The sequence below is a fragment of the Flavobacterium zhoui genome (assembly GCF_042787235.1).
GTDB classification, from domain to species: domain Bacteria; phylum Bacteroidota; class Bacteroidia; order Flavobacteriales; family Flavobacteriaceae; genus Flavobacterium; species Flavobacterium zhoui.
In genome coordinates this window covers 1-57,671 of record NZ_JBHZPY010000011.1, presented here as the reverse complement: position 1 = coordinate 57,671, position 57,671 = coordinate 1, and the positions used below count along the sequence as shown (strand labels likewise).

General features: G+C 34.8%; 59 protein-coding genes and 1 pseudogene (1 of these 60 running past the window's edge). 49 read left to right on the top strand and 11 right to left on the bottom strand.

Going from position 1 to position 57,671, the window contains the following annotated elements; translation table 11 throughout:
- Together ACFX5F_RS12570 and ACFX5F_RS12565 are read left to right on the top strand one after the other, a co-directional pair.
- Positions 1 to 636 carry the 3' portion of a YjjG family noncanonical pyrimidine nucleotidase gene (locus ACFX5F_RS12570; protein WP_379852356.1) on the top strand. 54 nt of this gene lie to the left of the window's left edge, so 636 of the gene's 690 nt are visible here — the last part of the coding sequence; its start codon lies beyond the left edge, outside the window; the stop codon is at positions 634 to 636.
- Positions 637 to 638: 2 nt separating this feature from the next.
- The gene (locus ACFX5F_RS12565) at positions 639 to 1,382 is read left to right on the top strand and encodes a hypothetical protein (protein ID WP_379852355.1); all 744 of its coding nucleotides are present in this window, start codon (positions 639 to 641) and stop codon (positions 1,380 to 1,382) included.
- Positions 1,383 to 1,428: 46 nt separating this feature from the next.
- On the opposite strand, the gene ACFX5F_RS12560 is transcribed toward ACFX5F_RS12565, so the two are convergent.
- Positions 1,429 to 2,706, bottom strand: coding sequence for a replication-associated recombination protein A (locus tag ACFX5F_RS12560; protein ID WP_379852354.1), 1,278 nt, complete (start codon positions 2,704 to 2,706; stop codon positions 1,429 to 1,431).
- Between the two features lie 251 nt (positions 2,707 to 2,957).
- On the opposite strand from ACFX5F_RS12560, the gene ACFX5F_RS12555 reads away from it, so the two are divergent.
- A complete protein-coding gene (locus tag ACFX5F_RS12555) occupies positions 2,958 to 3,737 on the top strand; it encodes a rhomboid family intramembrane serine protease (protein WP_379852353.1) in 780 nt (259 codons plus the stop codon).
- A gap of 52 nt (positions 3,738 to 3,789) precedes the next feature.
- On the opposite strand, the gene rlmB is transcribed toward ACFX5F_RS12555, so the two are convergent.
- The 7 genes from rlmB to ACFX5F_RS12520 all read right to left on the bottom strand — a co-directional run bounded on the left by rlmB (position 3,790) and on the right by ACFX5F_RS12520 (position 17,809).
- Positions 3,790 to 4,524, bottom strand: coding sequence for a 23S rRNA (guanosine(2251)-2'-O)-methyltransferase RlmB (rlmB, locus tag ACFX5F_RS12550; protein ID WP_035668140.1), 735 nt, complete (start codon positions 4,522 to 4,524; stop codon positions 3,790 to 3,792).
- A 287-nt stretch (positions 4,525 to 4,811) separates the two neighbouring features.
- A complete protein-coding gene (locus ACFX5F_RS12545) occupies positions 4,812 to 6,257 on the bottom strand; it encodes a SusD/RagB family nutrient-binding outer membrane lipoprotein (RefSeq protein ID WP_379852352.1) in 1,446 nt (481 codons plus the stop codon).
- Between the two features lie 4 nt (positions 6,258 to 6,261).
- The gene (locus tag ACFX5F_RS12540; RefSeq protein WP_379852351.1) at positions 6,262 to 9,480 is read right to left on the bottom strand and encodes a SusC/RagA family TonB-linked outer membrane protein; all 3,219 of its coding nucleotides are present in this window, start codon (positions 9,478 to 9,480) and stop codon (positions 6,262 to 6,264) included.
- Positions 9,481 to 10,031: 551 nt separating this feature from the next.
- Positions 10,032 to 11,285 carry a hypothetical protein gene (locus tag ACFX5F_RS12535; protein ID WP_379852350.1) on the bottom strand — a complete coding sequence of 418 codons (1,254 nt, stop codon included), beginning with the start codon at positions 11,283 to 11,285 and terminating at the stop codon, positions 10,032 to 10,034.
- 17 nt (positions 11,286 to 11,302) lie between these two features.
- Positions 11,303 to 12,754, bottom strand: coding sequence for a SusD/RagB family nutrient-binding outer membrane lipoprotein (locus ACFX5F_RS12530; protein ID WP_379852349.1), 1,452 nt, complete (start codon positions 12,752 to 12,754; stop codon positions 11,303 to 11,305).
- Positions 12,755 to 12,757: 3 nt separating this feature from the next.
- Positions 12,758 to 16,015 (bottom strand): SusC/RagA family TonB-linked outer membrane protein, encoded by a 3,258-nt coding sequence (locus ACFX5F_RS12525; protein WP_379852348.1) that lies wholly within the window; start codon positions 16,013 to 16,015, stop codon positions 12,758 to 12,760.
- An 84-nt stretch (positions 16,016 to 16,099) separates the two neighbouring features.
- Complete coding sequence (locus ACFX5F_RS12520; RefSeq protein WP_379852347.1) at positions 16,100 to 17,809, bottom strand: BamA/TamA family outer membrane protein; 1,710 nt, start codon at positions 17,807 to 17,809, stop codon at positions 16,100 to 16,102.
- Between the two features lie 180 nt (positions 17,810 to 17,989).
- Between ACFX5F_RS12520 and rpsL the strand changes: the two genes are divergently transcribed.
- From rpsL to carA, 33 genes are all read left to right on the top strand, one after another.
- Complete coding sequence (gene rpsL, locus ACFX5F_RS12515; protein WP_007136570.1) at positions 17,990 to 18,373, top strand: 30S ribosomal protein S12; 384 nt, start codon at positions 17,990 to 17,992, stop codon at positions 18,371 to 18,373.
- 73 nt (positions 18,374 to 18,446) lie between these two features.
- The gene (gene rpsG, locus ACFX5F_RS12510; protein ID WP_035668130.1) at positions 18,447 to 18,923 is read left to right on the top strand and encodes a 30S ribosomal protein S7; all 477 of its coding nucleotides are present in this window, start codon (positions 18,447 to 18,449) and stop codon (positions 18,921 to 18,923) included.
- A gap of 10 nt (positions 18,924 to 18,933) precedes the next feature.
- Positions 18,934 to 21,090 carry an elongation factor G gene (gene fusA, locus ACFX5F_RS12505; protein ID WP_379852346.1) on the top strand — a complete coding sequence of 719 codons (2,157 nt, stop codon included), beginning with the start codon at positions 18,934 to 18,936 and terminating at the stop codon, positions 21,088 to 21,090.
- Between the two features lie 11 nt (positions 21,091 to 21,101).
- On the top strand, positions 21,102 to 21,407 hold the full coding sequence (rpsJ, locus tag ACFX5F_RS12500) for a 30S ribosomal protein S10 (protein ID WP_011963470.1): 306 nt from the start codon (positions 21,102 to 21,104) through the stop codon (positions 21,405 to 21,407).
- A 154-nt stretch (positions 21,408 to 21,561) separates the two neighbouring features.
- Positions 21,562 to 22,179 carry a 50S ribosomal protein L3 gene (gene rplC / locus ACFX5F_RS12495; protein ID WP_104000025.1) on the top strand — a complete coding sequence of 206 codons (618 nt, stop codon included), beginning with the start codon at positions 21,562 to 21,564 and terminating at the stop codon, positions 22,177 to 22,179.
- A complete protein-coding gene (gene rplD / locus ACFX5F_RS12490) occupies positions 22,179 to 22,808 on the top strand; it encodes a 50S ribosomal protein L4 (protein WP_379852345.1) in 630 nt (209 codons plus the stop codon). The genes rplC and rplD overlap by 1 nt, the downstream gene beginning before the upstream one ends.
- Positions 22,809 to 22,814: 6 nt before the next feature.
- Positions 22,815 to 23,105, top strand: coding sequence for a 50S ribosomal protein L23 (gene rplW / locus ACFX5F_RS12485; RefSeq protein ID WP_104000023.1), 291 nt, complete (start codon positions 22,815 to 22,817; stop codon positions 23,103 to 23,105).
- Between the two features lie 6 nt (positions 23,106 to 23,111).
- Positions 23,112 to 23,936 carry a 50S ribosomal protein L2 gene (rplB, locus tag ACFX5F_RS12480; RefSeq protein WP_035668122.1) on the top strand — a complete coding sequence of 275 codons (825 nt, stop codon included), beginning with the start codon at positions 23,112 to 23,114 and terminating at the stop codon, positions 23,934 to 23,936.
- Between the two features lie 6 nt (positions 23,937 to 23,942).
- Positions 23,943 to 24,221 (top strand): 30S ribosomal protein S19, encoded by a 279-nt coding sequence (gene rpsS, locus ACFX5F_RS12475; protein ID WP_007136562.1) that lies wholly within the window; start codon positions 23,943 to 23,945, stop codon positions 24,219 to 24,221.
- A gap of 6 nt (positions 24,222 to 24,227) precedes the next feature.
- Positions 24,228 to 24,638 (top strand): 50S ribosomal protein L22, encoded by a 411-nt coding sequence (gene rplV, locus ACFX5F_RS12470; RefSeq protein WP_007136561.1) that lies wholly within the window; start codon positions 24,228 to 24,230, stop codon positions 24,636 to 24,638.
- A gap of 6 nt (positions 24,639 to 24,644) precedes the next feature.
- Positions 24,645 to 25,406 carry a 30S ribosomal protein S3 gene (gene rpsC / locus ACFX5F_RS12465; protein WP_073210367.1) on the top strand — a complete coding sequence of 254 codons (762 nt, stop codon included), beginning with the start codon at positions 24,645 to 24,647 and terminating at the stop codon, positions 25,404 to 25,406.
- A 19-nt stretch (positions 25,407 to 25,425) separates the two neighbouring features.
- A complete protein-coding gene (rplP, locus tag ACFX5F_RS12460; protein WP_007803637.1) occupies positions 25,426 to 25,851 on the top strand; it encodes a 50S ribosomal protein L16 in 426 nt (141 codons plus the stop codon).
- Between the two features lie 13 nt (positions 25,852 to 25,864).
- A complete protein-coding gene (gene rpmC / locus ACFX5F_RS12455) occupies positions 25,865 to 26,056 on the top strand; it encodes a 50S ribosomal protein L29 (protein ID WP_047774317.1) in 192 nt (63 codons plus the stop codon).
- Between the two features lie 17 nt (positions 26,057 to 26,073).
- Positions 26,074 to 26,334: a 30S ribosomal protein S17 gene (gene rpsQ / locus ACFX5F_RS12450; RefSeq protein WP_073210370.1), complete on the top strand. Its 261-nt coding sequence runs from the start codon at positions 26,074 to 26,076 to the stop codon at positions 26,332 to 26,334.
- A 2-nt stretch (positions 26,335 to 26,336) separates the two neighbouring features.
- Entirely contained in the window at positions 26,337 to 26,705 is a 369-nt protein-coding gene (rplN, locus tag ACFX5F_RS12445) for a 50S ribosomal protein L14 (protein WP_026717863.1), read from the top strand.
- A gap of 12 nt (positions 26,706 to 26,717) precedes the next feature.
- Positions 26,718 to 27,032, top strand: coding sequence for a 50S ribosomal protein L24 (rplX, locus tag ACFX5F_RS12440; RefSeq protein ID WP_035668111.1), 315 nt, complete (start codon positions 26,718 to 26,720; stop codon positions 27,030 to 27,032).
- Between the two features lie 2 nt (positions 27,033 to 27,034).
- Entirely contained in the window at positions 27,035 to 27,586 is a 552-nt protein-coding gene (gene rplE / locus ACFX5F_RS12435) for a 50S ribosomal protein L5 (RefSeq protein WP_379852344.1), read from the top strand.
- A 3-nt stretch (positions 27,587 to 27,589) separates the two neighbouring features.
- Complete coding sequence (gene rpsN / locus ACFX5F_RS12430; RefSeq protein ID WP_007136553.1) at positions 27,590 to 27,859, top strand: 30S ribosomal protein S14; 270 nt, start codon at positions 27,590 to 27,592, stop codon at positions 27,857 to 27,859.
- Positions 27,860 to 27,962: 103 nt separating this feature from the next.
- The gene (rpsH, locus tag ACFX5F_RS12425; protein WP_066081018.1) at positions 27,963 to 28,361 is read left to right on the top strand and encodes a 30S ribosomal protein S8; all 399 of its coding nucleotides are present in this window, start codon (positions 27,963 to 27,965) and stop codon (positions 28,359 to 28,361) included.
- A gap of 17 nt (positions 28,362 to 28,378) precedes the next feature.
- A complete protein-coding gene (gene rplF, locus ACFX5F_RS12420) occupies positions 28,379 to 28,921 on the top strand; it encodes a 50S ribosomal protein L6 (protein ID WP_073210375.1) in 543 nt (180 codons plus the stop codon).
- An 11-nt stretch (positions 28,922 to 28,932) separates the two neighbouring features.
- Positions 28,933 to 29,283, top strand: a complete 351-nt coding sequence (gene rplR, locus ACFX5F_RS12415; protein WP_073210377.1) for a 50S ribosomal protein L18 — start codon at positions 28,933 to 28,935, stop codon at positions 29,281 to 29,283.
- Positions 29,284 to 29,289: 6 nt separating this feature from the next.
- Complete coding sequence (gene rpsE, locus ACFX5F_RS12410) at positions 29,290 to 29,817, top strand: 30S ribosomal protein S5 (protein ID WP_073210380.1); 528 nt, start codon at positions 29,290 to 29,292, stop codon at positions 29,815 to 29,817.
- A gap of 12 nt (positions 29,818 to 29,829) precedes the next feature.
- Positions 29,830 to 30,012 (top strand): 50S ribosomal protein L30, encoded by a 183-nt coding sequence (rpmD, locus tag ACFX5F_RS12405; protein ID WP_073210382.1) that lies wholly within the window; start codon positions 29,830 to 29,832, stop codon positions 30,010 to 30,012.
- Between the two features lie 11 nt (positions 30,013 to 30,023).
- The gene (gene rplO / locus ACFX5F_RS12400) at positions 30,024 to 30,476 is read left to right on the top strand and encodes a 50S ribosomal protein L15 (RefSeq protein WP_066081007.1); all 453 of its coding nucleotides are present in this window, start codon (positions 30,024 to 30,026) and stop codon (positions 30,474 to 30,476) included.
- Between the two features lie 13 nt (positions 30,477 to 30,489).
- Positions 30,490 to 31,836, top strand: coding sequence for a preprotein translocase subunit SecY (gene secY, locus ACFX5F_RS12395; RefSeq protein ID WP_073210384.1), 1,347 nt, complete (start codon positions 30,490 to 30,492; stop codon positions 31,834 to 31,836).
- 3 nt (positions 31,837 to 31,839) lie between these two features.
- A complete protein-coding gene (gene infA, locus ACFX5F_RS12390; protein WP_007136545.1) occupies positions 31,840 to 32,055 on the top strand; it encodes a translation initiation factor IF-1 in 216 nt (71 codons plus the stop codon).
- A 12-nt stretch (positions 32,056 to 32,067) separates the two neighbouring features.
- A complete protein-coding gene (ykgO, locus tag ACFX5F_RS12385; protein ID WP_008992256.1) occupies positions 32,068 to 32,184 on the top strand; it encodes a type B 50S ribosomal protein L36 in 117 nt (38 codons plus the stop codon).
- A gap of 2 nt (positions 32,185 to 32,186) precedes the next feature.
- Positions 32,187 to 32,561 (top strand): 30S ribosomal protein S13, encoded by a 375-nt coding sequence (gene rpsM, locus ACFX5F_RS12380; RefSeq protein ID WP_073210387.1) that lies wholly within the window; start codon positions 32,187 to 32,189, stop codon positions 32,559 to 32,561.
- A gap of 8 nt (positions 32,562 to 32,569) precedes the next feature.
- The gene (gene rpsK, locus ACFX5F_RS12375; protein WP_024981527.1) at positions 32,570 to 32,953 is read left to right on the top strand and encodes a 30S ribosomal protein S11; all 384 of its coding nucleotides are present in this window, start codon (positions 32,570 to 32,572) and stop codon (positions 32,951 to 32,953) included.
- A 91-nt stretch (positions 32,954 to 33,044) separates the two neighbouring features.
- Positions 33,045 to 33,650: a 30S ribosomal protein S4 gene (gene rpsD / locus ACFX5F_RS12370; RefSeq protein WP_073210389.1), complete on the top strand. Its 606-nt coding sequence runs from the start codon at positions 33,045 to 33,047 to the stop codon at positions 33,648 to 33,650.
- 21 nt (positions 33,651 to 33,671) lie between these two features.
- Positions 33,672 to 34,664 (top strand): DNA-directed RNA polymerase subunit alpha, encoded by a 993-nt coding sequence (locus ACFX5F_RS12365; protein ID WP_073210391.1) that lies wholly within the window; start codon positions 33,672 to 33,674, stop codon positions 34,662 to 34,664.
- Positions 34,665 to 34,695: 31 nt separating this feature from the next.
- Positions 34,696 to 35,184, top strand: coding sequence for a 50S ribosomal protein L17 (gene rplQ / locus ACFX5F_RS12360; protein WP_196849425.1), 489 nt, complete (start codon positions 34,696 to 34,698; stop codon positions 35,182 to 35,184).
- Positions 35,185 to 35,470: 286 nt separating this feature from the next.
- Positions 35,471 to 36,571 carry a glutamine-hydrolyzing carbamoyl-phosphate synthase small subunit gene (gene carA, locus ACFX5F_RS12355; protein WP_379852343.1) on the top strand — a complete coding sequence of 367 codons (1,101 nt, stop codon included), beginning with the start codon at positions 35,471 to 35,473 and terminating at the stop codon, positions 36,569 to 36,571.
- A 92-nt stretch (positions 36,572 to 36,663) separates the two neighbouring features.
- Here carA and ACFX5F_RS12350 read toward each other — a convergent pair whose 3' ends face one another.
- The gene (locus ACFX5F_RS12350; protein ID WP_379852342.1) at positions 36,664 to 38,001 is read right to left on the bottom strand and encodes an erythromycin esterase family protein; all 1,338 of its coding nucleotides are present in this window, start codon (positions 37,999 to 38,001) and stop codon (positions 36,664 to 36,666) included.
- 396 nt (positions 38,002 to 38,397) lie between these two features.
- Here ACFX5F_RS12350 and eno point away from each other — a divergent pair, with 396 nt between their 5' ends.
- The 4 genes from eno to ctlX all read left to right on the top strand — a co-directional run bounded on the left by eno (position 38,398) and on the right by ctlX (position 43,106).
- On the top strand, positions 38,398 to 39,690 hold the full coding sequence (gene eno, locus ACFX5F_RS12345; protein WP_379852341.1) for a phosphopyruvate hydratase: 1,293 nt from the start codon (positions 38,398 to 38,400) through the stop codon (positions 39,688 to 39,690).
- A gap of 151 nt (positions 39,691 to 39,841) precedes the next feature.
- Complete coding sequence (locus ACFX5F_RS12340; protein WP_379852340.1) at positions 39,842 to 41,125, top strand: citrate synthase; 1,284 nt, start codon at positions 39,842 to 39,844, stop codon at positions 41,123 to 41,125.
- A gap of 63 nt (positions 41,126 to 41,188) precedes the next feature.
- A complete protein-coding gene (locus ACFX5F_RS12335; RefSeq protein WP_379852339.1) occupies positions 41,189 to 42,103 on the top strand; it encodes a dimethylarginine dimethylaminohydrolase family protein in 915 nt (304 codons plus the stop codon).
- A 67-nt stretch (positions 42,104 to 42,170) separates the two neighbouring features.
- Positions 42,171 to 43,106 carry a citrulline utilization hydrolase CtlX gene (gene ctlX / locus ACFX5F_RS12330; RefSeq protein WP_379852338.1) on the top strand — a complete coding sequence of 312 codons (936 nt, stop codon included), beginning with the start codon at positions 42,171 to 42,173 and terminating at the stop codon, positions 43,104 to 43,106.
- Positions 43,107 to 43,161: 55 nt separating this feature from the next.
- Here ctlX and ACFX5F_RS12325 read toward each other — a convergent pair.
- Positions 43,162 to 43,335: pseudogene (locus tag ACFX5F_RS12325) on the bottom strand (MarC family protein); the annotation flags it as partial.
- A gap of 215 nt (positions 43,336 to 43,550) precedes the next feature.
- On the opposite strand from ACFX5F_RS12325, the gene ACFX5F_RS12320 reads away from it, so the two are divergent.
- Positions 43,551 to 43,916 (top strand): CoA-binding protein, encoded by a 366-nt coding sequence (locus tag ACFX5F_RS12320; RefSeq protein ID WP_104000092.1) that lies wholly within the window; start codon positions 43,551 to 43,553, stop codon positions 43,914 to 43,916.
- A gap of 198 nt (positions 43,917 to 44,114) precedes the next feature.
- Here the strand turns inward: ACFX5F_RS12320 and ACFX5F_RS12315 are convergent, their stop codons facing one another.
- A complete protein-coding gene (locus tag ACFX5F_RS12315) occupies positions 44,115 to 45,623 on the bottom strand; it encodes a sodium:solute symporter (protein WP_379852337.1) in 1,509 nt (502 codons plus the stop codon).
- Between the two features lie 120 nt (positions 45,624 to 45,743).
- Between ACFX5F_RS12315 and recR the strand changes: the two genes are divergently transcribed.
- The 8 genes from recR (at position 45,744) to ACFX5F_RS12275 (ending at position 56,162) form a co-directional block, all read left to right on the top strand.
- Positions 45,744 to 46,364, top strand: coding sequence for a recombination mediator RecR (gene recR / locus ACFX5F_RS12310; RefSeq protein ID WP_379852336.1), 621 nt, complete (start codon positions 45,744 to 45,746; stop codon positions 46,362 to 46,364).
- Between the two features lie 70 nt (positions 46,365 to 46,434).
- On the top strand, positions 46,435 to 47,226 hold the full coding sequence (locus ACFX5F_RS12305) for a polysaccharide biosynthesis/export family protein (protein ID WP_379852335.1): 792 nt from the start codon (positions 46,435 to 46,437) through the stop codon (positions 47,224 to 47,226).
- 15 nt (positions 47,227 to 47,241) lie between these two features.
- Positions 47,242 to 49,710 carry a polysaccharide biosynthesis tyrosine autokinase gene (locus ACFX5F_RS12300; protein WP_379852334.1) on the top strand — a complete coding sequence of 823 codons (2,469 nt, stop codon included), beginning with the start codon at positions 47,242 to 47,244 and terminating at the stop codon, positions 49,708 to 49,710.
- A 24-nt stretch (positions 49,711 to 49,734) separates the two neighbouring features.
- Entirely contained in the window at positions 49,735 to 50,718 is a 984-nt protein-coding gene (locus ACFX5F_RS12295) for an SDR family oxidoreductase (protein WP_379852333.1), read from the top strand.
- A gap of 29 nt (positions 50,719 to 50,747) precedes the next feature.
- Entirely contained in the window at positions 50,748 to 52,139 is a 1,392-nt protein-coding gene (locus ACFX5F_RS12290) for a UDP-glucose 6-dehydrogenase (RefSeq protein ID WP_379852332.1), read from the top strand.
- Between the two features lie 92 nt (positions 52,140 to 52,231).
- Complete coding sequence (locus ACFX5F_RS12285) at positions 52,232 to 52,696, top strand: UpxY family transcription antiterminator (RefSeq protein WP_379852331.1); 465 nt, start codon at positions 52,232 to 52,234, stop codon at positions 52,694 to 52,696.
- A 90-nt stretch (positions 52,697 to 52,786) separates the two neighbouring features.
- Complete coding sequence (gene rfbB / locus ACFX5F_RS12280) at positions 52,787 to 53,836, top strand: dTDP-glucose 4,6-dehydratase (protein ID WP_379852330.1); 1,050 nt, start codon at positions 52,787 to 52,789, stop codon at positions 53,834 to 53,836.
- A gap of 2,008 nt (positions 53,837 to 55,844) precedes the next feature.
- The gene (locus ACFX5F_RS12275; protein WP_379852329.1) at positions 55,845 to 56,162 is read left to right on the top strand and encodes a hypothetical protein; all 318 of its coding nucleotides are present in this window, start codon (positions 55,845 to 55,847) and stop codon (positions 56,160 to 56,162) included.
- Positions 56,163 to 57,671 lie beyond the last annotated feature (1,509 nt).

The window sequence follows — 57,671 nt, the reverse complement described above, 5'->3', positions numbered from 1 at the left end:
GATTTTGATAGGAATTCTGAATTGACATTTGAGGCTATTTTCAATAAAAATCATCCAACAATTGAAACGAAAGATTTCATTGAAAAATATGTTCCAATAAACCAGGCCTGTTGGAAGTTATATCAATATGATAAAATCACGCATGCTGAATTGCGTTATAATCGGTTGAAACATTCTTTTGATGCATTAAACTATGTCATTTCCGAGGAACAGATTGAAAGTATAGCGCAGGAATATATTCACTTATTACCTGAAAACAACCATCTTTTCGACGGAGCTTTTGAGGTTTTGGACTATTTGAAGCATAAATATAAACTTCACATTATCACTAATGGTTTTGCCGAAGTGCAATATAAAAAACTAAGCAATTCTAACATTGGAAATTATTTCCAGACGATTACCAATTCTGAAATGGCAGGGGTAAAAAAACCAAATCCTATTATTTTTGAATATGCGCTTGATTTGGCTAAAGCCAAAAAAGAAAGCAGTATTATGATTGGTGATTGCCTTGAGGCTGATGTGCAGGGCGCTCTTGATGCCGGATTGGATGCGATTTTTTTTAATGGAAGTAATGTCCAAGTGGAACAAAATATTAAGCAAGTAAATCATTTATTAGAATTAAAAAATTACTTATAAGTATGAAAAAAGCAACTTTAATTTTTTTGCTATTGGTTGGGCATTACGGTTTTTCGCAATCAGTAAATGATTATAGATCGGTGATAATTCCATTAAAATTTGATTTCACTAAAACAGAAAATCAATACCGGCTGGCAACTTTGTCAAAGTTTAATTTAAATAAGGCAGGGTTTGATGCTTATTATACTAATGAAACAATTGGTAGTGAATTCAATAACAGATGTAGTTTGCTATATTTTGATGTAGTAAAAGAAAAATCATTTTTGACTACAAAACTTCATGTCGTTTTTAAGGACTGTAACGAGAAAATTATTTTTCAATCGGTAGCAGGAATAAGTAAAGAAAAGGATTTTCAGCTCGCCTATACAGAGGCTTTAAACAAAGCATTTGTATCGGTATTGGCTTTAAATCATAAATATAATGGAACGGGAGTAGCAAATACACAACAAGCAATAACAACAGTTGCAGTTCCAGTTGCAATTCCTTCTAAAAGTAGTAATGAGACTAATCGCATTGATCAAAATAATCCGAATGTGGTTTATGCTCAACCTATAGCTAATGGTTTTCAATTAGTTGATAGTTCGCCAAAAGTGGTAATGAAAGTGTTTAAAACATCAAATGCCAATTGTTACATTGCTGTAAAAGGTAACACACAGGGTATTTTAGTTGCAAAAGACAATCAGTGGTTTTTTGAATATTATCAAAACGATATTCTTATTTCAGAAAAAATAGAGGTTAAATTTTAGATAGTTTGTTTTTGTAGAGATGCACTCTAGTGCATCGTAGCTAATTTTAATATCCATATTTATCTTTCCAACGATTTTTAAGAAATTCTCTTATAGAATTTTCTCTGGAATTATTTCCTGGTATATACAAAGGTTTTTTACTGACAGCTTCGGGCAAAAATTCTTGTTCTGCAAAATTGTTGGCAAAATCATGCGAATATTTATAATCGTCACCATATCCTAGTTCCTTCATTAGTTTTGTGGGCGCATTGCGCAAATGTATGGGTACCGGTAAATCTCCAGTTTGTTTTACGAGTTGTTGAGCGGTTCCTATAGCTAAATACGAAGCATTGCTTTTTGGAGAGGTCGCTAAGTAGATAGCACATTGACTCAGTATAATTCTACTTTCTGGATAACCTATGGTTGTAACTGCCTGAAAAGTATTATTCGCCATAATAAAAGCGGTAGGATTCGCATTTCCTATGTCTTCACTAGAAAGAATTAACATACGGCGTGCTATAAATTTTACATCCTCGCCACCTTCAATCATTCTTGCTAACCAATATACGGCACCATTTGGATCACTTCCGCGAATTGATTTTATAAAAGCTGAAACAATATCATAATGTTGCTCACCGCTTTTGTCATATAAAACGGTGTTTTGCTGGACCAATTCAAAAACTCTGTCATTAGTGATGATAATTTTGTCTTCATCAGACGCGTTTACGACAAGTTCAAAAATATTTAATAGCTTTCGTCCATCGCCGCCAGAAAGTCGCAGCAGCGCTTCTGTTTCTTTAAGTTTAATGTTTTTTGTTCCTAAAAAAGTATCTGTTTTTAAGGCACGATGCAATAAAGTCTCTAAATCAGCTTTAGTAAAAGCATTCAAAACATATACTTGGCATCTAGACAATAAGGCAGGTATAACTTCAAAACTAGGATTTTCTGTTGTTGCGCCTATTAAAGTAATCCATCCTTTTTCTACAGCCGCCAATAGTGAGTCTTGTTGTGATTTACTGAACCTATGGATTTCGTCTATAAAAAGGATTGGATTTTTTGCAGTAAACAGTCCGCCACTTTGTTTTGCTTTTTCAATAACCTCACGAATATCTTTAACACCAGAATTGATGGCACTCAAAATATAAAAAGGACGTTTTGATTCTTGCGCAATAATTTGTGCCAAAGTTGTCTTTCCCGTTCCAGGTGGTCCCCATAAAATCAAGGAAGGAATTATTCCTTTTGTAATTTGTTGTGTCAATGAGCCGCTTGGTCCTACCAAATGGGATTGACTAATGTAGTCTTCTAATTTTTGTGGTCGAATGCGTTCTGCAAGTGGTGCTTCCATTTTGTAAAATTACTATTTTTCAAACTGAACTTGTTTGAGTTTCTAATTTTTTTTGGAGCTATTTCCAGCTGTCCACTCTATCTTTTTATCTCGTTAATGAAAACGATATAAAAAGGATGCCGTTTCCATCTGGGCTAGGGTATGCATTTAAAAGTGGACTTTTATTTTTAGTCTGACAAAATAGCATTAAATTGCTTTTGGACAAATTTTTGATTTTAAAATAATCAAGAATATTAAACCTAAAGTTACCAATGGATAATCATTTTAAATTTACCAATAAAGTTATAGGGCTTCCGCTTTTTTTTGTGCTATTCTTATGGTTTGTATTTTGGCTTGAAATACGATTTGATTTTGATTTTGTTGAAAACGGGATTTATCCAAGAGAATTTTCTGGTTTACAAGGTGTGATATTTAGTCCTTTTATCCATGGTGATATTGAACATTTATATAATAATTCAATTCCACTGCTAATATTATTGGCTGCTTTGCAATTTTTTTATGCCAGTCACTCGGTAAAAGTTATAGGATTTGGAATTTTACTTTCGGGAATTATTACTTGGGTTATAGGTAGGGGCAATTACCATATTGGTGCAAGCGGTTTGATTTATGTGTTGGTTAGTTTTGTTTTTTTCAAAGGTATACAAACACAATACTATCGTTTGGTAGCTTTGTCTCTAGCTGTAATTGTCGTTTATGGTGGTTTGGTTTGGTATGTCTTTCCAAGTCCCGAGATCTCAGGTGGAAAAGCTATTTCTTGGGAGGGTCATTTGGCTGGATTGATAACAGGTTTTATCTTGTCTTTATTTTATAAAACACCAGAGTATAGAAAGTTAATTAAATACGACTGGGAAAAACCGGATTTTAATCCTTCGGAAGATAAATTTATGCAACGGTTTGATGCCAATGGAAATTTTGTAAATCTTCCTGCTCCTGAACAAACAGAGGGGTTGTCAAGCTATTATTCTTCGGATTTTCCAGTGGATTACAAAATAATTTTAGACAAAAAAAATGAATCAAAACCGGAGCCGTGATTCATTTTTTATTTAATTAGGGCAGTTGTCCTGTGGTAGGCAGAAGACGGGATTAACTTCTTTGTCTCACCGCTTCATATAGAAAAGCACCACAAGCCACTGATACATTTAAAGAACCAATCGTTCCAAACATGGGCAGTTTTGCTTTTTCATCTACAATTTTAAGTACAGATGGATTGACACCACGATCCTCTGATCCCATAATGATTGCTACAGGTTCGTTTAATGAGATGTCATATATATTTTGATCTGTTTTTTCGGTCGCTGCAACTGTCTTAATTCCGCTTGCTTGCAAAAGAAAAATAGCGTCCTTAATATGTTCTACTTTACAAATTGGAATATTAAAAACGGCTCCAGCAGAAGTTTTTACGGTATCTCCGTTTACTGGCGCTGAGCCTGCTTTTTGGACAATGATACCATTTACACCTGTACATTCAGCTGTTCTAATGATTGCTCCAAAATTACGTGCATCAGATATTTGATCTAATATTAGAAATAAAGGTTTTTTTCCGTTTTCAATAACAGATTCTATCAAAGATTCTAAATCGAAAAAAGAGATAGGAGAGATAGTTGCTACAGCACCTTGATGGTTATTAGGGGTAAGCCTGTTTAGTTTTTCAACCGGAACATACGAGAAGTTAATATTACCTCGCTTCATTACTTTCATCAAGTCTTTCATCAGTTCGCTGCTCGCTTCCTTTTGAATATAGACTTTGTCTACTGTTGCGCCTGCTTGTATAGCTTCAATTATTGCTCTTATCCCAAATATTTGGTGTTCTTTTTCCATGGCGCAAATATACAAAAAAAACCATCCCAAAAAAGAGGGCACTGAAAAAGTCCCTTGAACGACCAAAGTGAAAATAATCAAAAAAAAGATAAAACGTAGTGTTTTTAGCTTCTTTTGGCTATTATAAGACGCTATAAATCTTTGAAAATTAAATTTGAATGAAAAAAATCGGATAAATAAAATTAAAGCTTTATTTATCCGATTTTTTTTATGGTTTTTTGAAAAGCGATACTTTTTCAGTGCCCTCCCAAAAAATGGGATGGTTTTTTACAATTTAAATTTTCTGATTAATTATGAACTGGTGTCTTAGTCACAATTGTTGGAATAGGATTTGGTGTATTTGGGTTTGAGTTAATCTCTACTTGTGGATATAATAAACGCTGTGGAGTTCCTGCATAACCTGGTTTTAACTGAATAACAGCCAAATTATTTGATCTACCAAAATCATTTAAACTTTCATAATTCCCCATAAAATAAATATACCTTTCTTGAAATATTTCTCTCAATAAAGCATCTTGATTCGTAAGGGCTGCTGGGTTTTCTATTCCTCCTGAAGTAAAATCTAATATGTTATAGGCTGCATAAGAGAAACCCTCTCCATCATACCCTGAATTATCTATACCAATAGAATAACCGGTGTTTAACATTCCTCTATAATTATTATACGATGGTAAACCAGCTGCAAACGATGTTCTGGCATCAACTTCAGCAATAATTAAAAGCATTTCTCCATAGGTAACCATTGGCATTGGAGAATCACTTCCAAATTTACCATTTGTACCTCCATAATCTCCACCATAAATATTTAAACCATATGGGGAAAAATATTCTGTATTATAAGTGAAAGCGTATCTTGCAGATTCATCTGTTTTCGCATTTCCTCTATATAATGCAGCAGATGGGTCTAATAGACGTGCAGCATAACTATCGCCAGACATGTAACTGTCTCTATCGTAAACTAAGAAAGAATAAAATGGATTGAAACTTTGACCATATGAATTTCCGAATACTGTTTTGAAATCGCCATCAGCATTGTTAATACCTAATAAAGCATTTGTTTTTGCTTTAGGATAATCTTTCACATGAAGGTAGAACCTAGCTTTAAGTGAGTAGGCTAATTGTAGCCATTTACCCTGATCTCCGCTATAGTAAATATCTTTATCACTAGGAATTCCTTTTCCGGTAGTTTTAGTAAGGTTTACAATAGCATCATCCAATAGTTTTTGTACACTAGTGTAAACAGCTGCTTGAGCATCATATTTAGGAGTTAAATTGTTTCCTGTAATATCTACCTCTGAATAAGGAGCGTCTCCCCATAAAGAAATAACAGTCCCCATGCAATGGGCTTCAATAACTTGAGCAGCACCTTTTAATCTAGGGTTTGCTTCATTTCCGGCTTTTAATTCCGTGATTTTAGCCTGAGTAATACAATTTACGTAAGCATTGTTCCAACTATCATCAAATGAGGAAGCTGTTGAAGCATTCCAGTTATTTAAGGCTTGGTATTGGCGATCTTCTCCATTAGCTTGATTTAACCAGATCATAACGTCTCTGGTATTTCCACTTGTTTGAAAAAACTGATTAGCCAGAAGAATTCCTTGAAACATATTGCTTGCATTAGAGTCTGTTATATTATCAGGATCTACATTTATGTCGTTCACATAATCCGTACAACTAGACAAGGTTGTAAGCAGAAGGCATAGACTTGCTGTTTTTATAAAAATATTTTTCATGTTATTAGAATTTTAAGTTTACACTAAATAATAGTGATTTAGAGTTTGGACTGTTGAAATATTGTAATCCTCTTCCGTTTGAACCTCCAGTTAAATTGGTTTCTGGATCTTGACCAAGATCTTTTGCTTCTGTCCATAACCATAAGTTTCTTCCGGTTCCGGAAAATGTGATACTTTCAACTCCAAGAATTTTTTTATCAGTAAACTTTAAGGCATACGATAAAGTAAGTTCTCTCCATTTTACCCATGATGCTGATTTAATGAATTGCTCTGCAACTGGTCCAAAACCTCCTCCGAGACTTTGATACCATGATTGGTCAAGTAAAACCGGTCCTGCTCCAAAATCGCGGATATTCCCTCTTACTGTTCCTGCAGCTATTGTAGCTCCAGCATAATTAGTTAAAGGAGCCGTTAATGTCGCTTCATTAGCCGTATCCCAGGTTCTACCAAAGTTATGTAAGGCTCCGCTCGTTCCATCCCATAAATCTCCACCAATAGAAGCATCAAATAAAGTGCTAATTGTGAAATTTTTGTATGATACAGATGTTCCAATAGCACCTCTCCAATCTGGATTCGGATCGCCTAGCACACCTTCTGCGTTAGCTACTGTAGGAAAACCATTTGAATCTAAAATCATTGTTCCAGTAGCGTCTCTGTCGAATTTCCCTCCCCATAATACTCCTAGAGGCTGACCTAGAACGGCACGAGATGATGATCCTGTAAATCCATTCAAGAATAAAGACTCAGTACCTTCTAATTTAGTTACTTTATTTGTGTTTTTACTCCAGTTTCCAAACAAAGTCCATTTTAAGGATGAAGAAGAAGGAAGGATGCTAGCATCAAATTCTAGTTCGATTCCTTTATTTTGTATTGTTGCAAAATTACCATATAGTGAGCTAAAAGTAGAACTACCATTTAATGGTACATCGACTAGTAGGTCTTTAGTCTCGTTTGAATAATAAGTAGCATTCAATTTTATTCTATTAAAGAATTCTAAGTCAGCACCTACTTCAAATTCTGTTTTTATCTCCGGTTTTAAATTTGGATTTCCTCCTGTCGCAGATCTTTGAAAAGACCCATTATAGGCGCCTGAATCATATGCGGCGTCATAACCTTCAGCACCAACTGCTGAGTTGAAATAAGTCACGCCTGCATAAGGTCTAGGTATAGAGGCTATTTGTCCAAATGTTATTCTTAATTTACCGTCGGTCAGGATTTCACTTTCTAAATTTTTAGAAAATTTATAAGCAAATTCTGCAGTAGGATAAAAATATACTTTTAAATTTGGATCATAAGAAGATGACGTTTCAAAACGTCCACCTAAAGTTAAGTATAGATACTCTTTGTAATCAAATGCTGTTGAAAAATAAGCTCCACTTAATTTTGAATAAGTTCTGTCCAAAAAGGTCGTTTTGTCGTTGAGTAGTGCATTAGTATAAGAAAAGTTATCAGCATCAACTAGGAAATTTTTGTATGAACCTCCTCTTTGATCGTATTTCGTTTCAGCAAAATTGAAACCTACTAAATAATTAAGCCCGATGTTTTCATTAACTTTCAAATCTCCCAAAGCCATCATATCCATATTATATTGCAGAAAATCAGTTACGCTTTCATTTGCACTACCGTTTCCAGCATTTTCAGCAGAATTCATAGGGAACATAGTGATTCTTTTATCACTGTAACCGTCTAGTCCAACCCTTGTTAATAATGATAACCAATTGTTTACATCATGTTTTAATTCAAACCCTGCTGTATATCTTTCAACAGTATTTGGGTTTTTTTGCACATCAGTGGTCCATAGAGGATTGTTGTAGCTTGGATTTAAATCGCCATCAAATGTCCCTGTGTCTTGTCTGTAAGCTCTCTGGCTGTTAAAAGAAGGGACTCCAGTTGCGGTGTAGTTTGTTCCGATGAAATCGCGATTGTCGAAATCTGCGGGTGTTCTATAAAGGCCTAAAAATAATCCACTTAGATTGGAACCAGTTTGTATTCTATTCGAATTAACAGATGAAAAACTAAATTTACTTTTAAAAGTTGTTTTCTCTGCAATTGTAGATTGAGAGCTGAAGTCTAAACTAGTTCTTTCATAATCAGATTTTCTTACAATCCCGTCTTGTTTAGTACTTCCTACACCAAGATAAAAATTTGTGTTTTCTCCACCACCACTAATACCTATGTGATTGTCTGTTGAGAAACCATCTCCAATTGCAGAATCCATATTTGAATCATTGAAATTAGCAGTGCTCTTTTTTCCTCCAGTGGCAATAGGATAGATTGTGTTACCGTTATTGGATACAAAATAACGACCAGTGGTATTAAAAATATCAGCTCCACCAGCTCTTGTTGAGATTTTATCCCCAAATGAGTTTGAATTATTTCTTGTCCATTTTCCTTTTGTACCTTGGCCATAAACATCTTGAAGAGACATTCTGACATTTGCTTTGTCGAAAGAAACAGTTGAACTTACATCAACAGATATTTTTCCTTTTTTTCCTTTTTTGGTTGTGATAAGAACAACTCCATTTGAAGCTCTATATCCCCAAAGTGCAGCAGCAGATGCACCTTTTAATATTTGTACAGAAGCAATATCGTTTGGATTAATGTCATTCATTCTACTTTGTTGTCCTACACCATCAACAGTACTACCTAGTTCGTCACTAGAAATTGGTATACCATCAACTACAAATAAAGGTTGTGTTGAACCTGTAATAGAATTTTGTCCTCTAATTTGAATATAAGCCCCAGATCCAGGGTCTCCAGAATTGGAAACAATACTTACGCTAGATGCTTTAGCAGACAGTCCTTTTAAAAGAGAAGTTTCTCCAGAATTGGTAAGGATGTCGCCTTTTACTTTAGAAAAGGCTGATGCATTTTGACTTTTTTTAACTTCAACTCCTAAGACGTTAATAACAACCCCTTCAAGTTCTAAGGCGCCACTTGCTAATTTAACATTAACTGTAGTCGAATTAGCGGTAACTTCTTGAGTTTTCATCCCGATGTAACTGAAGATTAAGATTTGGTTTGGTGTTGCTTTGATAGAATATTTTCCGTCAAAATCAGATTGAGTTCCAGATTGAGTTCCTTTTACTAATACGCTGACACCCGGTAAAGGCATTCCTGTATCGTCAGAAATAACACCTGAAACAGCTCTTTCTTGCGCAAAAGTTAATTGCGCTATTAGCACCACTAATAGTACTAAGAATCCATTGAACTTTAGTTTCATTTTTAAATATTTTGAATTAGTGTATCAAAAATCTTAAATATTTGTTAACTATCCTAATAAAAACTTAAATTTCAACGATTTTATTGACAAAAAAACGGATTCGATGAGTTTGAAATGTTTTTTTTTAAGAATAAATTTCTGTTGAGCGGATTTTTTTTTAACTCTTATAGAGAATAATTAAGAATGCTACACTGATAAAGTTGGAAATACGAAGTGTTTGGTTTAGGAGCAATTACAAATTGGTTTTTAAGAAGGTTATTCAGTCGATAGCGGAAGTTTTTTGCTTTTTAATAGATTAATGCTGTGAAGCTACTTTGACTGTTAATAGTAAATCTGCTTTAAGTGGGTGTGTGATTTAATAGATCTGAAAGTGGATTTAAAGAGTAATGTAATAGAGGTCTTTGATAATTTCAATTACTACTATTGTCATTGAATTTGTATTCAGGAAGGAAGTAAAGGATCTATAGGCAAAATTTAATGCACAAAAAATATCTGTAAAAAGAAAACCATCAGCGAAAGCTGATGGTTTTTAAAAGTTTAAAACTTTTTATTTACAAGAAGCTTCCTTCTTTGTAAACTATTCCGAAAGAATTAGTTGTAATTGTGTTTACAGTTGTAGTATTTACATCTCCAACTTTAATCATTCCGTATGAAGTTACTGCAGTAGCGCCAGTACCTCTAACTATTTTGTAAAGAACAATATCGTTCTTAGCCAAACCAATTAATGAAGTTACTTTTGTACCTGCATTATAATCTGCTTGAAGTTTAAATAAGTCTGCAGTATCATAAGGAGTACTATTTGATTTTACGAAATCAATTACAGTAGCACCTTCTTTAGCAATACCAAATGGAGTTTTGAAAACAATTTCGCCGTCTGTTGTGTTTGAATTAGCATAAGTCAATCCAGTTTTTAAACTGAATTTGTTAGATGTTGAGTCATCAGAAAGTGTCGCTGCTTTTTCATCTCCTAAAGTTTGAGTTACAATCTTAACTTTAGTAGTGATGTAATCAGTTTGTGTACCAGCAGTTACAGTAAATCTATAAGTGATTACGTCCCCAATTACTAATCCTCCATAAGTTGAATAGGGTATTGCAGCAATATCTACAGTTTTAGTTTTAGTGTCTAGTACTGTAATAGCTACAGGAAGATTTCCGGTAGTAATAACTCCAGCAGCTGTAGTTTTTGTCCATTGTCCCACTATACTAGTAAGCTTTGCTGCTGTTTTTGTAACTACAGCAAATCTGAGTTTAACTGGTGTAGGATCGTTTAACTTGAAACTTGAAACACCACTTGTGGCATTAGTTACAATATTGCCGTTCGCATCAAGAATCTTCCAAACAATTCCTTTTCCAACAGTTTGTATATAAGGTATAGTAGTAACTGTACCGTCAGAAAAAGTAGAAACAATAGCTAATTGAAATGTTCCCGTAGTTCCTGTGTTTCCAGCACTAGCTGTTGGGAATACATCAAAACTGCCTAAAGTAGATGTGTTGTATGTTGCTGTTTTACCATCTGCTGCTATTACTGCATCTGAAACTTTAGCTCCTAGTATAATTGCAGCGCTGGAATTTGCAGCTGTGTTTTTATAGATCTCGATTTTACTAGCACTTACTCCTTCTTTTGTTTGTATGGCTAAAGGAATAAGGTAAGTATTGTCTAGACGGCTGATGCTACCCGGAGTAGCTACTCCGGCTCCAGAGACACTTCCGCCTGCTGAAAGCATCTCTAGTTTCTCATCTGGAGAACAAGATGCAAAAGACACGATTAATGCCAGTGCAACAATTTGTTTTATATATTTTTTCATTTTTATTATTTTAAATATTAGTTTTTATCCCAGAAGATTTTTGATGTTAATTTATCTCCACCTGTAACTTTTGCAGCAGCAGCAGCTACATTTGTTGCATTAACAGTAGCTTCACCAGCAGGATAAGTTAATCTTGTAGGAACAGATTTTATATCGTTATAAGTTGTGGCAGGAACCATTAATACTGGAAAATCTAATCTTCTCCATGAATCCCATGCTTCAAAACCTCTATTATATAAAGCAATCCAAGCTTGTTCTCCAATACTTTGTTTCCAAGCTGCTGTTGATGATCCGTTAAAAGGATTAGCTAATAAATAAGCTGCAGATTCAACTGTGGATACACCCCAGCTATCCATAGAAGCAATAACAGCACTATTATAATGAGTTGCAGCTACTCCCGCAGCGGCAACACCTCTTGCAGCGGCTTCAGCTAACAAAAATTCTTGTTCACTGTATGCAAGTATAGTTCCTGGGAAAGTTGGAGCTAAAAGTGTATTATTTACAGTAGAAAAATTAGTGTAACTATTAGATGAACCATATATACCTCCTTTGTACGTAGTCGTACCAGGAGCAAATGTGAAATATTTAGCTCTTCTAGGATCAGCTAATGCATTTAATTTATTGACAAATGTATCAGCGATAACAAAATCTTTTCTTCCACTTGCAACTAGATCCACGTATAATGGGTTTGCATTAGGTTGTGAACCTAAATAGTTCAAGTTAGCGTCGTCACTATTGCTTGTCATAACTCCTGCATTAATAGCAGCTGTTGATTGAGCAGAAGCGTAAGCGGCATCTACGTCAGACATATTTACAGCAAGTCTTAATCTAAGAGTGTTAGCAAATTTTTTCCATTTTGCAGTATCACCTCCATATATAAGATCAGCAGAACCAAAGCTAGTTTCTGATGTAACTAATTTAGCTTGAGCTGCAGCTAATCTTGCAATAAGATCTTTGTATATCGTTTGTGCATCATCATACTTTGGTAGTGGATGACCTTCAATATCCAAAGCTTCAGAATAAGGTATATCTCCAAAACTATCTACTAAAACACTAAAAGTGTAAGCATTCATAATTTCAATGATTGCTTTTTTATTAGCCACAATTGCAGCTTCACTTGCAGTAGGGGTAATAACTTTGTTTAGTAAAATATCAGACTCTTTGAAATCTCTCAGAACATCTCTATAAAGAGTTGTAAAGTGAGTGTCAGGGATAGGTCTTGTAGTCAAATTGTATTGACTTTCATCTGGATAGGTAGTTTCTGTCCATTGTTGCACTAACATTCTGAAAACGTTTCTGTTTACAGAAGAGTTTACCATTTGGTCTGCTAAAGTTTTTTGAGCATTTGTAAATAAAAACTCCGGTTTAGCAGATGTTGGGTTTTTTGTATCTGTATTTAGTCCGGTTATATCATCAGTACATGATACGGTCAGCGCTAAAAACGAGATTAATAAAACTATTTTTTTCATAATTTAAAATTTAAATGTTACGTTAACACCAACGTTTCTTGTAGTTGGTAAAGAACCTATGGAGTATCCTGAAGAAGAAGCACTAGCACTTAATCCACTTTCTGGGTCAGCGTATGGAAGGTTTTTGTCTATTATCCATAAATTTGAACCTACTATACTAAATTTCATTTCTTGAAGATTCATTCTTGAAACTAGAGTAGTTGGTAAAGAATAAGTAATATTTACCTCTCTTAACTTAATGAATGAAGCATCATAAACGAATGCTTTATTTGGTGCTCTTCTGTATCCTGATATGTTACCGTATTGGTCAGGAGCCGAAGTTCTTATTGTATTTGCTGTTCCGTCGGCTTGTACTCCTGGTAAAATGATACCGCCACCATTAGCAATAGTATTTCTAATTGGGTTACCCAAATCATTAGTACCTGCAGTAACATCATATAATCCTGTAGCTAAACCATAAGACTGGTCAAGAGAGAAAATATCTCCACCTTTTTTCATGTCAATTAAGAATCCGAAAGATAAGTTTTTGTAAGTGAATTTGTTGCGAATACCACCTAACCAATCAGGATTAACATCGCCAATTACATTATTTGCAGATGCATTAAGTACATATCTACCATTTGTACCAACCACCTTTTCTCCATTTACGTAAGTAAAGTCAGTTCCTTTAAGCACACCGTACGGTTGTCCTAATGAAGCATTTAGAGTTACACCACCTTGAAAGGAGTTTAATCTTAAGTTTTCAATTCCTTCAGCTAGTTTGGTAACTTGATTTTTGTTTTTAGACCAGTTTACAAAAATATCCCAAGCGAAATCTTTTGTTTTAAAAGGAGTAACGTTAAATTGAACCTCGATACCTTTGTTTTCTACAGTTGCTGCGTTAATGTATCTTGAACTGTTTCCAGTTGCAGTAGAAAAAGGAACTTGGAAAGCTTCTCCGTTATTTACGTTTTTGTATGCACTTACGTCAAAACCAACTCTTCTGTTTAAAAATTGCATTTCTAAACCAATTTCTTGAGTATTAGTTTTTACTGCTTGTAAGTTTGGATTGTTTTTAGTACCTGCAACAGAATACTGTTGGTTAGAACCAAATGGGTCATTCTTTATATAAGTATCTACTAAAGATAGTCCAGGAGTTCCTAATGGGCTCTCAGAGTAACCTGCTCTAATTTTACCAAAACTTAACCATGGTTGGTTGATATGGCTAGTAAATACATAACTTCCAGAAGCAGAATAGCTCCAGATTGCATTTGCTCCTACTGGTAAGCTAGAAAAAGCGTCTCTTCTTGCCGTTGCATCTACGAAAAAGAAGTCTTTAAACCCTAAAGATACAGATCCGTAATAACTATTAATTCCTTGGTTAACTTCTGCTTCCAAAGGAAAAGGAACAGTTTGAACAGAATTTGATAAACTGAATAAATCTGGTACGATAAGACCACCTTGAGTAGAATTTAAAGTAGAGATGATTCTCGTTCTAACTGCAGTACCTCCAGCAACACCATTAAAACTAATGCTTTCAGAAAGGTTTTTCTTGAATGTTAAGATGAAGTCATAATTTTGTTCAGAAAAAGATCTTTGGTATTTTTGGTAACCAGAAGTTTCGTCTAATCTGTTTATTCCAAAAAGACCTGCGATAGATCCGAATGCTCTTCTCTCTTCACGTAATTCGCTATAGGAATCAGTAGATATTTTTGCTGTAGCAGTTAACCACTCAGCAATTTTATAATCTAACTTAGAGTATCCGATAAAACGGTTTCTTTCGTCAGATTGAAAGTTTTTATTTCTGATGAAATAAGGGTTGTCCCAGTAGATTTGAGTCAAGTCATCCGGGTCAGTGTAATTCCAGTTGATATTTTGTCCACCAGATCTTTCGTAAACTTGTTTCAATTCTTGCACGTCAACGTTAGTTTGCCACCATTGACGGAAATTTGACATGATATTCTCATTATATCCGGTTGAATTTCTACCTTTTGTGTTTTGAGCATTGTAGTTAGCAAAAACACTTGCAGATAATTTATCAGAAAATTTGTGATTAATTTTAGCACTAATGCTATTTTTCTTCATATCACTGTTTGGAAGAATACCTGTTTGTTTAGAATTGGTGTAATTCAAAACAAAATTAGTAGTGTCATTTCCATCTTCTAACGAAACAGAGTTGTTAAATGAAGTACCTGTTTGGAAGAAAGTAGTTGGATCATTTTTAGCCGCTACCCATGGAGTAGCTTTTCCAAAACTGTCAGAATAAGGAGTAAAAGCGTTCCAGTTGTAAACCATTAATGTAGGATCAAATGCAGCTCCATAAGAAGCATCTTCCGAAGTAGGAACTACCAAATCATCAATACCATCTCCGTTAATATCTCTTTCTAAGAAGAATCCAGATGCATCTTCATAAAAAGGGCCATAACCTGCTCCGTATTTATCCTGATATTTAACAAAAGTTGATTTGTCAATAGTGCTTCCAACAAATTCAGAAGAAACAGTTATACCCAATCCTTTTTTTGCTCTACCTTTTTTAGTTGTAATCATTACAACTCCGTTACCACCTAAGTAGCCATATAATGCAGAAGCCGCTGCTCCTTTTAATATATTTACACTTTCGATGTCTTCCGGATTGATGTCCATTGCATTATTACCATAATCATACGTTCCACCTGCTCCTCCAGCTTGGTTTCCTGTACCACCTGTTACTAACGAGTTGTTTATCGGCATTCCGTCAATAACAATAAGCATTTCGTTACTACCTGTTAAACTTTTAACCCCTCTAGATACAATACTAGATGAACCACCAAAGTTGTTGTTTCTTTTGATATTAACACCTGCTACTTTTCCGGAAAGTTCGTTGATGAAATTCCCACTTCCTGCACCGGAATTTAAATCTTCGGATTTAACCTCTTGTGTAGCATAACCTAGAGATTTTTTTTCTCTTTTAATTCCTAAAGCAGTTACAACAACTCCTTCAAGTTCTAATGCGTCACTCGCTAATTTAATATTAACATTTGCAGAACTTGCTACTCTTTCTTGGGTTTTCATCCCAATGTAGCTAAAAATCAAGACTTGGCTTGGTGATGCTTTGACAGAGTATTTTCCATCAAAATCAGTTTGTGTTCCAGATTTAGTTCCTTTTACTAACACGCTCACACCTGGTAAAGGTAGTCCTGCATTGTCGGAAACAGTTCCTGAAACGGCTCTTTCTTGCGCAAAAGTTAGTTGCGCCACAAGTACTACTAATAGTACTAAGAATCCATTGAACTTTAGTTTCATTTTTAAATATTTTGAATTAGTCTCGCAAACTTCATAATAATTTGTTAACTTTCCTAATAAATGCATTTCTTTTTTAATCGTATTTTAAAATTTAACATTATAACAAATGTGAACTATAGTGTTATAAAATGTTAATTTACTGTTATTATTTTTGCCGTTTGCAAAAGCTAGATTTAATAAACCATTTTTGGTTAGAAGTCCTAAACCTAGTCCTATTGATAATAGTTTTTGTTTTTGAGAATCTATTTGAATAAATGTTTTGTCTTGAGTTAGTCCAAAATCTATGATGGAATGAATGTACAGGCTGGGGGATAATGTGTGTCTGTATTCTGTTAAAATTGTTGTTAAAAAATTTGCTTGAAGACTGTTTTCTTCAAATCCTCTTATAGAGCTAAATCCGCCAAAGCGGAATAGTTCATTTATTATATATTTGTCGCTTTGTAAGTAGTAATTCTGGGATTTTACCTGAATGCTGTTTTTTTTATCGAGATAAAAATTATGCGATGCTAGCAGGTCAATGTAGAATTGTCTGTTGAGTCCAATTTCTTCCGCTTGATTTTTTGTTTCTCTTTTTCCAAATCCTACATTGAGTGAGATAAAAGTCTTTTTTGTGAATAGTAAACTGGTGTTGTCTTTTTTTGTGTATTCAAAATTTAAAGTGGCAAATGAATTTTTGTAGTCGCTTAATTGTTTACTGTTTGTGTTTTGAATATCGCTGGATTCAGTGGATTGGTATCCTAGGTAAATGCGACTACTGTAATTTAGGAAGTAGCCTAGGTCAATTGCTGTTTTTGTGTTTTGGTAGGTGCTGTCTTGTTTGAAAATATTAATTTGTGCTTTCAATGCTATCGGGCTTTTAAATAAATAGGGTAGTTCAAGAGTGGTCTTAAATGTTTTTTGGTTGTTTCCGTCAGTTTTCCAATAGAGAGAAAATAGTTCTCCTGTGTGTAGCGTGTTTTCTAAAGTTATATCCAAATAGCCATTGAATGTTATGTTTTTATTTTCGTTATTTGAAAAGCCAATAAATCCGTCAAAAATATTTGATTTTCTTTTCTCAAGATATATATAGGCTTTGGTAGTGTCTTTTGCAAATAAAATTTCAGGATATTTTAGCTGTTTTACAAATCCAAATTTTTCAAAATCATCATGAATTTGTTTAAGGATTTCTTTGTTGAAAGTTTTGTTAAGGTATTTTTTATTTATTTGTTCTAAATAACCTTTTGGGAAGTTAGTTTTTCTTCCATTTTCTGCAGTTTTAATGACAATCGAGTTTAAGATTCTTTGTTTGTCTGTTAGAAAAATTAAATCTGCAAAAATGGTTTCGTTTTTATTTTTTATGTTGTTTAGTTTGAGTTTTGCTAAAGAGAATCCTTCTTGTTCTAATTTATGGATTGTATTATTTAAAAAAACTTCTGCTTCTTCGAATGGAATTATTATTGTGTCTGATTTTGTATCGTTTGTGATTAATTTTTTTAATTCAATATTTCTACCTATATATATATGTATGTATTTTAATCTTTTTCCCAAACTTATTTTTGAATTATAGATGGAGTCTCCTTCTCTGGTATTTTCTAGTATGAGGTTTTCAATGTATCCTATTTTTGATAGTTTTTCAGATATTGTTCCTATTTCATCATTTAAGGATTTTAAATTTTTGTGTTTTGAAATGTAATTTATAGAATCAATAGTTTTTGTCTCAGAGTTGGAGCTTCCGATTATGCGTAGCTGAAAGTTTTGAGCACAACAGCTCAGACCAAGATTTAAAAACAGAAAAAAAATAAGTAAAGATTTCAAATGAATATATGTTTTAATAAAAGTACTGTAAATATCTATGGTTTGTAATAAAAATCAAACGCCAAAATAATCTTATTGAAAATTAATAGTTTAACGTTTGTAGAGTGAAAAATATTTTCTACATTTGCAACCCCGTAAAAAGCGGGAATTTAATATAATAAGAAATTTTTAGTATTAATTATGCCAACAATTCAACAATTAGTAAGAACAGGAAGAACTCAGATAACTAAGAAGAGTAAATCGGTTGCTTTAGATTCTTGTCCTCAAAGAAGAGGGGTTTGTACGCGTGTTTACACTACAACACCAAAAAAACCAAACTCTGCAATGCGTAAAGTAGCGCGTGTACGTTTGACAAATGGTAATGAAGTGAATGCTTACATCCCTGGTGAAGGACACAATTTACAAGAGCACTCGATAGTATTAGTTAGGGGTGGAAGGGTAAAAGATTTACCAGGAGTTAGATATCACATCGTTCGTGGTGCGCTTGATACGTCAGGAGTAGCAGGAAGAACGCAAAGAAGATCTAAGTATGGTGCTAAACGCCCAAAAGAAGCAAAAAAATAATTTAAAAAGTTATTCTTGTAGAAGCGCGATTCATCGCGATTATATTGGTGTGACGTTTTATTAAAAAAAAGACATGAGAAAAAGAGCGGCAAAGAAAAGACCACTTTTACCAGATCCAAGGTTTAATGATCAACTGGTAACACGTTTTGTGAACAACTTAATGTGGGATGGAAAAAAATCGACAGCGTTTAAAGTATTTTATGATGCAATTGACATCATTGAGTCTAAAAAACAAGATGCAGAGAAGCCATCATTAGAAATTTGGAAAGATGCGTTAACCAATGTTATGCCTCACGTAGAAGTACGTAGTCGTAGAGTAGGTGGAGCGACATTCCAAATTCCAATGCAAATTCGTCCAGATAGAAAAATTTCTATGGCGATGAAATGGTTAATTCTTTATTCTAGAAGAAGAAACGAAAAATCTATGGCTCAAAGGTTAGCTTCAGAATGTTTAGCTGCGGCTAAAGAGGAAGGTGCTGCTGTAAAAAAGAGAATGGATACTCACAAAATGGCAGAAGCTAATAAAGCATTCTCTCACTTTAGATTTTAATTCATAAGAAATGGCTAGAGATCTAAAATATACAAGAAACATAGGAATTGCTGCTCACATTGATGCTGGTAAAACAACAACAACGGAGCGTATATTATTCTATACAGGTAAATCACACAAAATAGGTGAAGTACACGATGGTGCTGCGACTATGGACTGGATGGCGCAAGAGCAAGAAAGAGGTATTACAATTACTTCTGCTGCTACTACTTGTGAATGGAATTTCCCTACTACACAAGGAGTGCCTTTACCGGAAACATTACCGTATCACTTTAATATTATTGATACCCCAGGACACGTTGATTTTACTGTTGAAGTAAATCGTTCATTACGTGTACTTGACGGGTTAGTTTTCTTGTTTAGTGCTGTTGATGGTGTTGAGCCTCAATCGGAAACTAACTGGAGGCTTGCTGATCAATATAGAGTGCCACGTATCGGATTCGTTAACAAAATGGACCGTCAAGGTTCTAACTTTTTGATGGTTTGTCAACAAGTTAGAGATATGTTGAAATCTAATGCAGTTGCGATTACTTTGCCAATTGGTGAAGAAAACGACTTCAGAGGTGTGGTTGATTTAGTGAAAAATCAAGCTATTGTATGGCACGAGGAAGGTCTAGGGGCTACTTATGATATTGTGCCTATTCCTGAGGACATGATTGAAGAAGTTAAAGAATACAGATCTATTCTTATTGAGGCAGTTGCTGATTATGATGAAAATCTGTTGGAAAAATTCATGGAAGATGAAAACTCTATTACGGAGGAAGAAATCAACATAGCTTTAAGAGCTGCTACTATGGATATGGCTATCATCCCTATGATTGCTGGTTCTTCTTTCAAAAATAAAGGAGTTCAATTCATGTTAGATGCAGTATGTAAATACTTGCCATCTCCAATGGATAAAGAAGGTATCGAAGGAATTCATCCTGATGATGCTGATTTATTAGAAGAAGATCAAACTAAAATTTTACGTAAGCCAGATGTTAAAGAGCCATTCGCTGCTTTAGCATTTAAAATTGCTACTGACCCATTCGTAGGTCGTTTAGCTTTCTTTCGTGCTTATTCAGGTCGCTTAGATGCTGGTTCTTATGTTTTGAACACACGTTCAGGAAATAAAGAAAGAATCTCTCGTATATACCAAATGCATGCGAACAAACAAAACCCAATCGATTATATCGAAGCAGGTGATATTGGAGCTGCGGTAGGATTTAAAGACATTAAAACAGGAGATACTTTGTGTGATGAAAAACACCCAATTATTCTTGAGTCTATGAAATTTCCAGCACCGGTAATTGGTATTGCAATTGAACCAAAAACGAAAGCTGACGTTGATAAAATGGGTATGGCTTTGGCTAAATTAGCTGAAGAAGATCCAACATTTACTGTTAGAACTGATGAAGCTTCAGGTCAAACGATTATATCAGGTATGGGTGAACTTCACTTGGATATCTTGGTAGATCGTATGAAACGTGAATTTAAAGTTGAAGTGAACCAAGGTGAGCCTCAGGTTGAATACAAAGAAGCTTTTACAAGAAGTGCAACTCACAGAGAAACATACAAAAAACAATCAGGTGGTCGTGGTAAATTCGGTGATATCGTATTTAAACTAGAGCCAGCAGATGAAGTTGATGGAAAAGTTCCAAAAGGATTACAATTTGTTAATGCTGTAAAAGGTGGTAACGTTCCTAAAGAATATATTCCATCTGTGGAAAAAGGTTTTAGAGAAGCTATGAAAACCGGTCCATTGGCAGGTTATCAAGTAGACAGTTTGAAAGTAACTTTAACAGACGGATCTTTTCACCCTGTCGATTCTGATGCGCTATCTTTTGAGTTAGCTGCCAGAATGGGGTATAGAGAAGTTGCTAAAGCTGCAGGTGCTGTAATTCTTGAGCCAATCATGAAAATGGAAGTTATTACACCAGAAGAAAACATGGGAGATATCGTAGGTGATATTAACCGTCGTAGAGGTCAGGTAAATGACATGGGTGACAGAGCTGGTGCTAAAACTATTAAAGCAGATGTGCCATTGTCTGAAATGTTTGGATATGTTACTACGTTAAGAACACTTTCATCAGGTAGAGCAACATCTACAATGGAATTTTCGCACTACGCAGAAACTCCTGCTAATATTTCAGAAGCAGTAATCAAAAAAGCAAAAGGAAACGCTTAATCTTTAAGAAAATGAGTCAAAAAATCAGAATAAAACTAAAATCTTATGATCACATGTTGGTAGACAAGTCTGCTGAGAAGATTGTAAAAACGGTTAAGAGTACCGGTGCAGTAGTAACAGGACCAATTCCATTACCAACTCATAAAAAACTTTTCACTGTACTACGTTCTCCACACGTTAACAAAAAAGCGAGAGAGCAATTTGAAGTAATGTCATACAAGAGATTAATTGACATTTATTCATCATCATCTAAAACTATTGATGCTTTGATGAAACTTGAATTGCCTAGCGGAGTTGAAGTAGAGATCAAAGTTTAAGTAGCTTACTAGTAAGAAAAGAGCACTTTATTTAAGCGAAAATTATTTTTTAAGATTATTGCAAAAAATGTTATACATTTGCACCTCTTAAAAAATAGGATTCGCTTAAATGTTGTGTTCTATATTTATATTTAATAATTAATAATTAATAATTATGTCTGGGTTAATTGGTAGAAAAATCGGCATGACTAGCATTTTCGACGAGAACGGGAAAAATATTCCTTGTACAGTAATCGAAGCTGGACCATGCGTTGTTACCCAAGTCAGAACCAAAGGTGTTGACGGGTACGAAGCGTTGCAACTTGGTTTCGATGACAAAAACGAGAAACATTCCACAAAAGCGGCTTTAGGTCACTTTAAAAAAGCGGGAACTGTAGCTAAGAAAAAAGTCGTTGAATTCCGAGATTTCGCAACAGAACAAAATTTAGGGGATCTTATAGATGTTTCTATTTTTGCTGAAGGAGAATTTGTAGATGTACAGGGTTTATCTAAAGGTAAAGGTTTTCAAGGGGTTGTAAAACGTCACGGTTTTGGTGGTGTTGGTCAAGCAACTCATGGTCAACATAACCGTTTAAGAGCGCCAGGTTCTGTAGGAGCTTCTTCTTATCCATCTAGAGTATTCAAAGGAATGCGTATGGCTGGAAGAATGGGAGGAGACAATGTAAAAGTTCAAAACCTTAGAGTTTTAAAAGTAGTGGCTGAAAAGAACCTACTTGTTATTAAAGGATGTGTTCCTGGATGTAACAACTCTTATGTAATCATTCAGAAGTAATGGAAGCAAAAGTATTAGATTTCAACGGAAAAGATACTGGAAGAAAAGTTCAACTTTCTGATTCAGTATTTGGTATAGAACCAAACAATCACGCAGTATACCTTGATGTTAAGCAATATCTTGCTAATCAAAGACAAGGAACGCACAAGGCTAAAGAAAGAGCTGAAGTTGCGGGAAGTACACGTAAGATTAAAAAACAAAAAGGAACTGGTACTGCTCGTGCGGGAAGTGCAAAGAATCCATTGTTTAAAGGTGGTGGAACAGTTTTTGGACCAAGACCAAGAAGTTATTCATTCAAATTGAATAAAAGCTTGAAACGTTTGGCAAGAAAATCTGCTTTCTCAATCAAAGCAAAAGAGTCGAATATTATCGTGCTTGCAGACTTTGAATTTGAAACACCAAGCACTAAAAATTTCATCAACGTTTTGAAAGCTTTAGAGTTAGAAAATAAAAAATCCCTGTTTGTGTTGGGTGATGTAAATAAAAATGTATATTTGTCGTCACGCAATTTAAAAGGCTCTAGCGTAGTAAGTAGCTTAGAATTAAGTACTTACGCTATATTAAACGCTAATAATTTAGTGCTTTTAGAGAGTTCTTTGGAGATAATTGAAGAAAATTTAAGTAAATAATAGGATATGAGCATCATAATTAAGCCTATAGTAACGGAAAAAGTAACCAAAGAAAGTGAAGTTTTAAACCGCTTCGGATTTGTTGTTGACAAAAAAGCAAACAAAGTACAAATTAAGAAAGCTGTTGAAGCTGCTTATGGAGTAACTGTTTTGAGTGTTAATACAATGAACGTAAGACCGGATAGAACTACAAAATACACTAAAAGTGGTTTAATCAGTGGAAAGACTAATGCAATTAAAAAAGCAATTGTTCAAGTACAAGAAGGAGAAACAATTGATTTTTACAACAATATCTAAGATAAAATGTCAGTAAGAAAATTAAAACCTATTACCCCAGGTCAGCGATTTAGAGTTGTGAATGGTTATGACGCCATTACAACTGATAAGCCGGAACGCTCTTTGATAGCGCCGATAAAAAACTCTGGTGGTAGAAATAGTCAAGGAAAGATGACCATGCGTTATACGGGTGGTGGTCACAAGCAGAGATATCGTATTATTGATTTCAAACGTACCAAAGAAGGAATTCCTGCTACAGTGAAATCGATCGAATATGATCCAAATCGTACTGCATTTATCGCATTGTTAGCTTATGCTGATGGTGAGAAAACGTATGTTATTGCTCAAAACGGATTGAAAGTTGGTCAGAAATTAGTTTCTGGTCCTGAATCTCAACCTGAAATTGGTAATACATTACCTTTAAGTAGAGTTCCACTTGGAACTGTGATTTCTTGTATCGAATTGAGACCAGGTCAAGGGGCGGTAATCGCTCGTTCTGCTGGAACATTTGCTCAATTAATGGCAAGAGATGGAAAATATGCTACAATTAAAATGCCTTCTGGAGAAACAAGATTAATCTTGTTGACTTGTTCGGCTACAATTGGAGCGGTTTCTAATTCAGACCACCAATTAGTTGTATCAGGAAAAGCTGGTAGAACAAGATGGTTAGGAAGAAGACCTAGAACAAGACCTGTTGCAATGAACCCTGTCGATCACCCAATGGGTGGTGGTGAAGGACGTTCTTCTGGTGGACATCCACGTTCAAGAAATGGAATACCAGCTAAAGGTTATAGAACTCGTTCTAAGAAAAACCCGAGTAACAAGTATATCGTAGAACGTAGAAAGAAATAATAAGATATGGCACGTTCATTAAAAAAAGGACCTTTCGTTCATTATAAGTTAGACAAGAAAGTTCAAGAAAACATTGCAGGTGGAAATAAAGGAGTGGTTAAGACATGGTCTAGAGCTTCTATGATTACTCCAGACTTTGTTGGACAAACTATCGCAGTTCATAACGGTCGTCAATTTGTACCAGTTTACGTTACAGAAAACATGGTAGGTCACAAATTAGGAGAATTTTCACCAACTAGATCTTTTAGAGGTCATGCTGGAGCAAAAAATAAAGGTAAAAAATAAGAAGCAATGGGAGTTCGTAAAAGAGAAACAGCAGATGCGAGAAAAGAGGCTAATAAGTCTATTGCTTTCGCAAAATTGAATAACTGCCCTACTTCACCTAGAAAAATGCGCTTAGTAGCGGACTTGGTAAGAGGTCAGAAGGTAGAAAGAGCACTAAACATCTTAAGATTCAGTTCTAAAGAAGCTTCAAGAAAATTAGAGAAATTGGTTTTATCTGTTATTGCCAACTGGCAAGCAAAAAACCCTGACGCTAATATGGAAGAAGCAGGTTTATTTGTTAAAACGATTACAGTAGATGGTGGAATGATGTTGAAAAGACTTCGTCCAGCTCCACAAGGTCGTGCGCACAGAATAAGAAAACGTTCTAATCACGTAACAATCGTGCTTGGATCTATTAATAACACACAAGCAATTTAATACAAGATGGGACAAAAGACAAATCCAATTGGAAATAGACTTGGTATCATCAGAGGATGGGACTCAAACTGGTATGGTGGAAATGATTACGGTGATAAACTTGCCGAAGATCACAAAATCAGAAAGTATATCCATGCTCGTTTATCAAAAGCTAGTGTATCAAAAGTAATCATCGAGAGAACTTTAAAACTTGTAACCGTTACTATCACTACTGCAAGACCAGGTATCATTATCGGGAAAGGTGGACAAGAGGTAGACAAGTTAAAAGAAGAACTTAAGAAAATTACTGACAAAGAGGTTCAAATCAACATCTTTGAAATAAAAAGACCTGAACTTGACGCGTATCTAGTTGCTACAAGCATCTGTCGTCAAATTGAAAGCAGAATTTCTTACAGACGTGCAATCAAAATGGCTATTGCTGCTTCTATGCGTATGAACGCAGAAGGTATCAAAGTTTTGATTTCTGGTCGTTTGAATGGTGCAGAGATGGCTCGTTCAGAAGGTTTCAAAGAAGGTAGAGTTCCTCTATCAACTTTCAGAGCTGATATTGACTATGCACTTGCTGAAGCACATACTACTTATGGTAGAATGGGTATCAAAGTGTGGATCATGAAAGGTGAAGTTTATGGAAAGAGAGATCTTTCTCCGCTTGCAGGAATGGATAAAAAACAATCTGGAACTGGTGGTGGTAAAGGTGGCGATTCTCCTAGAGGAGATAGAAAACCTTTTAATAAAGGTGGAAAACCAGACGCTCGTAAACGAAAGTAAATTTTTAAACTAAAGAAAAATGTTACAGCCTAAAAGAACAAAATACCGTAAGGTACAAAAAGGTAAAATGAAAGGAAATTCTCAAAGAGGACATGAACTTTCTAATGGAATGTTTGGTATTAAATCTGTACATGAAGATGGAATGTTCTTAACCTCTCGTCAAATCGAAGCTGCGCGTATTGCTGCAACTCGTTTTATGAAAAGAGAAGGACAATTATGGATCAAAATATTTCCAGACAAACCTATCACTAAGAAACCTCTTGAGGTACGTATGGGTAAAGGTAAAGGTGCAGTTGAGTATTGGGCTGCCGTTGTTAAACCCGGAAGAATTATGTTTGAAGTTGGAGGAGTACCTTTGTCAGTTGCAAAAGAGGCGTTACGTCTTGCGGCACAAAAGCTTCCAGTAAAAACTAAATTCGTCGTTGCTAGAGATTTCGAAGCATAATCTATATTATATTATGAAACAATCAGAAATAAAAGATCTTTCTGCAGCGGAGTTGCAAGAAAAGCTTAGCCAGACTAAGAAAACATATGCTGATCTAAAAATGGCTCACGCTATTTCGCCAATTGAGAACCCACTTCAAATTAGAAGTGTAAGAAGAACAGTTGCTAGATTAGCTACAGAACTTACTAAAAGAGAGTTACAATAACTGTATTCTGCTGAAAGATGGAAGAAAAAAGAAATTTAAGAAAAGAAAGAGTTGGTGTTGTTACTTCGGACAAAATGGATAAATCTATTGTTGTTGCAGAAGTAAGAAAAGTAAAACACCCATTATACGGTAAGTTCGTGTTGAAAACTAAAAAGTATCACGCACACGACGAAAAGAACGACTGTAACATTGGAGATACTGTAAGGATTAGCGAAACGCGTCCTTTAAGTAAAACTAAATGTTGGAGGTTAGTTGAAATCCTAGAAAGAGCTAAATAATTATGGTACAACAAGAATCAAGACTAAAAGTAGCAGATAACACTGGAGCAAAGGAAGTTTTAACTATCCGTGTTTTAGGAGGTACCAAAAGAAGGTATGCCTCTGTTGGTGACAAGATTGTAGTTTCTATCAAAGATACTGCTCCTAACGGAAGCGTTAAAAAAGGAGCTGTTTCAACTGCAGTTGTTGTACGTACCAAGAAAGAAGTAAGAAGAGCCGATGGTTCATACATTAGATTTGATGACAACGCATGTGTGTTATTGAATGCTGCTGGTGAAATGAGAGGAACTCGTGTTTTTGGTCCGGTAGCAAGAGAACTTCGTGAAAAACAATTCATGAAAATTGTATCATTAGCACCAGAAGTGCTTTAATTCGTTTTTAAGATGATAAAGCTAAAAATAAAATCAGGTGACATCGTAAGAGTAATTGCTGGAGACCATAAAGGTGCTGAAGGTAAAGTATTACGTGTTTACCGTGAGAAAAACAAAGCGATTGTTGAAGGTGTAAATATGGTTTCAAAACACACGAAACCTAGTGCAAAAAGCCCTCAAGGTGGTATCGTGAAGAAAGAAGCTTCTATACAAATATCTAACATCTCTCTAATTGATCCTAAAACTAAGGAAACAACTAGAGTTGGTATTAGAGTTGAAGGAGATAAGAAAGTAAGATTTTCAAAAAAATCTAATCAAGTACTATAGTAATGGCATATATACCTAGACTAAAAGAAGAATATAAGAGCAGAGTAATTGCTGCTCTTAAAGAGGAATTCGGATACGTAAACGTAATGCAGGTTCCAAAATTGGACAAAATCGTTTTAAGTAAAGGAGTTGGTGCAGCTGTATCTGATAAAAAACTTATTGACTATGCAGTTGATGAGTTGACAAAGATCACTGGACAGAAAGCAGTATCTACTATTTCAAAGAAAGACGTTGCGTCATTCAAATTGAGAAAAGGGATGCCTATTGGAGCAAAAGTTACTTTGCGTGGAGAAAGAATGTATGAGTTTTTAGATAGACTTATTACTTCAGCTTTACCACGTGTAAGAGATTTCGGTGGTATTAAAGCTACTGGTTTTGACGGAAGAGGAAATTACAACCTTGGAGTTTTGGAACAAATCATTTTCCCAGAAATTGATATTGACAAAGTAAACAAAATTTCAGGTATGGATATCTCTTTTGTAACTACTGCAAAAACAGATAAAGAAGCAAAGTCTCTATTGACAGAATTAGGATTACCTTTTAAAAAGAATTAAGACATGGCTAAAGAATCAATGAAAGCCCGCGAGGTTAAAAGAGAAAAAACGGTAGCAAAGTATGCTGAGAAAAGAAAAGCTTTGTTAGAAGCTGGAGATTTCGTAGGTTTGCAAAAGTTACCAAAAAATGCTTCGCCAGTTCGTTTGCACAATCGTTGTAAATTAACAGGTAGACCAAGAGGGTATATGCGTCAATTCGGTCTTTCACGTGTTACATTTCGTGAAATGGCAAATAACGGATTGATACCAGGTGTTAAAAAGGCATCTTGGTAGAAAAATATTCAGACGTGAGTAATTACGTCTGTTTTTCACATTTATAAACTGGTTTCAGGTTCGATTATGTTTAATTGAAAACCAAAACCGCAAATTAATACACATGTATACAGATCCTATTGCCGATTATTTGACAAGAGTTCGTAACGCAGTGGCTGCAAACCACAAAGTTGTCGAAATTCCTGCATCTAATCTAAAAAAAGAAATAACAAAGATCTTATTTGATCAAGGTTATATCTTGAGTTACAAATTTGAAGACAACGCTGTTCAGGGTTCAATCAAAATTGCTTTGAAGTATGATAAAGATACTAAAGAGTCAGTAATTAAAGATATCCAAAGAATTAGTAAACCAGGTTTACGTAAATATTCAAGTTCTTCTACCATTCCTAGAATCCTTAACGGATTAGGCATCGCTATCGTATCTACCTCAAAAGGGTTGATGACTGGAAAAAAAGCGAAGCAATTGAACGTAGGTGGTGAAGTAATTTGTTACGTATACTAATTTAAAGACTATATAAGATGTCAAGAATAGGTAAAAGTCCGGTTGTAATCCCTGCTGGTGTAACTGTTGAAGTTGCAAATGGTATTATTACTGTAAAAGGAAAAAATGGTCAACTAACTCAGGAGTTTTCGGACGTTACTGTTACAGTTGAAGACGGTCAAGTTCAAGTAGAGCGATCGTCTGATCACAAAGACCAAAGAGCAAAACACGGTTTGTACAGATCTTTAATCAATAACATGATTATCGGTGTAACAGATGGTTTTACTAAATCATTAGAATTGGTTGGAGTTGGTTATAGAGCTTCAAATCAAGGACAAAAATTAGATTTAGCACTTGGTTATTCTCACAATATAGTTTTAGAAATTGCTTCAGAAGTTGTTTTGGAGACGATATCTGAAAAAGGTAAAAACCCAATTGTGAAATTAACATCGATAGACAAACAACTTTTAGGTCAGGTAGCTGCGAAAATCAGAGGTTTCCGTAAGCCAGAGCCGTACAAAGGGAAAGGTGTTAAGTATGTAGGGGAAGTATTAAGAAGAAAAGCAGGTAAATCAGCTTAAAAAATAAGATTATGTCATTAACAAAACCTGAAAGAAGACAACGAATTAGATTCAGAATTAGAAAAACGATCAGTGGTACTGCTACTAATCCAAGACTTTCTGTATTTAGAAGTAACAAAGAAATTTACGCTCAACTTATTGATGACGTAAACGGTGTTACTATATTGGCGGCTTCTTCAAGAGAAAAAGAAATAGGTAACGGTACGAACATTGAAGTTGCTACAGCAGTTGGAAAACTAGTTGCTGAAAAAGCGATAAAAGCTGGGATAGAGGTAGTAACTTTCGATAGAGGAGGTTATTTATATCACGGTCGTATTAAATCATTAGCGGAAGGCGCGAGAGCGGCTGGACTTAAATTCTAATATAGTATGTCTAATAGTAAATACAAGAATGTAGAGCTAGTAAAACCAAGTGGTCTTGAATTAAAAGATCGTTTGGTAAGTGTTAATCGTGTTACTAAGGTTACAAAGGGTGGTAGAGCTTTTGGTTTTTCTGCTATTGTAGTTGTAGGTGATGAAAACGGAGTTGTTGGTCACGGATTAGGAAAATCTAAAGATGTTTCTGAAGCAATTGCGAAAGCAGTGGAAGATGCAAAGAAGAATTTAGTAAAGATTCCTTTGAATGGTAAATCAGTTCCTCACGAACAAAAAGGTAAATTTGGTGGTGCACGTGTATTTTTAATTCCTGCCTCTCATGGTACAGGAGTTATTGCTGGTGGAGCTGTTCGTTCAGTTCTTGAATCAGTAGGTATTCATGATGTGTTATCTAAATCTCAAGGATCTTCAAATCCTCACAACGTAGTGAAAGCAACTTTTGATGCTTTACTACAAATGAGAAGCGCTTATACTGTTGCAAAACAAAGAGGTGTTTCTTTAGAAAAAGTTTTTAAAGGTTAATTCAAGGAAATTATGGCTAAATTATTAGTAAAACAAGTTAGAAGCAAAATCAACTGCCCTCTTACTCAAAAAAGAGGTTTGGAAGCTTTAGGTCTACGTAAAATGGGACAAATTGTAGAGCATGATTCAAATCCTACAATCCTTGGGATGATAAATAAAGTTAAACACTTAGTTTCTGTTGAAGAAACTAAATAACAAATACTGTTATGAATTTAAGTAATTTACAACCTGCTGAAGGTTCTACACACAATCAAAATAAAAGATTAGGTAGAGGAGAAGGTTCTGGAAAAGGTGGTACTTCTGCAAGAGGTCACAAAGGAGCAAAATCTCGTTCTGGTTATTCTAAAAAAATTGGTTTTGAGGGTGGGCAAATGCCACTTCAAAGACGTGTACCTAAGTTCGGTTTTACAAACATCAATCGTAAAGATTACGAAGGTGTTAATCTAGACACACTTCAATTATTGGTTGACAATGGTGTGATTAAAGATACTGTTGATATGACAGTTTATGTTGCTAATCGTTTGGCTACCAAAAATGAAATCGTTAAGATTTTAGGTAGAGGTGAATTGACTGCAAAATTAAAAGTAACCGCTCACAAATTTACTGCTACTGCAAAAGCTGCGATTGAAGCTGCTGGTGGAGAAGCCGTAACCATGTAATTTTTCAATTAGTATGAAGAAATTTATTGAATCAATAAGTAATGTTTGGAAAATCGAGGAGTTAAAAAATAGAATCTTAATCACGTTAGGACTTCTTTTAGTTTATCGTTTTGGGGCACACGTTACACTTCCTGGAATTGATGCAACTCAATTAAACAGTTTAGCTGGTCAAACCAAAAATGGTATTGGATCTATTTTAGATATGTTTACCGGAGGTGCTTTCTCTAAAGCTTCAGTTTTTGCTTTAGGGATAATGCCATATATTTCTGCATCTATTGTTGTTCAGTTGATGGGAATTGCGATTCCGTATTTGCAAAAGCTTCAAAGTGATGGAGAAAGTGGCAGAAAGAAGATTAATCAAATTACCCGTTGGTTAACAATTGGTATTACTTTAGTTCAAGGTCCAACGTACATTTATAATTTGTACAGAACCTTACCTAGTAGTGCTTTTTTGTTAGGATTTAATTCATTTGAATTTTTATTTTCTTCAGTAGTGATTCTAGTTACAGGGACAATATTTGCCATGTGGTTAGGAGAAAAAATTACTGATAAAGGTATTGGAAACGGAATATCATTATTGATTATGGTTGGTATCTTGGCGAGATTGCCTCAAGCTTTTATGCAGGAGTTCACAACTAGAGTTACTAACAATAACGGTGGACCAATGTTATTGGTTATCGAAATTATTATTTGGCTTTTAGTTATTATTGCTTGTGTATTGCTCGTAATGGCAATCAGAAAAATACCGGTTCAGTATGCTCGTCGTACAACTTCAGGTGATTACGAACAAGATTTAATGGGTGGAAATAGACAATGGATTCCATTGAAGCTTAATGCTTCGGGTGTTATGCCTATTATATTTGCTCAGGCTATTATGTTTATTCCAGCTGCAGTGGCGGGTTTATCAAAATCAGATGCATCACAATCAATTGTTGGCGCTTTTAGTAATATGTTCGGATTCTGGTATAATTTTGTATTTGCAACTTTGATAGTTGTATTTACTTTCTTTTATACTGCAATTACAGTTCCTACTAACAAAATGTCTGATGATTTAAAGAGAAGTGGTGGTTTTATTCCTGGTGTTAGACCTGGAGTTGAAACTTCTGATTATCTTGACAAAGTGATGTCTTTAATAACTTTTCCAGGATCTTTATTTCTTGCTTTGATAGCTGTGTTCCCAGCAATTGTTGTGAGTCTGATGGATGTTCAGCAATCTTGGGCAATGTTTTTTGGAGGTACTTCATTAATAATTATGGTTGGTGTTGCCATAGATACAATTCAACAAATTAATTCATACTTGTTAAACAAACATTATGATGGTTTAATGAAAAGTGGTAAAAATAGAAAAGCAGTAGCTTAACTTATGGCAAAACAATCAGCAATAGAACAAGACGGATCAATCATTGAAGCATTATCAAATGCAATGTTCCGTGTAGAGTTAGAGAATGGACATATTGTAATCGCCCACATATCTGGAAAAATGCGTATGCATTACATCAAATTATTACCTGGTGATAAAGTGAAACTAGAAATGAGCCCTTACGATTTGTCAAAAGCAAGAATTACTTATAGATATTAAAGGATATTCAAAATGAAAGTTAGAGCTTCAGTAAAAAAGAGAAGTCCCGAGTGCAAAATTGTGCGAAGAAAAGGGAGATTGTACGTAATAAACAAAAAGAATCCTAGATTTAAACAAAGACAAGGATAATTATGGCAAGAATAGCAGGGGTAGATATCCCAAAAAATAAGAGAGGTGTTATAGCACTTACCTACATCTTCGGATTAGGAAATAGTAGAGCTATTGAGATTTTAGAAAAAGCTCAAGTTAGCCAAGATAAAAAAGTTCAAGATTGGAATGATGACGAGATCGGAGCAATTCGTGAAGCAGTATCAGCATTTAAAATTGAAGGAGAATTACGTTCTGAGGTTTCTTTAAACATCAAGCGTTTAATGGATATTGGTTGTTATAGAGGTATCCGTCATAGAACTGGTCTTCCTTTAAGAGGACAAAGAACTAAAAACAACTCTAGAACAAGAAAAGGTAAAAGAAAAACTGTTGCTAACAAGAAAAAAGCAACTAAATAATAAGTAATATGGCTAAAGCAACTGCAAAAAAACGTAAAGTTATCGTTGAATCAACGGGAGAGGCTCATATTTCTGCTACCTTCAATAACATCATCATTTCTTTGACAAACAAAAAAGGTGAAGTTATTTCTTGGTCTTCAGCTGGTAAAATGGGTTTTAGAGGTTCTAAAAAGAACACTCCATACGCGGCCCAAATGGCAGCAGAAGATTGTAGTAAAGTAGCTCTTGAGGCAGGACTTAAAAAAGTAAAGGTTTATGTAAAAGGACCAGGAAACGGGCGTGAGTCTGCAATTCGTTCTTTGCATAATGGTGGTATTGAAGTTACAGAGATTATCGATGTTACTCCAATGCCTCATAATGGATGTCGTCCTCCTAAAAGACGTAGAGTTTAATACTCAAAATATTTTTAGTATAACCTAGATAGAATAACGATTATCGAAGGACAAGACCTGAATTCATAATCTCTATCTTAAACAATTTAAAATGGCAAGATATACTGGTCCAAGTACAAGAATCGCCCGTAAATTCGGCGAAGCAATCTTCGGAGACGATAAAGCTTTCGAAAAAAGAAATTATCCACCCGGACAACACGGGATGGCTAAAAAAAGAGGTAAAAAATCTGAATTTGCTATCCAGTTAATGGAAAAGCAAAAAGCTAAATATTCTTACGGAATTTTAGAAAAACAATTCAGAGGTTTATTCAAAAAAGCATCAGCTACTAAAGGTGTTACTGGTGAAGTTCTTTTACAATTATGTGAAGCAAGATTAGATAACGTTGTTTTTAGAATGGGTATTGCTCCTTCTAGAAGAGGTGCGAGACAACTTGTTTCTCACAGACACGTTACTGTTAACGGTGATGTTGTAAATATTGCTTCTTACCACCTTAAACCTGGTGATAAAGTTGCAGTTCGTGAAAAATCTAAATCTTTAGAGGCTATCGAACGTTCTTTATCTAATTCAAGTCATGTTTATGAATGGATTACTTGGAATAACGATATCAAAGAAGGTACTTTCGTTTCTGTACCTGCGAGACTTCAAATCCCAGAAAACATTAAAGAACAATTAATCGTAGAGTTGTACAACAAATAATAATTGACTTAGTCGAAATTTATGGCAATATTTAATTTTCAGAAGCCCGATAAAGTTATCATGATCGATTCAACCGATTTTGAAGGTAAATTTGAATTCAGACCTTTAGAACCTGGTTACGGATTGACCGTTGGTAATGCACTTAGAAGAGTTTTGCTTTCAGCATTAGAAGGTTATGCAATTACATCTGTTCGCATTGAAGGTGTAGATCATGAATTTTCTACTATTCCAGGAGTTGTTGAAGATGTTACCGAAATTATCCTTAATCTAAAACAAGTTCGTTTCAAACGTCAAATTGAAGATATAGATAATGAAGCAGTTACTATTTCTGTTTCTGGTAAAGATCAATTAACAGCTGGTGATTTTCAAAAATTCATTTCAGGTTTCCAAGTTTTGAATCCAGAACTAGTTATCTGTAATTTAGATAGTAAAATCAAACTGAATTTCGATTTAACAATCGAAAAAGGTAGAGGATATGTTCCTGCTGAAGAGAACAAAAAACAGAATGCTGCAATAGGAACTATTTTTACGGATTCTATTTTTACTCCGGTAAAAAACGTAAAGTACGCAATTGAAAACTTCCGTGTAGAGCAAAAAACAGATTATGAAAAATTAGTTTTTGAAATAAAAACTGATGGATCTATTAATCCAAAAGATGCACTTACTGAAGCTGCGAAAGTTTTAATTCACCATTTCATGTTGTTCTCTGACGAAAGAATTACACTCGAGGCTGACGAAATTGCACAAACAGAATCATATGATGAAGAGTCATTACATATGAGACAATTGCTTAAAACTAAGCTTGTTGATATGGATTTATCTGTAAGAGCATTAAATTGTTTGAAAGCGGCTGAAGTTGATACACTTGGTGATTTAGTATCGTTCAATAAAAATGACCTAATGAAATTCCGTAATTTTGGTAAAAAATCTTTAACTGAACTTGATGAACTTGTTGCAGTTAAAAATTTGAACTTCGGTATGGATTTAGCAAAATACAAACTAGATAAAGAATAATCTAAGCCGGAAGGTTTAAATTTACATAGCAATGAGACACGGAAAAAAATTCAATCACTTAAGCAGACAGACTGCACATAGGAAATCTATGTTAGCTAATATGGCTTGTTCTCTTATCGAGCACAAACGTATTAACACTACTGTCGCTAAAGCAAAAGCGCTTAAACAATTCGTTGAGCCTTTAATAACAAAATCAAAACAAGATACGACTCATAATCGTCGTATCGTTTTTGCTTACTTACGTAGCAAATATGCTGTAACTGACTTGTTCAGAGACGTAGCTGCTAAGGTAGGTGACCGTCCAGGTGGATACACTCGTATCATTAAAGTTGGAAATCGTTTAGGAGATAATGCTGATATGGCAATGATCGAACTGGTAGATTTCAATGAACTTTACAATGGTGGTAAAAAAGAAGTTAAAAAAGCGAAAAGCCGTCGTGGTGGAAAAGCAAAGAAAGCAGATGAGGCTACTGAAGCTCCAGCTGCTGAAACTGAAACTACAACTGACGCTGCTGAATAATTATGAAAATAATTATTCAATAAAAATCAAGGATAAGCTATTAATAGTTTATCCTTTTTTTTTGATTTTTTCGGAGCACAACTTTTCGAGTTTTTAAGAACTAATTGTCCCGCTTTCCGTTGTAATCTTTTTCTTTTTAAAGAAAAAAGAAAAAGGATTTCCACTTCAATCGGGGCTAGTTTAAAACTTTTTTGCTTAAGCAAGATAACTTGAAAAACATAAATTTTTAAAAAAACATTGGATTCACTGTTTTAAAAAATTAAATTTGCACAATATTTAACTACACATGAAATATACAACACGACAAAAAGCAATTCTTCTATTAAGTGACGGCACCATATTCCACGGTAAATCTATTGGAATAAGTGGGACCACTTTTGGAGAAGTTTGTTTTAACACAGGAATGACAGGGTACCAAGAAATATTCACTGATCCATCTTATTTCGGTCAATTAATGGTGGCTACTAATGCCCATATAGGGAATTATGGAGTAAATGAGCAAGAAGTTGAATCAGATAGCATTAAAATTGCTGGTTTAGTTTGTAAAAATTTTAGCTTTAATTATTCTCGTGAAGGAGCTTCAGGGAGTTTAGAAGACTATTTTATTAAACAAAACCTTATCTGCATATCTGATGTAGATACACGTGCTTTGGTGAGCTATATTCGTGATAACGGCGCTATGAATGCTGTGATTTGTACAGATGAGACCTCAATTGAAGAATTGAAAGATTTACTGGCAAAAGTTCCAGACATGAAAGGTTTGGAATTAGCTTCTAAAGTATCGACTAAGGAGCCTTATTTTTATGGGGAAGAAAATGCAACCTATAAAATCTCTGCTCTTGACTTAGGAATTAAAATGAATATTCTTCGTAACCTTGCCAAAAGAGATTGTTATATCAAGGTTTTTCCTTTTGATTCAAGTTATCAAGACTTAGCTGCGTTTAATCCAGATGGATATTTTTTATCTAATGGTCCTGGTGATCCTGAACCTCTTTCTGGAGCAATTCAAGTAGCTAAAGAAATTTTGGAGAATAATAAACCTTTATTTGGGATTTGTCTTGGGCACCAAGTAATTGGTTTGGCTAACGGAATTTCGACTTACAAAATGTTTAACGGACATAGAGGAATCAACCATCCCGTAAAAAATTTAATTACAGGAAAAGGGGAGGTTACTTCTCAAAATCATGGTTTTGCAGTAAACAAAGAAGAATTGGACAATCATCCAGATTTAGAGATTACACATCTACATCTTAATGATGGAACTGTTGCTGGTATGCGCATGAAAAATAAAAATTGTTTCTCAGTTCAGTATCATCCAGAAGCAAGTCCTGGTCCTCATGATTCTTCTTACTTGTTTGATCAATTTATTGAAAATATAAAAGGCTAAAATTGGAATGATTTCCAGAATTAGATATTTAGAATATTAGGGTTTGACTTTTTAATTAAAGTCAACCCCTTTTTTTATAAAGCAATATAAACTTACATTCCAAAAGGATAGGTTTCTGGAATTTGGTTTCCTTCGGGCTGAATGTGTATTGGATGTAATGCGCTTGTTTCATCAAGGAAAATAAAAGCATCATATCTTTTCGGTAAAATTGTAGGAACATAATTCCCGAATCTTTCGTGTTCTGGATTATAAACAACCCCTATTGCACGATGACCAATATAGGGTGATAGACATTTCTCATTTTTTATTTTGTTCATTAATAATAATCTGTTTTGTCCATTGCTTGCAAGATGAAAAGTATGTTCCCAACTTCCTTCAACTGCTTCGGGAACTTTTATTTTTCGCATGAAATCGCCCCATTCTCTACAGGCAACTACACTGCCTTTGTACGATCCAAATCCTACTGCAACAACTCCGTCAGTTGAATGTTGCTCTCTTAATAGTTGTCCTACATTAACCATTCCCTCGGATGCCATATCTGTAGCACGCGCATCGCCGATATGAGTGTTATGTTCCCAAACTATTATTTTTGCTTCCTTTCCGTGGAATTTCATGAGTCGTTCTATAGTCGATACCATGTGTTCATCACGAATATTCCAAGAGGCGGAACCTCGTTTTATCATAGCGCGATAATATTTTTCAGCGTTTCTGGCAATGAATGCATTTTGTTCTGTGCTTAAAACATTTTCAGCATCGTGATTGTAATTCGGAACATTTTTCACTATTTCGGTAAGCATATGCAGGATTTCTTTTTCACATAATTCCGGAACATAGGAAGAGGCTCGGGCATAGGTTTGTCCTTCGTCTTTGCCGTAGGGTTCAAAACATTTCATGGCAATTTTTGCGATTGCTAGTGCTTGTGGATCATTTTTTTCTAAATATTGAATGATCGAATTCATGGATTCCCTAAAACTGTATACATCCAGTCCGTAAAACCCAATTCTTTTATCAGCGGGAAGATTTATGTTGTAAACTTTGAGCCAATCTATGAATGCTGCTATTTCCCAATTTGCCCACATCCATGTTGGCCATCTTTTAAATTCGTTAAGCACATTATAAATATCCGTTCCTGAATTTGTATAACCTTTTGCAAAACGATTTAAACGATAGCAGTCTGGCCAATCACCTTCAACGCCTACAAATGAAAATCCCTTTTCCTGAATTAGCCGTTGTGTAATTTTAGCTCTCCAAGTATAATATTCATGAGTGCCATGTGAGGCTTCACCTAAAAGGACATATTTTGCATCTCCGATATAATCCATTAGTGGGTCTAGATCTTCTAGATTTTCCAGCGGAGTAGCTGTTTTCTTTAATAATTCTATAATTTCACTAGAATTGGTTAAATTGTTAAGGTTTTTAAAAGTTCCCAAAACACTTTTATTTTTTAAATTAATACATTGAATAGTTAAAATTTATAAAAAAAAATTGACGACATAAAGTATATTTTTATATATCAAAAAAGGAATATAAAGTTAACTTATATAATTGATAATGAGGTATTTTTGATCTTTTTATTAATTTAAAAAGATTATTTTTATTAAAAATACATAGTGATAGATTTTGGTCAAAGGAAGGTGAATTTTTTTATTTTTATTTTAATGGAATGGAAAAAAATAGCAGATAATGTAAAAATAAATTATTGATACAGTCTAAATGTTTTGTTTGTCAAATAATTATAACGTTTTCGTTAATAACATTCGTTTTTTTCATAAAATCATTCGAAAAGATAGAATATATTTGTATTTTAAAATTTAAACTTTAGTATTATGAGTATAATTATCAAAATTCACGCAAGACAAATTTTTGATTCAAGAGGAAATCCTACAATAGAAGTAGATGTAATTACAGATAATGGTGTTTTAGGAAGAGCTGCTGTTCCGTCTGGAGCTTCAACTGGAGAGCATGAAGCAGTTGAATTACGCGATGGAGGAAAGGCATTTCTTGGAAAAGGCGTTTTGAATGCAGTGAAGAATGTTAATACCGTAATTTCTGAAGAGCTTTTAGGAGTTTCAGTTTTCGAACAAAATGTTATCGATCAAATGATGATTGATTTAGACGGGACACCTAATAAATCGAATTTAGGAGCAAATGCTATTTTAGGCGTTTCTTTAGCTGTTGCAAAAGCGGCTGCTAATGAATTAGGATTGCCTTTATACCGATATGTAGGTGGCGTTTCTGCTAATACATTGCCGGTTCCAATGATGAATATCATCAATGGTGGTTCTCACTCTGATGCACCTATTGCGTTTCAAGAATTTATGATTTTCCCTGTGAAAGCAAAATCTTTTTCTGAAGCAATGCAAATGGGAACAGAAATTTTTCACAGTTTAAAAAAAGTGTTACACGATAGAGGTCTTTCGACTGCTGTTGGTGATGAAGGTGGTTTTGCACCAAATCTTCCCGGAGGAACGGAAGATGCTTTAGATACTATCAAAAAAGCAGTTGAAAGTGCTGGGTATACTTTTGGAGATGAAATCATGATCGCTTTGGATTGTGCTGCAGCGGAATTTTATGTTAATGGTAAATACGATTACACTAAATTTGAAGGAGAAACGGGTAAGATTAGATCTTCTGCAGAGCAAGTTGATTATTTAGCAGAATTAGCAGCTAAATATCCAATCATTTCTATCGAAGATGGGATGGACGAGAATGACTGGGATGGATGGAAATTACTTACTGACAAAATTGGAGATAAAGTTCAGTTAGTGGGAGATGATTTATTCGTTACAAATGTAAAACGTTTGTCAACTGGTATTGAAAAAGGGATTGCTAATTCTATTCTTATAAAAGTGAACCAAATTGGAACTTTAACAGAAACTATCGCAGCAGTAAATATGGCCAAAAATGCGGGTTATACTTCAGTAATGTCACACCGTTCTGGAGAAACTGAAGATAATACAATTGCAGATTTAGCAGTAGCTCTAAATTGTGGTCAAATTAAAACAGGTTCGGCTTCTCGATCAGATCGTATGGCTAAATACAATCAATTATTAAGAATTGAGGAAGAATTAGGAAATACAGCGTATTTTCCGGGTTTAAATGCTTTTAAAATAAAATAATCTCGTATTTTTTTTTATCAAAAGCCATTCATGAAAATTGAATGGCTTTTTTAATATTTAACATATTGATTGGATTATTCTCTTTTTATTTAGTCTTAAATTCCCTAGATTTGGTAAATTATTATTTAAAAAAGTTTATTTCAATTATATTATGTCAAAAACAGCAATATTAGAGGTCAATGGTGAGAAATTTGAACTGCCTATTATCGTAGGAAGTGAGAGTGAAGCTGCTATTGATATTAGCAAATTACGTGATTTATCAGGAGTAATAACTCTTGATCCAGGTTACAAAAATTCAGGTTCATGTACCAGCGAAATCACTTTCCTAGATGGCGAACTTGGAATCCTACGTTACAGAGGGTATTCAATTGAAGATTTAGCCGGAAAAGGGCACTTTCTTGAAGTATCCTATTTAGTTATTTTTGGAGAATTACCAACTGCAGCGCAATTGGAGCATTTTGAAACAAATATTAGAAAATACACTTTGGTCAATGAGGAAATGAAAAACATCATCGATGGTTTTCCTAAAACGGCGCATCCTATGGGTGTTTTAGCTGCTTTGACAAGTGCTTTGACAGCATTTAACCCAAAGTCGGTTAATGTTGAAAATGAAAAAGAAATGTACGAAGCGGTTTGTAAGACTATGGGTAAATTCCTAGTGATTGCTACTTGGACATACAGAAAAACGATGGGCTATCCTTTGAACTATTACGATAATACTAAAGGGTATGTGGAGAATTTTATGCGTTTAATGTTTGAATTGCCAACTGAACCGTATAAAGCAAATCAAGTGGTAATCGACGCTTTGGATAAATTGTTTATTCTTCATGCCGATCACGAGCAAAACTGTTCTACTTCGACAGTTAGAATGGTAGGTTCTTCTCATGCAGGTTTGTTTGCTTCAATTTCTGCCGGAGTTTCCGCACTTTGGGGGCCTTTACATGGTGGAGCTAATCAAGCGGTACTTGAAATGTTAGAAGAAATTCACAGAACTGGTGGAGATGCTGATAAATATTTAGATAAAGCTAAAGACAAAAATGATCCTTTCCGCTTAATGGGTTTTGGTCATAGAGTTTATAAAAATTTCGATCCAAGGGCAAAAATTATAAAAAAGGCGGCAGACGAAGTTTTAGCTACTTTAGGTGTTGATGATCCAATTCTTGCTATTGCAAAAAAATTAGAGGAATCAGCACTTGTTGATGAGTATTTTGTGTCAAGAAAACTATATCCAAACGTAGATTTCTACTCTGGAATCATATACAGAGCATTAGGGATTCCTACTGATATGTTTACCGTAATGTTTGCAATAGGTCGCTTACCAGGATGGATCGCACAATGGAAAGAAATGCGTGAAAACAAAGAACCTATTGGAAGACCGAGACAGATTTATACAGGTCATCCTTTGAGAGATTTTAAAACATCGGATAAAAGATAAATTCAATTTAAAAAGCTTCACTAATTTGTGAAGCTTTTTTTATATTTGTCAAAATCAAAAAAAATGCTTGAGTTAAATATAAACAATGAAACTTCAAGACTACGGGCTGTAGTTCTGGGGACTGCATTACATAACGGCCCAACCCCTAAAGCTACAGAAGCTTATGATCCAAAATCTTTAGAGCATATATTGGCGGGAACTTATCCGCTTGAAGAAGAAATGATTAACGAAATGGAAGCGTTTAATAAAGTGCTTAAGAAATACAATGTAACTGTCTTTCGACCAGAAATGATTGAGAATTATAATCAGATATTCACGAGAGATATTGGATTTGTTATTGATGATATTTTTATAAAATCAAATATTTTACCAGAAAGAGAACGAGAATTAGATGCTATCCAATACATAATTGACCAGATTGATCCTAAAAAAGTCGTTCGTCCACCTGAAGAGGTCCATATAGAAGGCGGAGATGTAATTTTGTGGAATAATCATATCTTTATCGGAACCTATAAAGGAAGTGATTATAAAGATTATATTACGGCAAGAACTAATATTCAAGGAGTACAGTTTATTAAAGATTTATTTCCAAATAAAATTGTCAAAGAAGTCGATTTGGTCAAATCAAAAATGGAAGCCAGAGATAATGCCTTACATCTTGATTGTTGTTTTCAACCTGTTGGGAAGGATAAAGGAATTATTTACAAAAGTGGATTTCGTGAAGAGGCCGATTATTTATTTCTTGTGAACCTTTTTGGAAAAGAAAACTTATTTCACATCACCCGAGACGAAATGTATGATATGAATTCGAATGTTTTTTCTATTGATACTGATGTAGTGGTTTCTGAAAAAAACTTTACCAGATTAAACAATTGGCTTCGTGGTAATAGTTTTGTAGTTGAAGAAATTCCATATGCTGAAATTGCGAAGCAAGAAGGATTATTGCGATGCTCTACCTTACCTTTAATCAGAGAATAATTTCGTAGAGACGCATTGAAGTGCCTCTCTACGGTGCGTCTCTACAATAATAAAATAATAAAAAATCATGAAACAAACAACAAATTCCATCTTGATGATTCGCCCGGTAGCGTTTCGAATGAACGAGCAAACGGCTGTAAATAACTATTACCAAAAAGTTTTAGACGGACTTTTACCGGCAACAGTCAACGCAAAAGCACAACAAGAATTTGATGCTTTTGTTGAAAAACTAAGAGCTGTAGGTGTTGATGTAACAGTTGTTGATGATACTTTAAATCCAGATACGCCAGATAGTATTTTTCCAAACAATTGGATTTCTTTTCACGAGAATGGTGATGTGGCATTATATCCAATGTTTGCCGAAAATCGTCGCGAGGAAAGACGGGAAGAGATTTTGGATATGCTGGAAGACAACGATTTTGTAATTAATAATATTGTCGATTATACTTCAGCCGAGGAAGACGGATTTTTCTTGGAAGGAACCGGAAGTTTGCTTCTGGACAGAGTCAACAATAAAGCCTATTGTGCGTTATCACCTCGAGCAGATGAAGAATTATTCATAGAATTCTGTGAAGATTTTGATTATGCACCAGTAATTTTTGAAGCATATCACACTGTTGATGGAGAGCGAAAATTAATTTACCATACAAATGTGATGATGTGTTTGGGAGAAACGTTTGCTGTGATTTGTTCGGATTGTATAGATGACAAAAAAGAGCGTAAAATGGTTTTGGATAATCTGAAAGAGAATGGGAAAGAGATCGTTCTGATTACGGAAGCTCAGGTTAATAACTTTGCAGGGAATATGCTTGAAGTTCGTGGTGCAAATGACAAAAGGTATTTGGTTATGAGTACATCAGCATATCAAAGTTTAACGCCAAAACAAATTGCACAGTTAGAAAAACATGCTGAAATATTGAGTTCAAGTTTAGATACTATAGAGGCTTGCGGTGGAGGAAGTGCGAGATGCATGATGGCAGAAATTTTCTTGCCTAAAAATTAATTTTTTTATAATCTGACAAGGTTCTCAGCCTTGTCAGATTATAAAAATTCTTTATCTATGCTAGATTTCCTTTAATTATATTGATAATCGCACTCACGATATATTGAATTCCAATAGCAATTACAATGAATCCAATGATTCTGGAGATAGCAACGATTCCTGATGCTCCAAGTATTTTTGCTAAATAGTGTGCGCTTCTAAGAATGACGAAAATGGCAACTGCAATGGCTTGCCAATAGGGTTTAAAACTGAAAAAAGAGCTACGAAAAGATAAATGAATAGATCCATATTATAATATTAAGACTGCAAAAATACTCTTTTTTTAAATTTCTTCTTCTTTTTAATGTTACGTTATTGTTTTTATAAGTGTCGCAACAAAACCTGAAAATTGCTAAACGCTCAAACCTTTTTGATTACTTTTGCAAAATATAATTATAGAAAATGATAAAAAATAAAAAAACGTTGGTACTTGGAGCTTCTACAAAACCAGCTAGATATGCTTTTATGGCAATTGAAAAATTGGTTGAAAAAGGTCATTCCGTTCTTGCCATCGGTCAAAATGCAGGGGAAGTGGCAGGAATAAAAATCCAGACTAAAGCAATTCCATTAAAAAAAATCGATACGGTTACTCTATATTTAAATCCGACACGTCAGCGTGATTACTACAATTATATCGTCGAGGCGCAACCAAAACGTGTGATCTTTAATCCAGGTACGGAGAACCCAGAGTTTTATCAGTTGTTAAAATTAAATGACATAAAAGTCGAGATAGCTTGTACGCTTGTTATGTTGGCTACAAATCAGTATTAGTTTTTTTAGAAGCTATTTCTGCTATCCATTTCAATCTTTGAACAAAACAGTATTTTTCTAAATATAAAAAGGAGCTTCCGTTGGTCGCTCTTTTTTTATAAGAAAAAATTACTGTTTTTTATCAAAGGATTTCCATTTCTATCAGGGCTAGGGAGCCAAGAACTTTGAGATTTAAAAAAAACATTTCGGTAAAATATTTTAAAACCTAGTTTCTTCTATCGCAGGTTTACTAATCAATAACAATCCAAGAAAAGTAATAAGTCCGTTGACGATAATTAGTTCATTATCGAAAACATATCCAAAAAATAACACTTTTGAATTTTCGCTAATAAAGAACGTCAGTGCTGGAGATAGCAAGCATATCAATGGCACCAGTTTGTCTTTGACGGTTTTTGTTTTTACAAATAATCCGAAACAATACAATCCCAAAAGCGGGCCATACGTGTAGGAAGCAACCCTGAAAATCATTCCTACTACAGAACTGTCATTAACAGAATTGAAAAACACAATAACAAGAAACATTAAAAACGAAAAACCGATATGAACAAAATGTCTGGTTCGCACGATGTTTGGTTTGTTTAAATTTTCGATTTTATCCATCCCTAAAAAATCGACACAAAACGAAGTCGTAAGTGCTGTTAATGCGGAATCAGTGGTAGCAAATGTGGCGGCTGTTAAACCTAACAAGAAAACTATCGAAGGAATTAAAGTCAAATGGTGAAAAGCAATTTCTGGGAAAAGTAAATCCGTTCTTGGTTTCCCAGTTATAAAATCGGTTGGGACTTCTATCCCGTTTTTATTGGTATAAATATAAAGTAATGCTCCTACGCTTAGAAAAAAGATATTAATAAGAACAAATATCCCCGTAAAAGTGAACATATTTTTTTGGGCTTCGCCAATGTTTTTGCAACTTAAATTTTTTTGCATTAAATCCTGATCCAGTCCAACCATGGCGATGGTGACAAACATTCCACCCAGAATTTGTTTCACAAAATGAAACTTGCTAGAAACAAAATCTTCGAAAAAGAATGTTTTAGAATAATTACTGTTTTTTACTTCCTCAAAAGCTTCAATGATATTCAGGTTGAGACTTCTGCAAATAAAGAAAATAGTCAAGAAAACCGAAGTGACTAAAAAGAACGTTTGTAAAGTATCAGTAATGATAATCGTTTTTAAACCACCACGATAGGTATAAGCAAATATCAAGGCGAGCGAAATTAATACCGTAACGGCAAACGGAATTCCATAATAATCAAAAACATAACGTTGTAAAACAATAACTACCAGATACAATCTAAACGAAGAACCAATTGTTCGGCTAATTAAAAAAATGGTAGCAGCGGTTTTATAAGAATAAGTTCCTAATCGGCGTTCTATATAGCCATAAATGGAGGTTAAATTCATTCGGTAGTATAGAGGAAGCAAAACTTTAGCAATAATTATAAAACCAATAGCATTACCTAATACAAACTGAAAATACTTGAATTGTTCGCCGTTTGGAGAACCCACTTCGCCAGGAACTGAAATAAAGGTCACGCCGGAAAGTGCCGTTCCTATCATTCCAAAGGCGACCAAATACCATTTTGAATTTTTATTGGCTTTAAAAAAAGCATCATTTCCGCTGTCTTTTTTACTTACAGCGTGGGATATGTAAAACAGGATTCCGAAATAAATGGACACTAGTAAAAGTATGGTGCTTGGGGTCATTTTTTGAATTTAAAGTGACCAAAATACGATTTTTTGTTTAACGGATTAATGGATTAACCGTTTTATTCTTTTAACCATTTAACCGAAAAACAGATTGAACAAATTACTACATTTGCATCTATGGAATTTTCTTCAAAATTAATAGAAAAAGCAGTCAATGAAATGTCTCAATTACCTGGGATTGGTAAGCGAACGGCATTGCGATTAGTGTTGCATTTATTGAAACAACCTAAGGAACAAACGGGTTTTTTGGCGCAAGCAATAATGACCATGCGGGAAGATATCAAGTATTGTGACAGCTGTCATAATATTTCGGATAGCATACTTTGTGAAATTTGTGCCAACAAAAACAGAAATCATCAAATTATATGTGTTGTTGAAGATATTCGGGATGTGATGGCTATAGAAAATACAGGTCAATTCAGAGGAATTTACCATGTTTTAGGAGGGAAGATTTCACCAATTGATGGAGTTGGTCCTAGTCAGTTAAATATTACTACGCTTGTTGAAAAAGTAAAATCAGGAACTGTAAATGAAATAATTTTTGCCTTAAGTTCAACTATGGAAGGTGATACGACCAATTTTTATATCTACAAACAAATTGGTGATAATGAAATAATTATATCAACAATTGCAAGAGGAATTTCGGTAGGAGATGAATTAGAATATGCAGACGAAGTTACCTTGGGAAGAAGTATATTACACAGAGTTCCTTTTGAAAAGTCTTTTAAAAATAATTAATCCATTTAAAAAATAGCGATTCTTTTTAAATAGTAAATGAAAACCTATATTTGTCGTTAAAAATATTTAAATGAGCAAGTCAGTACTCTATTTGTTGCTATGTATTAGTGTTTTATTTTCTTCGTGTATTCCAACGCAGGATTTAATTTATCTTCAAAAAAAGGATAATTCAAGTGATGAAATGTCGATTTCGGTGGTTGAGTCAAAGCCGTATAGATTGCAAACGAATGATGTTTTGAGTATCACGATTAAAGCGATTGATCCTAAGTTAGTGGCAATTTTTAGTACGACAAATTCAGCAGAAGCTGGTAAGTCAGAATCTGGATTATATTTTGATGGCTTTACGGTCGATGATCATGGAAATATTAGAGTGCCGGTATTAGGAGAGCTAAATGTGATTGGTTTCACTTTGGAAGAAATAAGAGTTAGAATTGAGAAACAATTATTAGCAGAATATTTTAATACAGCAGCAAATATTTTTGTTACCGTAAAATTAGCTGGATTTAGATACACTATCAACGGAGAAATAGGAAGTACGGGAACAAAAACCTTATTTCAAGAGCATGTTAATGTATTGGAAGCAATTGCAAATGCAGGAGACATTACCATTACCGGTAACAGAAAAGCTGTTACAATCATAAGAAAATCACCTACAGGAGTTGCAATGCATGATATTGATCTTACGGATATTAACGTAATGAATTCTCCTTACTTTTATTTACAGCCCAATGACTATATTTATATAAAACCATTGAAACAAAAAACTTGGGGGACTGGAAAGACTGGAATAGAATCGCTGGGTACTATTATTACGTTGTTCTCATTGGCAACAACGACCTTCTTTTTATTATTTAAAAATTAAAATACATCTCAAAAAATGCTAGACATAAAAGATTTTTCAATTTTTGAAGACCAAGTAAGTTTTGATTTTAAGGGATTTTTAATAAAAATCGGAAGTTATTGGAAGTGGTTTCTAATCAGTCTTTTAATAACCTTCACCATCGCTTATCAAGTTAACATTCGTAAACAAAAAATTTATGGAATGGAGACGCTTATTTCCGTAAAAGAAGAAACAAATCCACTGTTTACTTCGACAACCAGTCTGGTTTTTAACTGGGGAGGAACCTCAGATCAGGTTCAGACTATTTCAACTACATTGCAATCGAGATCACATAATGAATTGGTTGTTGATAAATTACAATATTATATTAGTTACTTGGTTCAAGGGAAATATAATTTGGAAGATGCCTATGGTGCGGTTCCTTTTTATGTAAATATAGATAAATCAAAAGGTCAATTATCTGGAGGTCTCATTGGTATCAAATTTTTGAGCGAAAATGTATATGAGATTACAATTCCGTTTGCAAGCAAAAATGTTTCTTTAATAACCTATTCTAATAATTCCTATAGTAACACAGCAGTTGAACAGGGTGATTTTGTGAAAAGATACAAGGTAGGAGAACAAGTCTCGTTGCCTTTTTTGAATTGGAAATTACAGATAAAAGATAATCCAGGTTTTTACAAAGGCAATGAATATTTTGTTCAATTTAATGATTTTGATGGAACTGTTTCCGGTTATAGAGGAATAAATGTCAAATCAGATGACAAGGGTGGTTCTATAATTACTCTTGGGATGCAAGGTCCTAATAAAGCAAGAATGGTCGAATATTTGAACGCGACTGTAAAAATGCTGATAAAAAGACAACTAGATAGTAAAAATCAATTTGCAACGAATACTATTGCGTTTATTGATAGTACGTTGGTTGCTATGGAATCTCAGCTAAAGGAAACTGGAAATGAACTGAAAACCTTTAGAAAGGACAAAAAAATATACGATATAGAAGCGGGTGGTGAAAAATTTTCAGATAAGATTCTCGAGTTTGATGTCAAGAAAGACGAGGTAACACGTAAGATGGCGTATTACAATTCTTTAAGATCCTATTTAAGGAATAGTGTCGATTATTCTAAGCTTCCGGCGCCATCAGTGGCGGGTATTGATGATCCTAATGTTGTAATGAATGTGTCAAAATTGATTGGACTTTCTGCCCAAAGATCTGAAATGGCTTATGCGGTGAAAAGTGATAAGATATTCAAAGATTTTGACAATCAGATGGAGGCTGTCAAAAACGTATTGTTAGAAAATATTTCTACAGCAAAAGCTTCTTTGCAAGGTGATTTAGCAGTGGTTAGCAGTAAAATTAATGAAACGGAAAGTACCATTAAACAGCTTCCGGAAGACCAACAAGAGTTGATTAAGATTAAAAGAAAATATGATTTAAGTGATAATATTTATAGCACTTTTCTTCAAAAAAGGAGTGAAGCTGATATTGTTAAAGCGGCTAATTTATCGGATATTCATTTTATAGATCCTGCAAAGGATATAGGCGGAGGACTTATCGGTCCAAAAACATCAGTTAATTATGTTTTAGCATTATTCCTGGGAATACTCTTTCCGTTGCTTTTTGTGTTTATAATTTTCTTTATCAATAATTCTATCCAAAATACAGAAGATATAAGTAAATTAACAAAAATTCCATTGATTGGAGTCATTGGATTAAATAAAGACAGTACTAATCTTGCAGTATTTGACAAACCAAAGTCTGCTTTATCAGAATCTTTTAGAGCCGTTCGTTCTTCGCTTCAGTTTTTATATAAACAACAACATTTAGATGGAGCCAAGACACTTATGATTACATCCTCGGTGAGTGGTGAAGGAAAAACATTTTGCTCTATAAACATCGCAACAGTATTTGCACTTAGCGGGAAAAAGACAGTTGTCATTGGTCTTGATTTAAGAAAGCCTAAACTTTTTACTGAATTTAATTTAACTAATGAGGTAGGTGTTGTGAATTATTTAATTAACCAAAAAACGGTTGGCGAAATTATAAATCCTACTCAAATACCTTTTCTAGATGTTATTCTTTCAGGACCAATTCCTCCAAATCCGGCTGAGATGATTATGAATGAAAGAATGAAGGATTTAATGGATGAATTAAAGAAAAAATACGATTATATTATTTTAGACACACCTCCTGTTGGATTGGTATCTGATACATTAGAATTAGCACAATATTGCGATGTAACCTTATATATAGTAAGACAGAATTTCACCAAAAAAGAAATGATTACACTTCTCAATAATAGAGTTAAACGTGGAGAGTTAAATAATACCAGTATTATTTTGAATGGGTTTGAGAACAAGGCAAAATATGGTGCTGGATATGGGTACGGCTATGGATATGGCTATGGATACGGAACGTATTCAAATGGATATCATGAGGAGGACAGACCAAAAACTATCTATGAAAGAATACTTAAAATAGTACGTCCAAGAGTTTCTAAATAATTGGATTTTTTAAATTAAGAAAAGATGGAAAATGATATAAAAAACACGATATTAATTACAGGTGGAGCAGGATTTATAGGTTCTAATCTGTGTGAATATTTTTTGTCAAAGGGGGATAGGGTGGTTTGCTTTGATAATTTTGCAACAGGATACCGCCACAATCTTAAAGACTTTATTAATAATGTAAATTTTCTTTTAATTGAAGGAGATATACGTAATGTTACCGATTGCCAAAATGCAGTAAAGGGAGTTGATTATGTTTTGCATCAAGCAGCTTTGGGATCTGTGCCTCGTTCCATTAATGATCCAATTACGACCAACGATGTAAATGTCTCTGGTTTTTTGAACATGCTTGTTGCTTCTAGAGATGCTAATGTGAAACGATTTATATATGCAGCAAGTTCCTCTACTTATGGGGATTCAGTGGGACTGCCAAAAGTAGAAGAGGTGATTGGAAAACCACTTTCTCCGTATGCAATTACAAAATATGTAAACGAGCTGTATGCAGAGATTTTTAGCAAAACGTACGGAATGGAAACGATAGGCTTGCGTTATTTTAATGTTTTTGGACGAAAACAGGATCCTAACGGAGCCTATGCCGCTGTTATTCCAAAATTTGTGATGCAATTAATGCAATTGGAAAGCCCTCAAATTAATGGTGATGGAAACTATTCCCGTGATTTTACTTACATTGATAATGTGATTCAAATGAATGAATTGGCGATGTTAACAAAGAATGTGGAAGCAGTTAATACGGTTTATAACACCGCTTATGGTGATAGGAATACGTTAAATGACTTAGTGGGTTATTTGAAGGAATTCTTAGCTAAGTATGACGAAAGAATTGCCAATGTTGAAGTAGGGTATGGACCTAATAGAGCAGGAGACATTCCTCATTCTTTGGCTAGTATAGCCAAAGCGAAAGAATTATTGGGGTATGATCCAAAGTTCTCTTTGCAGGAAGGATTAAAAGAAGCGGTAGATTGGTATTGGAAGAATCTTAGGTAAAAGAGGGATAATAGAATAAAATTGAAGAAATGAAAATTACTAAAATATGTTGCATTGGTGCCGGATATGTTGGAGGTCCAACAATGGCAGTTATTGCGCAAAAATGCCCTGAAATTCAGGTAACTGTTGTTGATTTAAATGAAGAACGTATTGCCGCTTGGAATGATGAGAATATCGATAATATTCCTATTTATGAACCAGGTTTGGATAAAGTTGTTGCCGAGGCCAGAGGGAGGAATTTATTTTTCTCTACTGATGTTGAAAAGGCGATTGATGAAGCCCAGGTAATTTTTATTTCGGTGAATACGCCAACCAAAACCTATGGAAAAGGAAAAGGGATGGCCGCGGATTTAAAATATATTGAATTGTGCGCCAGACAAATTGCCAGAGTAGCAAAAGATAACAAAATAGTGGTAGAGAAGTCAACACTTCCGGTGCGAACAGCTGAAGCAATCAAAAGTATTTTGGATAATACAGGGAATGGCGTTCAGTTTCAAATTCTGTCCAATCCTGAGTTTCTTGCTGAAGGAACCGCTGTGGAGGATTTATTAAACCCTGACAGGATTTTAATAGGGGGGGATTCTACGCCAGAAGGGCAAAATGCAATTCAGGCATTAGTTGCCGTATACGCTAACTGGGTGCCATCTGATAAAATATTAACTACAAATGTTTGGTCTTCGGAATTGTCGAAACTGACTGCGAATGCTTTTTTAGCACAAAGGATTTCATCGATTAATGCGATGTCTGAGCTTTGCGAAAAAACGGGAGCCGATGTAAATGAAGTTGCGAAAGCCATTGGGATGGATAGTAGAATTGGATCAAAATTCCTGAAAGCATCTGTTGGCTTCGGAGGTTCCTGTTTTCAAAAGGATATTCTTAATTTAGTTTACATAGCGAAATCCTATGGATTAAATGAAGTGGCTGATTATTGGGAACAAGTAATCATCATGAATGATCATCAAAAAAGACGGTTTTCTAACAATATTGTACAAACGCTGTACAACACCGTTGCGGATAAAAAAATCACCTTTTTGGGTTGGGCTTTCAAAAAAGATACTAATGACACCAGAGAATCAGCAGCCATTTATGTTGCTGATGATTTAATCAATGAAAATGCTAAAATTGCGGTCTTTGATCCTAAAGTATCCAGAAAAAAAGTATTGGCAGATTTAGATTATTTAGAAACAAGAACCCCTTTATCTAATGAAAGGAATGTGTTGTCATTTGACAATCCATATGATGCCTGCGCAAATTCACATGCTATAGCAGTGCTTACGGAATGGGATGAATTTATTCAATATGACTGGCTAAAAATATATGATTCGATGCAAAAACCTGCTTTTGTATTTGATGGAAGAAACATCTTGAATGGTCCGGCGCTAGAAGCCATTGGATTTATTTATCAAGGTATTGGTTCTTAAAAGAAAATAATATGATTCTTTTGGATGTAATTATTAAAAAGTGATGGCATCCAAAGGGGCTAATAATAAAATATTTCAATACAAAACGCAAGATGAATTGGTATGTAGTTTATACAAAACCTAAATGGGAGAGAAAAGTAGCGGAGCAATTAGGGAAAATTGGAATCGAATGCTATTGCCCATTAATAACGGTGGTGCGTCAATGGTCAGACAGGAAGAAAAAGATAGAGGTTCCTTTATTTAATTCTTATGTTTTTGTACAGTTAGCAGAATCAGACCGGAATTTAGTATTTCAGTCTGCAGGTGCTGTACGTTATTTATTTTGGTTAGGAAAACCAGCGATCGTCAAAGACGAAGAAATTGATGTGATAAGGAAGTGGCTTCATACTCCAGATTCATATGACGTTTGCTTAACTTCTATTCAGGTTGGTGATTCTATAGAACTAGAGTCAGGACCATTTTCTAAACAGAAAGCAATTGTTAAAGAAGTAAATAAAACACATTATATTCTGGTTTTAGAATCATTAGGCTGTGTTCTGAAAATGAAGTTAAAGTAAATGATAACATTTAGATAGTTTAAAAATGATTTACGGTACGTTTTTATATCGTTGCATTTTTTTAATTGATAATAAAATATAAAAATTTAGATGAAAAAAATATTAATTACCGGTGGAGCCGGGTTTATTGGGTCACATGTTGTGCGACTTTTTGTTACAAAATATAGCGAATATCAAATCTATAATCTGGATGCGCTTACTTATGCAGGGAATTTAGAAAATCTTGTAGACATTGAAAATGAGCCAAATTATACTTTTCTAAAAGGGGATATTACCGATGAAAGTTTTATCAGTAATTTGTTTGAAAAATATCAGTTTGACGGGGTGATTCATCTTGCTGCTGAATCCCATGTTGACCGATCCATAGAAGATCCTATGGCATTTGTGAAAACGAATGTGATAGGGACTGTTAATTTGCTCAATGCTGCCAGAAAGCTATGGGCTAACAATGCCGAAGGAAAACGGTTCTATCATATCAGCACCGATGAGGTATATGGTTCTTTGGGAGCGGAGGGTTTGTTTACAGAGACTACTTCGTACGATCCTAATTCTCCTTACTCCGCTTCAAAGGCGAGTTCGGATCATTTTGTACGAGCTTATGGTGAAACTTATGGTTTGCCTTATGTACTGACAAACTGTTCTAATAACTATGGTCCGAATCATTTTCCAGAAAAATTAATTCCGTTATTCATCAATAACATTATTACTAATAAAGCTTTGCCGGTTTATGGTGATGGGAATTATACCCGTGATTGGCTGTTTGTTGTAGATCATGCCAGAGCAATAGACTTGGTTTTCCATGAAGGAATAAATCATGAGACTTATAATATTGGAGGGTTTAATGAATGGAAAAATATTGACTTAGTGCAATTATTGTGCTCGATCATGGATGATAAGTTGGGGCGAGTTGCAGGTGAATCTGCAAAATTGATCACTTATGTCAAAGACAGACCGGGGCATGATTTGCGTTATGCTATTGATGCAGGTAAAATAAACAAACAGTTGGGTTGGGAGCCTTCGGTTACTTTTGAGCAGGGGTTAGAAATTACGGTGAATTGGTATCTGAACAATACTGATTGGTTGAATAATGTAACTACCGGGGAATATGCGACTTATTATAAAAAACAATATTTGAAATAGTTTTATTATTATTTATTGTTGTTACTATTATTGGTAATTAAAATTCTATTTTTAAACACATAGAAACATAGGTTTTTCTGGTTTTCAAAGAAATTTGGAAATAGAAGTCTATGTTTCTATGTGTTTTAATTTTTGGTTTGATTGGTATTCATTAATTTTTTTTAGTCTTGATTACTCAAAAGGAAATAATTTATTTGGAGTTTGTTAATTTTTGATTTCAAAAGAAACAAAAAATATTCATGGGTAATTTTTTCTTTTGCCTTGATGCAAAAGAAACAAAAGATCAAGCCTCAATATTTTTACAACAAAAATCATCGGACAAATTTCCCTATCGCGACCCCAGCCGCTCGTGTTTCACACTCGACTCGGGGGTCACTCCCTGCGGCCAAAGCTGAAATTCTTACCGTGATTTTTTGGTGTAAAAATATAAGGGCGGGTTGTAGTTTGTCATCTCGACGAAAGGAGAGATCACATAAGTAGTTAGATAGTGGTAATAAAACGGATTTTTTATTTGAATAACATTTTTTTTCTTTTGTCTTGATTACTCACGAGTTAATGATTTATTGGAGTTCGTGAATCTTCGATTTCAAAAGAAACAAAAGATATTCATGGGTAATTTTTTCTTTTGCCTTGATGCAAAAGAAACAAAAGATCAAGCCTGAATATTTTTACAACAAAAATCATCGGACGTATTTCCCTATCGCGACCCCAGCCGCTCGTGTTTCACACTCGACTCGGGGGTCACTCCCTGCGGCCAAGGCTAAAATTCTTACCGTGATTTTTTGGTGTAAAAATATAAGGGCGAGTGGAGCGAGTTGGTTGCGATTGCTGTTTTTTATTTGAAGACAATCTTTTCTTTTGTCTTGATTACTCACGAGTTAATGATTTATTAGAGTTCGTGAATCTTCGATTTCAAAAGAAACAAAAGATATTCATGGGTAATTTTTTCTTTTGCCTTGATGCAAAAGAAACAAAAGATCAAGCCTGAATATTTTTACAACAAAAATCATCGGACAAATTTCCCTATCGCGACCCCAGCCGCTCGTGTTTCACACTCGACTCGGGGGTCACTCCCTTCTGCCAGCGTTGAAATTCTTACCGTGATTTTTTGGTGTAAAAATATAAGGGCGGGTTGTAGTTTGTCATCTCGACGAAAGGAGAGATCACATAAGTAGTTAGATAGTGGTAATAAAACGGATTTTTTATTTGAAGACAATCTTTTCTTTTGTCTTGATTACTCACGAGTTAATGATTTATTAGAGTTCGTGAATCTTAGATTTCAAAAGAAACAAAAGATATTCATGGGTAATTTTTTCTTTTGCCTTGATGCAAAAGAAACAAAAGATCAAGCCTGAATATTTTTACAACAAAAATCATCGGACGTATTTCCCTATCGCGACCCCAGCCGCTCGTGTTTCACACTCGACTCGGGGGTCACTCCCTTCTGCCAGCGCTGAAATTCTTACCGTGATTTTTTGGTGTAAAAATATAAGGGCGGGTTGTAGTTTGTCATCTCGACGAAAGGAGAGATCACATAAGTAGTTAGATAGTGGTAATAAAACGGATTTTTTATTTGAAGATAATCTTTTCTTTTGCCTTGATGCAAAAGAAACAAAAGATCAAGCCTCAATATTTTTACAACAAAAATCATCGGACAAATTTCCCTATCGAGACCCCAGCCGCTCATGCTCCGCACTCGACTCGGGGGTCACTCCCTGCTGCCAGCGCTGAAATTCTTACCGTGATTTTTTGGTGTAAAAATATAAGGGCGAGTGGAGCGAGTTGGTTGCGATTGCTGTTTTTTATTTGAAGACAATCTTTTCTTTTGTCTTGATACAAAAGAAACAAAAAATCAAGCCTCAATATTTTTACAACAAAAATCATCGGACAAATTTCCCTATCGCGACCCCAGCCGCTCGTGTTTCACACTCGACTCGGGGGTCACTCCCTGCGGCCAAGGCTAAAATTCTTACCGTGATTTTCTGGTGCAAAAATATAAGGGCGATTAATGCAAGTTGTTGCGATTGCTATTTTTTATTTGAAGATATTTTTTTCTTTTGTCTTGATACAAAAGAAACAAAAGATCAAGCCTCAATATTTTTATCCCAAAAATCATCGGACGCATTTCCCTATCGCGACCCCAGCCGCTCATGCTCCGCACTCGACTCGGGGGTCACTCCCTTCTGCCAGCGCTGAAATCCTTACCGTGATTTTCTGGTGCAAAAATATAAGGGCGATTAATGCAAGTTGTTGCGATTGCTATTTTTTATTTGAAGATATTTTTTTCTTTTGCCTTGATGCAAAAGAAACAAAAGATCAAGCCTGAATATTTTTACAACAAAAATCATCGGACGTATTTCCCTATCGCCACCCCAGCCGCTCATGCTCCGCACTCGACTCGGGGGTCACTCCCTTCTGCCAGCGCTGAAATCCTTACCGTGATTTTCTAGTCTAAAAATATAAGGGCGAGTAGATAATATGGGTATTTTACAAGGGGTATGACTTCTAAATAGCTTACAGTAAAAGGCACAATTTGAAAGCTCAGTTTAAATAGATAAATGTTCCCTCAAAGAGAAACCGCTCACGTATTCCCCTCTTGAGAGGGGTTAGGGGTGTGTTTTTGCGGTTATAAATTTCTAAAAGTTAAATAATATCAGGGATGTAATCCTTAAAAATATAAGGGGAAGTAGAGCATAAGTTGTTGCGATTGCTATTTTTTATTTGAAGACAATCTTTTCTTTTGCCTTGATGCAAAAGAAACAAAAGATCAAGCCTGAATATTTTTATCCCAAAAATCATCGGACGTATTTCCCTATCGCGACCCCAGCCGCTCATGCTCCGCACTCGACTCGGGGGTCACTCCCTGCTGCCTGCGCTGAAATTCTTACCGTGATTTTTTGTTCTAAAAATATAAGGGCGGGTTGTAGTTTGTCATCTCGACGAAAGGAGAGATCACATAAGTAGTTAGATAGTGGTAATCTTTTCTTTTGTCTTGATTACTCACGAGTTAATATTTTATTGGAGTTCGTGAATCTATGATTTCAAAAGAAACAAAAAATCAAGCCTCAATATTTTTATCCCAAAAATCATCGGACGTATTTCCCTATCGCAACCCCAGTCGCTCGTGTTTCACACTCGACTCGGGGGTCACTCCCTGCGGCCAAGGCTAAAATTCTTACCGTGATTTTTTGGTGTAAAAATATAAGGGCGAGTGGAGCGAGTTGGTTGCGATTGCTGTTTTGGTCTGATGTTAATCTTTACTTTTTTACTTGATAAGAAAAAGATATTCATGGGTAATTTTTTCTTTTGCCTTGATGCAAAAGAAACAAAAGATCAAGCCTCAATATTTTTACAACAAAAATCATCGGACGTATTTCCCTATCGCAACCCCAGCCGCTCGTGTTTCACACTCGACTCGGGGGTCACTCCCTGCGGCCAGCGCTGAAATCCTTACCGTGATTTTTTGGTGTAAAAATATAAGGGCGGTTTGTAGTTTGTCATCTCGACGAAAGGAGAGATCACATAAGTAGTTAGATAGTGGTAATAAAACGGATTTTTTATTTGAAGATAATCTTTTCTTTTGCCTTGATGCAAAAGAAACAAAAGATCAAGCCTCAATATTTTTACAACAAAAATCATCGGACAAATTTCCCTATCGCGACCCCAGCCGCTCATGCTCCGCACTCGACTCGGGGGTCACTCCCTTCTGCCAGCGCTGAAATTCTTACCGTGATTTTTTGGTGTGGCAACTATAAGGGCGGGTTGTAGTTTGTCATCTCGACGAAAGGAGAGATCACATAAGTAGTTAGATAGTGGTAATAAAACGGATTTTTTA

Bases quoted from the DNA above. Each gene is read 5' to 3' on its own strand.
- rfbB (WP_379852330.1), top strand. From the start codon at position 52,787: ATGAAAAAAATATTAATTACCGGTGGAGCCGGGTTTATTGGGTCACAT.
- rpsQ (WP_073210370.1), top strand. From the start codon at position 26,074: ATGGAAGAAAAAAGAAATTTAAGAAAAGAAAGAGTTGGTGTTGTTACT.
- ACFX5F_RS12540 (WP_379852351.1), bottom strand. From the start codon at position 9,480: ATGAAACTAAAGTTCAATGGATTCTTAGTACTATTAGTGGTGCTAATA.
- rplE (WP_379852344.1), top strand. From the start codon at position 27,035: ATGGCATATATACCTAGACTAAAAGAAGAATATAAGAGCAGAGTAATT.
- ykgO (WP_008992256.1), top strand. From the start codon at position 32,068: ATGAAAGTTAGAGCTTCAGTAAAAAAGAGAAGTCCCGAGTGCAAAATT.
- ACFX5F_RS12525 (WP_379852348.1), bottom strand. From the start codon at position 16,015: ATGAAACTAAAGTTCAATGGATTCTTAGTACTATTAGTAGTACTTGTG.
- secY (WP_073210384.1), top strand. From the start codon at position 30,490: ATGAAGAAATTTATTGAATCAATAAGTAATGTTTGGAAAATCGAGGAG.
- ACFX5F_RS12530 (WP_379852349.1), bottom strand. From the start codon at position 12,754: ATGAAAAAAATAGTTTTATTAATCTCGTTTTTAGCGCTGACCGTATCA.
- ACFX5F_RS12340 (WP_379852340.1), top strand. From the start codon at position 39,842: ATGTCAAAAACAGCAATATTAGAGGTCAATGGTGAGAAATTTGAACTG.
- rpsJ (WP_011963470.1), top strand. From the start codon at position 21,102: ATGAGTCAAAAAATCAGAATAAAACTAAAATCTTATGATCACATGTTG.
- eno (WP_379852341.1), top strand. From the start codon at position 38,398: ATGAGTATAATTATCAAAATTCACGCAAGACAAATTTTTGATTCAAGA.
- rplW (WP_104000023.1), top strand. From the start codon at position 22,815: ATGAGCATCATAATTAAGCCTATAGTAACGGAAAAAGTAACCAAAGAA.
- rplQ (WP_196849425.1), top strand. From the start codon at position 34,696: ATGAGACACGGAAAAAAATTCAATCACTTAAGCAGACAGACTGCACAT.
- rplP (WP_007803637.1), top strand. From the start codon at position 25,426: ATGTTACAGCCTAAAAGAACAAAATACCGTAAGGTACAAAAAGGTAAA.
- ACFX5F_RS12365 (WP_073210391.1), top strand. From the start codon at position 33,672: ATGGCAATATTTAATTTTCAGAAGCCCGATAAAGTTATCATGATCGAT.
- ACFX5F_RS12555 (WP_379852353.1), top strand. From the start codon at position 2,958: ATGGATAATCATTTTAAATTTACCAATAAAGTTATAGGGCTTCCGCTT.
- ACFX5F_RS12565 (WP_379852355.1), top strand. From the start codon at position 639: ATGAAAAAAGCAACTTTAATTTTTTTGCTATTGGTTGGGCATTACGGT.
- rpsD (WP_073210389.1), top strand. From the start codon at position 33,045: ATGGCAAGATATACTGGTCCAAGTACAAGAATCGCCCGTAAATTCGGC.
- rpmD (WP_073210382.1), top strand. From the start codon at position 29,830: ATGGCTAAATTATTAGTAAAACAAGTTAGAAGCAAAATCAACTGCCCT.
- carA (WP_379852343.1), top strand. From the start codon at position 35,471: ATGAAATATACAACACGACAAAAAGCAATTCTTCTATTAAGTGACGGC.
- rpsK (WP_024981527.1), top strand. From the start codon at position 32,570: ATGGCTAAAGCAACTGCAAAAAAACGTAAAGTTATCGTTGAATCAACG.
- ACFX5F_RS12300 (WP_379852334.1), top strand. From the start codon at position 47,242: ATGCTAGACATAAAAGATTTTTCAATTTTTGAAGACCAAGTAAGTTTT.
- rlmB (WP_035668140.1), bottom strand. From the start codon at position 4,524: ATGGAAAAAGAACACCAAATATTTGGGATAAGAGCAATAATTGAAGCT.
- ACFX5F_RS12275 (WP_379852329.1), top strand. From the start codon at position 55,845: ATGCAAGTTGTTGCGATTGCTATTTTTTATTTGAAGATATTTTTTTCT.
- rplN (WP_026717863.1), top strand. From the start codon at position 26,337: ATGGTACAACAAGAATCAAGACTAAAAGTAGCAGATAACACTGGAGCA.
- rpsC (WP_073210367.1), top strand. From the start codon at position 24,645: ATGGGACAAAAGACAAATCCAATTGGAAATAGACTTGGTATCATCAGA.
- ACFX5F_RS12535 (WP_379852350.1), bottom strand. From the start codon at position 11,285: ATGAAAAAATATATAAAACAAATTGTTGCACTGGCATTAATCGTGTCT.
- ACFX5F_RS12560 (WP_379852354.1), bottom strand. From the start codon at position 2,706: ATGGAAGCACCACTTGCAGAACGCATTCGACCACAAAAATTAGAAGAC.
- ctlX (WP_379852338.1), top strand. From the start codon at position 42,171: ATGAAACAAACAACAAATTCCATCTTGATGATTCGCCCGGTAGCGTTT.
- rplV (WP_007136561.1), top strand. From the start codon at position 24,228: ATGGGAGTTCGTAAAAGAGAAACAGCAGATGCGAGAAAAGAGGCTAAT.
- ACFX5F_RS12285 (WP_379852331.1), top strand. From the start codon at position 52,232: ATGAATTGGTATGTAGTTTATACAAAACCTAAATGGGAGAGAAAAGTA.
- rpmC (WP_047774317.1), top strand. From the start codon at position 25,865: ATGAAACAATCAGAAATAAAAGATCTTTCTGCAGCGGAGTTGCAAGAA.
- rplD (WP_379852345.1), top strand. From the start codon at position 22,179: ATGGAAGCAAAAGTATTAGATTTCAACGGAAAAGATACTGGAAGAAAA.
- ACFX5F_RS12545 (WP_379852352.1), bottom strand. From the start codon at position 6,257: ATGAAAAATATTTTTATAAAAACAGCAAGTCTATGCCTTCTGCTTACA.
- rpsS (WP_007136562.1), top strand. From the start codon at position 23,943: ATGGCACGTTCATTAAAAAAAGGACCTTTCGTTCATTATAAGTTAGAC.
- ACFX5F_RS12315 (WP_379852337.1), bottom strand. From the start codon at position 45,623: ATGACCCCAAGCACCATACTTTTACTAGTGTCCATTTATTTCGGAATC.
- ACFX5F_RS12335 (WP_379852339.1), top strand. From the start codon at position 41,189: ATGCTTGAGTTAAATATAAACAATGAAACTTCAAGACTACGGGCTGTA.
- rplO (WP_066081007.1), top strand. From the start codon at position 30,024: ATGAATTTAAGTAATTTACAACCTGCTGAAGGTTCTACACACAATCAA.
- rpsH (WP_066081018.1), top strand. From the start codon at position 27,963: ATGTATACAGATCCTATTGCCGATTATTTGACAAGAGTTCGTAACGCA.
- rplB (WP_035668122.1), top strand. From the start codon at position 23,112: ATGTCAGTAAGAAAATTAAAACCTATTACCCCAGGTCAGCGATTTAGA.
- infA (WP_007136545.1), top strand. From the start codon at position 31,840: ATGGCAAAACAATCAGCAATAGAACAAGACGGATCAATCATTGAAGCA.
- rpsM (WP_073210387.1), top strand. From the start codon at position 32,187: ATGGCAAGAATAGCAGGGGTAGATATCCCAAAAAATAAGAGAGGTGTT.
- rplX (WP_035668111.1), top strand. From the start codon at position 26,718: ATGATAAAGCTAAAAATAAAATCAGGTGACATCGTAAGAGTAATTGCT.
- rplR (WP_073210377.1), top strand. From the start codon at position 28,933: ATGTCATTAACAAAACCTGAAAGAAGACAACGAATTAGATTCAGAATT.
- rpsE (WP_073210380.1), top strand. From the start codon at position 29,290: ATGTCTAATAGTAAATACAAGAATGTAGAGCTAGTAAAACCAAGTGGT.
- rpsL (WP_007136570.1), top strand. From the start codon at position 17,990: ATGCCAACAATTCAACAATTAGTAAGAACAGGAAGAACTCAGATAACT.
- ACFX5F_RS12290 (WP_379852332.1), top strand. From the start codon at position 50,748: ATGAAAATTACTAAAATATGTTGCATTGGTGCCGGATATGTTGGAGGT.
- rplF (WP_073210375.1), top strand. From the start codon at position 28,379: ATGTCAAGAATAGGTAAAAGTCCGGTTGTAATCCCTGCTGGTGTAACT.
- rplC (WP_104000025.1), top strand. From the start codon at position 21,562: ATGTCTGGGTTAATTGGTAGAAAAATCGGCATGACTAGCATTTTCGAC.
- ACFX5F_RS12295 (WP_379852333.1), top strand. From the start codon at position 49,735: ATGGAAAATGATATAAAAAACACGATATTAATTACAGGTGGAGCAGGA.
- rpsG (WP_035668130.1), top strand. From the start codon at position 18,447: ATGAGAAAAAGAGCGGCAAAGAAAAGACCACTTTTACCAGATCCAAGG.
- rpsN (WP_007136553.1), top strand. From the start codon at position 27,590: ATGGCTAAAGAATCAATGAAAGCCCGCGAGGTTAAAAGAGAAAAAACG.
- fusA (WP_379852346.1), top strand. From the start codon at position 18,934: ATGGCTAGAGATCTAAAATATACAAGAAACATAGGAATTGCTGCTCAC.
- ACFX5F_RS12305 (WP_379852335.1), top strand. From the start codon at position 46,435: ATGAGCAAGTCAGTACTCTATTTGTTGCTATGTATTAGTGTTTTATTT.
- recR (WP_379852336.1), top strand. From the start codon at position 45,744: ATGGAATTTTCTTCAAAATTAATAGAAAAAGCAGTCAATGAAATGTCT.